This is a genomic window from Pseudomonas paraveronii, assembly GCF_963681955.1.
GTDB lineage: Bacteria > Pseudomonadota > Gammaproteobacteria > Pseudomonadales > Pseudomonadaceae > Aquipseudomonas > Aquipseudomonas paraveronii.
The window spans coordinates 4,161,632-4,217,535 of sequence record NZ_OY817130.1 but is presented as its reverse complement, the minus strand read 5'-3'; the positions used below and the strand labels follow the sequence as shown (position 1 = coordinate 4,217,535).

Here is a 55,904-nt window from a genome sequence, read left to right as displayed (position 1 = left end):
GCGCAAGGTGGCTGAGGTGGCTTGTGATAAAAACGACACGATTCACAACATGCCGTTTACGGTCACGCCCAATCTGGTCTATGACGCCATAGTGGCAACGGATGCAATGTTGCGCGCCTTTAAACAGAAGAAGTATGCGCACTAGTTTCCAGCGCGCCGGCGTCGTCAATCGGGTTGAGTGATTGACGACGCCTCAAGGCGTGTTGCGCTATTGAGGCGTTTCAGCGGCAGGCCGAGTGCCACCAGCGGCATCAGTCCAATAAGTCCGCAATCGATTCGGCGGCCAGTTGGTAGGAGCGGCAGCGCGCTTGGGGATCATAGATCCGCGCGTCGATCATCACCTCGTCAGCCTGGGTGGTGTCGATGAACCGGCGCAGCCAATCGCTCACATCCTGCTGGTCACCCACCGCGGTACAGGCCATTGCCTGGGCCAGGCTGTAGCGGTCGCGTTCGGCAAGTCTCTCCATATACCCTTCTTCGGGCCGTGGCAGGGGGCCCGGTTTGCCTGCATATAGGCGGCTGACCCACTGGCGATGAGAACTGGCCAGGTACTCGCCTTCAGCGCGAGTGGGCGCGGCGAAGACATTGGCGCCCACGATCACATAGGGTTGCTGCAACGTGGCGCTGGGACGGAAGTTGTGGCGGTAATACGCAATGGCATCCATCAGGTAATGCGGGGCGAAGTGCGAGGCGAACGCATAAGGCAGCCCTGATTTTGCCGCGAGTTCGGCACTGTTCAGGCTCGAGCCCAATAGCCAGAGAGGGACATTGTGTTTGCCGGGGATCGCCCTTACAGGCTGACGACCTTCATCGGCCAGGTAGTCGGTCAGTTGGCGGATGTCCTGGGTGAAGTCGCGCTCGGAGGCATCGCCGCGTAATGCCCGGATCGCCGGTCCGGCTGAGCCCGGTGCGCGACCGATTCCCAGGTCGATGCGCCCGGGGAACAGGGTGTCCAGGGTGCCGAAATGTTCGGCCACCATCAGCGGCGAATGATTGGGCAGCATGATGCCGCCAGCTCCCACGCGCAGGGTTGTGGTGTTCGCCGCCAGGTGTTGGATAAGCAGGCTGGTTGCCGACGAGGCGATGCCCGGCAAGTCATGGTGCTCGGCGATCCAGTAGCGTTTGTAGCCGTGGGTTTCCACATGTCGCGCCAGGGCGACCGCTTCATCCAGGGTTTGGGCGAAGGTTTTGTCCTCGCCGATCATCATCAGGTCAAGCACAGACAAGGCTGTCATTGCAGGCTCCGTTTCAAGGTGATTGGACAGGCCACTATTTGAGTGGGAAGTCCGCCCAGGAAGGGTGGTGTTCCAGGCGTTGGTCGATATCGCGCAGGGTGGCCAGGCAGCGCTGCAGCTTGAGATAAATGTCACCGCCGTAATCCCAGCCGAGCACGCCAAGGCTGCCGGTGTAACCGACGCGATTGAGGGCTGCGATCAGCGCGAAGTTGTCCATCTCGCCCCGATCAACGGGCTCCATGGTGGCCACGCCACCCCAACCCAGTTGCGACAGCGCGCTGCCGGAGGTGACCACTTGCATCAGATAGGGCTTCATTGCCGCCAGACGTTGCTCCAATTCGCCTTCCTGGCTGGCGTACCAGTGGTAGCCGTTAAACGAAGCGCCCAGGCGCGGGTGTGCGAAGTGCTGGCAGATCTCGACCACCTGCGCGGTGGTCTGGGTCACGTGGTGCAAGTGCGGATACAACGCGATGCGTAAGCCGCGACGTTCGGCAATCGGCAGCAGCGATTCGATGAAGCGCATGATCGCGGGGTGGCCGTTGACCGACGTCTGCACGGCCAGCTCTATCAGTTCGACGCCTTCGACCGTTTCGACCAGGCGTTGGATCAGCGCGTCGTTGCGTCCTTCATGCAGCACCAGGTACAGCCCTTCGATCCGCAGGCCATGTTGTTGTGGCACGTTCGGCAGCAGCGAGAGATCGGTCAGCGGTGTGCCGCCCCAGGCCGCGACGGTAATGCCGTCATAGCCGAGTTCGGCAAGCATTTCGCACTGGGTCTGGAAGGCATACACGCCCATGGACGAGTAAAAGAACGAGTCAAGTGCATGGATACGATGAGTCATGGCGGCTCTCCTGACTCAGTAAGGCGCGTCGGCGAGGACGGCCCATTCGGGGTGGGCGGTCAAGCGCTGTTCCATGGAGCGGAAGGCCGTGACGGAGCGGCGCAGATTGCCGTAGACGTCACCGCCCATGCTTTCCCAGCCAAGCACGCCGAAGCGTCCTGCAAAGCCCCGACGTTCGAGGGCGCCGAGCAGCACGAAGTTGTCCATTTCACCCTCATCCAACGGTTCGATGGTGGCCAGGCCGCCCCAGCCGAGTGGGGAGCGACGCGTGCCGGCGATGTTCACCTGTTTGAGCCAGGGCCACAGGGCGTCGAGGCGCTGCTCCAGGGCCTTTTCCTCCATTGCGTACCAGTGGTAACCGTTGAAGACGATGTTCAAGCGCGGATGGTTGAATTCCTTGCACAACGCCACCGCTTGAGTGGTGGTTTGCAGGCCATAACGTGCGTGTGGGTAAAGGTTGATCTCCAACCCACGGCGCTCGCAGATCGGCAATAGGCGCTCGAGCATCCGGCGATCAAAGTTCGTGACGTCGTCGCCGGAATGCAGGGCCAATTCGATGGTGCTGCAGCCTTCGAGGGTCTCGAACACATTGATCACAAAGGCTTCGAGACCCTTGCGATAGATCAGGTACACCGCGCCCACATCTAGGCCCCACGCAGGTTTTACTTGGGGGATCGACTTCAGGTCTTTGCTCCACGCGGACATGGTCATGCCCTGATAGCCGAGCTCGGCGAGCATTTCGCATTGCGCGGCCAAGGGATAGGTGCCCAGGGCGGTCTGGAAGATGAAATCCATATGATGCAACGTGCGATTCATGAGTGGGCCTGTGCTGGCGATGGCTCGACGGGTAAGACGGCGCTGGGAAAGTGCGGCAGCAGGTATTCACCGAGCTCGTCGATGACTTCCGCGGCCGGGCGGCGCTGGGGCTTGAAGTGCAGGGCAACGTGACCGACCCCCTGGTCCTGCTGGCGTTTCCAGTGTTCGATCAGGCTGTTTCGACCGGCACGCAGCACGCGCCCCGCCTGCAGCGGATGGTCGGGATCACGGTCCAGGTCGAACAGCGTGCCGTAGCCATACGCCTTGTAGACGTTGGGGCCGCAGGCGGCGCGCCAGCGCTCGATGATCTGCGGGATCAATGCCGGGTTGGAAATGTACGAAAGAATGCCGTCGGTGTGCTGCGCGATCCACTCCAGCGACTGCCCGGCCTGGCCCACGATAATCGTGGGCATGCGCGCGCCGAAGGCTTTGGGCACCAGGTCGATATCGCCGTTCAATTGCCCATAGAAACGCGACGTGTGGGTGGCCCAGTGGGTTTGCGTGGTGGCGCGAATGATCGCCAGTGCATCCCGAAATCGTTCGGCGCGGTTGTCGAAGTCGAGGCCGAAAGCGGGGTATTCCACCGGCCTGTCGCCGGTGGCAAGGCCCATGATGAAACGCCCGCCGAGCAATTGATCGACGCTTGCTGCCTGCTTGGCCACAATCAGCGGATCGCGTAGCGGCAAGACTATGCCAGCGGTACCAATCGCAATGTTCTGGGTCACGGCGGCGAGGAAGCCGGCGTAGACCAGAGGGTCGAGGATTTGGCCCACGTCACCGAAGTTCGGATCGTAGAAGGGCACGTCTCGCAGCCAGATGGCAGAAAACCCCGCCTCATCGACTTTTTGCGCCATATGCGCGTGGTCCTGCAGGGTCGGGCCAGGGCTGTTGGGGTAGCTTTCCAGCGGTGCGATAAAGCCGAAGGTCAAGTGGCCGGGCTGGAACACGCGAGCATAGCCGGGGTGTTGCTTGAGTTCGGGCGCAAGCACGAGGTTGGACAGCATCGAGGTCATTCGAGGAGTCTCGTAGAGTCGGACGGCGGTGGCTTCGCTGAGCATTGCAGCGTTTGAAGTCACGATTGCGCCGACTATAAGTTGTATGATGCGAAAGAAAAATAGGATGAAGTTCCGAACATTTGCGAATAAAGCGCTCAAATAGATAGGGGGGGTGCATGGATCATTTTGGAGCGCTCAGCGCGTTCGTGCATGCCGCGCAAACGCGCAGCTTTACCGAGGCAGGGCGCAGAACCGGCGTGTCTTCATCGGCCATTGGTAAGGCGGTTGCACGGCTTGAGGAGGAGCTTGGTGTACGGCTGTTTCACCGATCCACGCGCGCCATTACCCTGACGTCCGAGGGCAGCCTGTTTCTGGAACGCTGCCATCGAATTTTCGCGGAGTACGAGGTTGCCAAACGAGAGCTCACCCAGGCTGCTGGCAAGCCCCAGGGGAAGTTGCGTCTCGGTTTGCCACAACTGGGCATGAGGTTGATGCCTCACTTGATTGCGTTTCAGCAGGCGTATCCCGAAGTGGAGTTGGAACTGGAGTTCAGTGATCGGTTGGTTAACGTGATCGAGGAGGGTTTTGATGCCGTGATGCGTATCGGTGAGGTTGAAGACTCGCGGCTGATGATGCGCAAGCTCAACGGTTACAGTCATCGTCTGGTCGCGTCTCCGCACTATCTTTCAAACCGGGGTGTTCCATCACGGCCATCGGAACTGTCCAGCCATTCATGCCTGCGTTACCGATACCCCACCAGCGGTAAACTCGACCCTTGGCCTCTGGTGTCAAAAAAGGGACAGGACAGTGTTGAACTGGGACAGTCGGCTACCGCCAACGCGATTGAACCGTTGTTGGCAATGGCTGAGGCGGGACGAGGTATAGCGTGCCTCCCTGACTTTTTTGTCGAGGACGCCATTGCAGACGGACGATTGGTGCCTGTATTGGATCGCTACGTTCGCGACCACCGTACCTTCAGCATTCTCTGGCCATCGAGTCGTCATCCGTTACCCAAGATAAAGGCCTTTGTAAGCTTTATGACATCGTGTCTGACGTGAGGCGGTACGGTTGGCCCGAGCGCCAACTGCCGATGCTCCGGAGAGTTCCGCAGCGTCGGCAGGTTTTGAATCCTCAGTGACTTACGCTTTGTTGGAGGCCTTTGCCGCAAAGACGCCGTCGCCCAGCAAGGCTACGACCAGTGCGGTGACGCTCAGGTAAATCGGGTATTCCCAGCCGCCATTGGCGTTGGTGAAGCTCCAGCCATTGCCGAAGTGGACGGTCGCGGCCACGAACAGCTGAACCACTGCCAGAGCGGCTACCCAGCGCGAATAAACTCCCAGCACCAGCATCAAACCGCCGATCACTTCAAAGGCCATGACCGGGTAGGCCAGGAAGCCCGGGAAGCCGATGGACTCAAAGAAGCCCGCAGTGCCTGCCGGGGTGAAGACAAAGACTTTGGTCAGGCCGTGGGCCATGAACATAATGCCCAGTGCCAGGCGCATAACGAAGGCAGCGTATGGTGCGGTACGTGTGTCGATCATGGTGCGGTTCCTTTTTGTTTACTTGGAGAGTGACAGCGTGTTGGTCAGCCATTGCGAGAAGTCCGCCAGTTCTTCAGCGACGATCTCGTGGGCCATGTTGTAGAAATGTGTTTCGTGGGCGACGCCGATTTGACTCAGCCATTCGTCCGCTTCTTTCGCCCAAGCCACTGGTAGTACGTTGTCCTGGTGACCATGGGCGATGAAAGCGTTGATGGACTGGAGTCGATCGGCCGAAGCAATCCGAGGATCAAGTTCGCGCAGCATCCGGCCGCTCAATATTGCAAATCCGGCAACCAGCTCGGGCTCGGTGACCCCGAGGCTCGCGCTCATGATGCCGCCCTGGCTGAAGCCGGCGATCACGGTAGGTAGCGTGGGCAGCGCTTCGATGAAGTGGTGCAACAGTTGCCGGGCGGCCTCTGCCTGTTCTTGATTGAATGAAGGGCCGTTGCTGGTGAAGTTCACCTGGTACCAGGCGAAGCCTTGTGGGCCAACCTGCAGCGGGCCGCGGAGCAGAATGACTTCCAGTTCCTCGGGCAGGGACGCGGCCAATGACGCGAGATTCGCTTCATTTGAACCGACGCCATGCAGCAGAAGCAGCCGGCCCTTAGGCGCCGATGTACTGCAACCCTTGCGGAAAAACAGGCCCGTTTGCGGCTCGCGAGCGGCTTCGGAAAAAGAGGTGTCACGCATGATCTGTAACGCCTTGGCTAGGTTGAATTGAGTCGAATCCAATAGGGTTGTTTGAGGAAAATAGATAGCTGTCCATCGCCAGTACCCCGTAGCTCACGCCGCCCTCCAGAACTCGAGTCTCGTAGTGTTCACCGGCCGCGCCGAGGGCGATGAGCAGCGGTAAAAAATGCTCATCCGTCGGGTGGGCACGTTCGGCCGAAGGTGCGTGCTGCTTATAGTCCAGCAAGAAATCGGTATTGCCCGCTTGCAGGGTTTGGGCTGTCCAGGCTGCAAACGCTTTCACGTAGTCGGCACCGTGGGTGGCCGCCCCCCGAAACTCATACAAGTTGTGGGTCAGGCTTCCAGAAGCCACGATCAGCACATTCATATCCCGCAGTGGCTTGAGGGCTTGGCCCAGTTTCCAGGCGTGGAGGGTATCGAGGCCGGTAGGCATCGATACCTGAACGACGGGTATGTCTGCCTCAGGGGCCAGATACAGCAGTGGTACCCAGGCGCCGTGGTCCAGTCCTCGACGGTCGTCAAGCCGGGACTTCCATCCCGCATTCTGCAGCAAACCCACGATTTGGGCGGCCAACGCCGGAGCCCCAGGTGCCGGGTAGCTCAACTGGTACAGCGCGTCGGGAAACCCACCAAAATCGTGGATGGTGTCAGGTGCGGTGCTCGCCGTGACGTTGACTTCACCACGCGTCATCCAATGCGGAGAGAGGATGACGATGGCATCTGGTCGCGGCAGTTCGCGACTGAGCTCGGCCAGCCGCTGACCAGCCAGACCGGGCTCGATGGCAAACATTGGAGCACCATGAGACACAAACAACAGGGGGAACGAAGTGTTCATGGTGAAGTGCTCCGAAGTGATTACTTGTTAAGCCAGGTAGGGGCGATGGAGGTGCCTAGGCCGGCGCCATAGCCGAGATAGATGTTCAGGCCTGCCAGCGGCTCCAAGTAACGAGCGTTGATCAGCCCACCTGCGTTCACCGTCTTCCAACCCAGGCTTTGTGCCAGGGCCGTTGCGGTCTGCTTAGCACGCTCACTGTCACTGGCGACGAACACGCTGCCACGCTGGTTATCCGAGAATGTCGGGCCGTCGGCGAGCACTTGAGCGAACAGGGTATTGAATGCCTTGACGACGTGGGCTTGAGGCACCGCTTTGGCGATTTCCTCGCTGGCGCTGGTCACGTGACCGATGGTCAGCGACATGTAGTCGGCGCTCAGTGGGTTGGTGATATCGATGACCACTTTGCCGGTCAGATCACCCAGACTTTGCAGCGCTGTGGCGGCGTCTGCGTAGGCTGTGGCAAGGACAATGACATCGCTGTCACCCAGTGCTTCAGCTGCTGGAAAGGCGCTGGCATTTTCAAACTGGGCGGCCAACACTTTGGCCTTTTCAATTTCACGGCCAGTGATGCGAATGATGTGCCCGGCACTGGACAGCTGTTTTGCGAACGCCGAACCCATGTTACCGGTACCCACTACTGTAATTTTCATAACGACCTCATTTACGTTGATGTGCGTTTCGATGGGCTCAGTTTATAGGTTGAGATACTGAGATAAATAAGGCTAAATGCGACTAATCGTTCCACTTGCCGAGACAATTATGGACAGAGCGTTGGAGATGCAGGTCTTCTGCACCGTGGTCGATAAAGGCAGTTTTGTCGGTGCGGCCGAGCCCCTTGGAATGTCCAAGGCGGCCATCTCGCGCTACGTGAGCGGCCTTGAAGAACGACTCGGTGCGCGGCTTCTGCACCGCACGACCCGACGCCTTTCATTGACGGAGGAGGGGCGCCAGTTTTACCATCAGGCGCGTGAAGTCCTGGCGCTCATGGATCAGGCCGAGGAGGCCGTATCGTCCACTGCACCGGAACCCAGTGGTGTTTTAAGGGTGAATGCGCCGGTCAGTTTCGGTGTGCTGCACTTGGCGCCGCTATGGGGCGACTTCATGAAGGCCTACCCCAACGTCGAGTTGGACATCAGCTTGAACGACCGCCTGGTGGATCTTGTGGAGGAGGGTTTCGACGCCGCGGTTCGTATCGCCCGCATGGAAAGCTCTTCTCTGATAGGGCGCCGTCTGGCGGGCACGCGGATGTGCCTGTGTGCGTCCCCCGACTATCTGGCGAGCCACCCACAAGCGCGCACCTTGGCGGACCTGGCGGAGCACGGAGTGATTGCCTACACCAACTTCGCCAGCGGCAATGAGTGGCAATTTCAGGGCCCTGACGGCAGCGAAAGTGTGCGCACCCGCTCGATCGTTCGCTGCAACAATGGCGATACCTGTCGCAGTATTGCCTTGGCAGGGGGCGGCATTGCCTTGCAGCCCAGTTTCATGGTGGCCGAGGATTTGAGGGCGGGGGACCTGGTTGAGATCCTGCCTGAGTACCAGTCGGTCGAACTGGGCATCTACGTGGTCTATCCCACCCGCAAACACTTGGCGACCAAGGTCCGGGTGCTGATCAACTTTCTGGTTGAGCGATTTAGCCACCCTCAGTGGGAGCGGTAGAGGCGGTGTGGCGCAAAAAAATCCCGGCTGAGAAAGGGGAGCATTCAGTCGGGCAAATGGAGCGTCGCATTCTTGGCGTACAAGGCGTTGTCGCGGACTCTTCTGGCGACCGCGCTGCTTGTAGAGAGAGGGGCTCGGGCTTGACTCAGGGAGTGTCCAGAAAGGCCTGCAAATCGGCAGCGAATTTTTCCGGATTCTTGAATGCCAGAAAATGGTCGCCTTGTTCGGCTTTGCTGTACACATGCAGCACCGCGTCATTGATGACCGAGCTCATCCATCGCTGACTGCCCAGCCAGTCGCTGTATTCCCCTGTGAAAATCGCCGTTGGAACATCAATTTTGAATTGAATGACGTCTCGCCAATCGTTCGTGGCGTGATCGAAAAGCACGAGCCCTGTAAACGCCATGTCGTCGTTCACAACAGCCTGCGCCAGGCTTATGACGTTGTGAAAGTAGGGCGAGTCCAGGGCCATGGCCCGCTCAACCACCCGGCTTCCCGAAATCAATTGGTTGGTGGGCGTCATGTTGACGTAGGACGCGATCATGCGTTCAGGCGAGGTGGTGAAAGCACCTGCTTCCAGTCGCTGTTGTTCTGTCCAGTCGGCATGGCAATAGATCGAGGGGGCCTGGTCGATGATGCTCAGCGTCCGTATGTCTTGTGTGCCGAACAGGTCGATGTAGGCCCACATCACGGATGCGCCCATTGACCAGCCGCAGTAATCGGCTTCGGACAGGCCCAGGTGCTCTGCAAACTCTTTCACATCCATGGCATAGCGTGAAATCCGGTTGCCGAGCGCGGTCCTTTCGGAGAGGCCCTGGTTGCGAACGTCCAGCACGTACACGTGGTAATGCTTGCTCAGGATATGCATGACGTGGAAGTACATCGCGCCGTTTGCCGACCAGCCGGGGATGAAGATCAGGGGCCTACCCGCACCGGCTTCCCAGTACCCCAAGTTGACCTGGTCGCTGGTGACGAAGCTGCTAAGTGTCAGGCCTTCGAAGTCCGAGACGCGGAACGCCTGACCCATGATTTCATGGGGAAAGTAAAAGTCTTCGCCGAGCAGGGCGGAGAGCGATTGTTTTTTCAGCGGGTATCCCACAGTCCAATTCCATGCAGTTTAAAAAAGGCGCTAGGCAATCAAGTCAAGTATTGAGCCTCATTGAGGGCTGGCCTCAGCGCACCGAGACTCGAAATGCCTGGTCGTTAACCTGCGGTTGATGACTTCACTCATGTTCCCGCACTTGGCACAACGATTGTGCCGTGAGAGGACAATAGAGCTTGGACAGTCGTGAGATAAATACCCAGAATGCGTGAACATTCGAAACGGATTATTGGTAATGGATCGTCTGAGCAGCATGGCGGCGTTTGTCAAAGCCGTAGAGATGGGGTCTTTCAGTGCTGCTGGCGACGCACTGCAAATGTCTGCGCAATTGATCGGTAAGCACGTTCATCATTTGGAGCAGCACCTAGGCGTGCGTTTGTTAAACCGCACCACCCGGCGCCAGAGTCTCACGGACTTCGGGCGTGAATTTTATGAACGCTGCAAATTCATCCTGGCGGAAGTAGAAACTGCTGAAAATATGGCGGCCGAAATACAGGCTTCGCCCAGCGGCAAGCTAAGGATCAATGCGCCCGTGAGTTTCGGTATGCAGTCGCTTGCGCCAAGGCTGCCTGAGTTCATGCAGGCCAACCCCTTGGTCAGCGTCGAACTGACCCTGGCCAACCGTGCCGTCGACCTGATAGACGAAGGCTTCGATGTGGTGTTCAGGGTTGGGCAGCTCTCGGACAGCGGCCTGGTCGCAAGGCCGTTGGCGCCCTACAGGCTCATTCTGTGTGCCGCGCCGTCCTACTTGAAAGGCAAGCCTGCGATTGAAACACCGTGGGATCTTCAGGCCCATGAATGCCTGGGGTTTTCACACACTGAGCTGCGCACCCATTGGACGTTTAACGGGCCTGAAGGCAAGGTCATTGTTCCGGTGGGCAGCCGGTTGATGGCTGATCACGGCGAGCCGCTTCTGTGCGCCGCGCTGGCCGGATTGGGCATATTGCTTCAACCCGTGGAGCTTGTGCGCAAGTCGCTGCAGCAAGGTGAATTGATCGCGTTGCTGCCCGACTACCCGCCGCCGAGTCGGCCCTTGCATGTGCTCTTCGCACCTGACCGCAGGTTGACACCTAAAGTCCGTAGCTTTCTCGACTTCGCGACGCAGACCTTTGGCGTTGATGCGGTGGTGTCGGAAGCCTTTTGAAACAGGCTGTTGTAAATCACCATTCGCAATGGATATTTATCAGCGCGTGATCAGTCAATAGAGTGTCACCTTGGTTTTCTACGTCGCCGTAGGGGCTACTGAAGGGCAGAAATGCCCGCTCATTCTTGACGGAGTAATGATGAATATCCAACTGAATACGAAACGCGCCTTAGTAACCGCATCCACTGGCGGTATTGGTTTTGCGGTGGCCAAAGGGCTTGCGCAAGCCGGCGCAGCCGTCGTCATCAACGGTAGGAGTCAACATTCTGTAAACGATGCGGTTGCTCGTCTGGTGGCAGCGGTGCCTGAAGCCGTTGTCACGGGTGTCGCTGCAGACCTGAGCACCTCGGAAGGGGTCGAGGCGCTGTTGGCGGGCCTCAGTGGTATCGACATCCTGGTTAACAATGCGGGCATCTATGGGCCACAGGATTTCTTTGAGGCTGGCGATGAGGTTTGGAACAACTACTGGCAAACCAATGTGATGTCGGGTGTGCGTTTAAGCCGAGCGTTGCTACCAGCGATGGTTGAGAGTGGTTGGGGGCGAGTGGTGTTTGTCGCGTCTGAATCGGCACGCAACATTCCCGCGGACATGATTCATTACGGGGTGTCGAAAACAGCACAATTGGCCTTGGCGCGTGGCTTAGCGAAGCGAGTTGCGGGAAGTGGCGTAACCGTGAATAGCGTGCTCCCCGGACCGACGCTATCCGATGGCGTTGCTGAAATGCTGAGCGCAGAAGTTGAGCGAACCGGAGAATCACTCGAGTCGGTGGCGTCAGCATTCGTCATGCAGCATCGACCCAGCTCGATCATCCAGCGCGCTGCCACGGTCGAAGAAGTCGCGAACATGATCATTTACGTCTGCTCTACGCAGGCGTCAGCCACCACCGGGGCGGCGCTCCGGGTAGATGGCGGGGTAGTCGACGATATCGTCTGAGTGACACCTGCCCAGGTGGTGGCGCGGTGATTGATGTTCTAGCAGTTGTTATCGCGTAGTCAGCCATTAAACGTTCGCGAAGCACCCGATGAAAAGTCTCTTTTCATCGGGTCTCTTTTTGATGGCTGGAACTCAGTGATTTGCAGGGTTGATCTCATGATGTTGAATGCGTCAGTTGCCTTTCTCGCGGTATCTGTTGGAGTCGTAATGGCTGATGAAGTGGTAAATACCCAATACTCACGTTCCAGTGAATTTCGCCTTTCAGGTGTCTCGCTGGTTGAAAGCGTTTACCAAGGCCAGGCCGCTCTGGAAATCAAAATGCCAACGTCTTCCTACCAGGACGAGGCCAAAGAGCGGTTACTGGATAGGGACTTTATGGCGTGGCTACCCGTTGATTTCAAAGACGGGTCAATTGAAGTTGATGTTGCCAGTGACCTTGCTTCAGACGCGCCGGCCTATGCCAGGGGCTTTATTGGCGTTTCTTTTCGTATTGACAGTCAGGCCCGCTTCGAAAGCATCTACCTGCGCCCGACCAATAGTCAGGCCGACGATCAGATAAGGCGAAATCACTCCGTACAATACGCAGGTTTTCCAGATTTCAGGTTTGACCAGTTGCGTAAAGAGTCACCCGAAAAATATGAGACTTATGCAGATATCGAGCTTGGGCGATGGATACACATGAAATTAGTCGTCAAGGGATCCAAAGCCAGCTTGTATCTCGACCATAAAGAAAAGCCCGCATTTATTGTGAACGATCTCAAGTTTGGCGCTGAACAGCGCGGCGGTGTCGGTATTTGGATTGAGTCCGGGACCGTCGCGCATTTTAAGGATTTACGGATAACCCCAGGTGATGAGCTGTGATCGCCGGGGCTACCGTGGCGCCGGCGCCAGTTGGCTTTTACTGCGGCGCCGGCACTCGGGTTTGGCGCGAAACGTACAGATTCACGCCGATGCACATGAGCAAGGTCAACGCAGAGAGCAGCATGGCCTTCGACATTCCGTAGGAAAACGATGCCTCGTCAGAGTGGGCGATCAGTGTGCCGAAAACGGCAACGCCGATCACGCCGCCCAGTTGCCTGGCAGAGGCCATCAAGCCCGAGGCGATGCCTGCATCATGCTGGGGCACCGACGAGAGCATCGTGTTGGTAATGGACGGGACAGACATCGCGCTGCCAATACCCACGAGCATGAGCGCGCTGTTGAGCTGCCACAGCGAGATGTGTGGAGTGGTTTGCGACAGGGCTATGAACCCGATGATCTGAATTGTGAAACCCGTCGTGATAATACGTGTGGCGCTGAACCGCTTGGCGAACCTTGCCGAGAGCATGGTTGAGAGTGTCAGCACCGCGGTCAGCGGTATAAACGACAAGCCGGTCTTGAACGCGTCGTAATGCAGGAATGTTTGAAAGTAAATGCTGAAAACAAAGACCGTTCCATAGAAGGTCAGGTTGATCGCTGCGCCTGCGAGCGCCATGCTCCCCAGAACTTTGTTTGTGGCCAGGCTAGTGGGCAGCATCGGATGTTTTACCCGACGTTCTATCACAATAAAGGCCAGCGCACAGGTGACGGCGATCGCCATTGCTGTAAGTGTTTCGCTGACCCAACCCTTGGCGCTGGATTCGGTTAAGCCATAAGTTAGTGAGGCCAGGCAAATGACAATACTGATTTGGCCGGGAATATCGACCTGCTTATCAACCCGAGGGGACGCGGGGGCGTTACGAAGGATCAGCCCGATGGCCAATAGGCCGATCGGAATGTTAAGCAGGAATACGCTTCGCCAGCCGAAATACTCGATCATCAGGCCACCGATTACGGGGCCGGCAGCCAGTGCGATACCCCCACAGGCGCCCCAAAGCGCCACGGCTGAACGACGGGCGTTGAGGTCATGAAATGACACGCGAATCAGGGTCAGTGAGGTCGGTATGAGCAAGGCCGCTCCGACGCCCTGCACGACCCGCATCGTGATCAGTATGGTCATGCTGTCGGCGAGGCCGCAGCCGACGGAAGCGAGGGTAAAGATAGCGAAGCCCGTTGCGAAGACCGATTTTGCCCCCCACTTGTCGCCCCATGCGCCGCCAAGGATCAGCAAGGCAGAAAAGGGTAAGGCGTAGCTGTTGATGACCCACTGCAAGCCTGTGAGGTCGGTTCCGAACGCGCTCTTGAGGGCGCCAAGGCCGACGTTCACCACGCTGACATCCAGTTGAACGACAAGAAACCCCAGGCAGGCAGCGATCAGTATTGCGCGTAACGAAGAGGGCGATTTGGACATAACGGTCGTCTTTCAATGTCCCTGGCAGGTCTTAGTTGTGAAGCGAGCAGCCGCCTCTAGCGAGGCCAGGCTTTGCCTGGCCAGGCTAGCGTTCGCGTCATGGGCTTATACGAACAGCAGCACGTCGTTGACAGCTTTACGAGGCTTTTGCGGCCAGTTGGTTGCGCCAGGATAACCAACGGTAACCAACATGACGGGAATTTCCACGTCCGAGAGCGCAAACTCTTTGACCACAGCCGCCTGGTCGAAGCCGATCATGGGGGTAGAAACCAAGCCATGGCCCTTGGCTGCCAGCATCAAGGTCATCGCGGCCAGCGAGCCTGAGCGGATCGCTTCGTCACGTTGCAACTGCGGGTTTTCCTGATACATGCCTTGAGCCGCGCCCACCCACATGTCGTAGATCGCCTGGTCAATGATTCCGGCATCGAGTGTCGGTTTCAGGGCTGCCGGCAGTGTTTCATGGGGCTTGAGGGTGCCACAGACAATAAAGGTCACGGTTGCATCCATGATCTTCTGTTGACCGAAAGCCAACGGCAGCAATCGTGCCTTGGCTTCGGTGCTGCGCACGGCCAGGAACTTCCAGTTCTGAAGGTTGAAGGCAGAGGGGGCGTGTGTTGCCAGATCGATCAGCTCAGCGATCTGTTGATCGGTCAATTGACGTTCTGTGTCGTAGCTGTTGGCGGAAATTCGGGACTTAATAACTTCAGCAATACCGGACATTGTGATCTCCGTGCGGGACGTGGGAGGGGGCGCAGCCCGTTGTTGCCGTCAAGCCTGCGCCGTCATTGGACTCAGCGGCTGAAACCGTCGAAGGGGGTCATGTACACCGCCCCGAACGGGTCCAGGCGTTTGCGGATTTCTGCGTCCGGCATGCCGTAGACCACCAGGCTCGTAACGGTGCACAGTTCGAGGAAGCGCTTGCCGAACGGTGCGAAGGTGGTGTCTACGTGGCTGACAACGGCATCGGCGTTATAGCGTTCAAGGATGTGAACGGTGCTGTTGTCTTCGTTGACGCTGTATTCGTAAACCAGCGTGCCAGGCTCGGTGCTGGTTGCTGCAACGATGTTCGCGATCAACGCCTTGAACACTGGAAACTCTTCGGGTTTTACAGCGAGGGAGAACAGGCAGGAGATATGTGTGTGCATGGATAACTCGTCCGTCAGAGGCCTCATGGGAAGCCTGTTGAGGATGCATCGCTGGCCAAGCCGATGCATTCGATGCCACTGGGGTCAGGATTTCTCGGGCGCGTCGCCGAACAGCTTGCCGGCGCCAGCCCAGTCCGACGCGGCAACGTCTTCAAAGATGACGTAGATATAGCTGGCATCGGTACCGGTGTGTTTCACGATGCTTTCGGTGATGTCTGCGGCAACAGCGGCTTTTTGTGCGTGTTCTTTACCTTCGAACCAGCTCACACGTACGACGGGCATGATGGTGTCCTCTTGGGGCATTGATCTGGAGAGAGGTGCGTGATGTGCACCGTTGTCTTTCTAGAACTCATCCTACTGTTGAGTGTGCTGGCGATAAACGGCCTCAAGCTATAATCTGGGTAGACTAAAACTCTACAATCGGTAAGCAGGCATGGTTCCTATCGATTCGTTTCAAGGCGTCATCACGTTCGTCGTGGCCGCGCGCTCGACAAGCTTCACCCAGGCTGCCGAGCGTTTAGGCCTGTCAAAATCCGCTGTAGGAAAAGCCATTGCACGTCTGGAAGAGCGCTTGGGTACGCAGTTGTTTCATCGCACTACTCGCCGCATTTCCCTGACCGCGGATGGTGAGGCCTATTTCGTGGCGTGCTCTGCCGCCCTTGAGGAAATTGGTGCCGCAGAGAGTGGATTGGGGCCCGGCGCTGGCGAGCCTTCCGGACGTCTGCGGGTAGACATCCCTGTGGCATTCGGTCGTCGGGTCGTCGCCCCATTGCTGTTTGAGATCGCCAACAAGTACCCGGCTTTGCAACTGAACTTGACGTTTTCCGACCACCTGGTTGATCCCTTCGAGGAGGGGATCGATTTGTTGGTCCGCTTCGGGGAGCTACAGGACACCAGCGGTCTGGTGGCGCGGCGGCTGACCCGACAACGCTGGGCCATTTGTGCCTCGCCCGACTACCTGACACGCTTTGGTGTTCCGCAGACCCTGGAAGACCTGAGCCATCACCGTTGCATTGTCGGGCATCGACGCGGCCAGCCGCTGTCGTGGCGAGTCATGCAAGCGGGGCAGACCGTACGTTACGCGCCACCCTCGACTCATCAAATCGGCGACGGAGAAGCCATGATCCTCGCTGCCGTGGCCGGCGTCGGCCTGTGCCAGATGCCGCGCAGCCTGTTCCAGGATGACATTGATGCGGGCCGGCTGGTGGAAGCGCTGCAAGCGTATGAGCCCGAACCGGTCGATGTGCATGCCGTGTGGCCGAAGGTGTCCCATCTGCGGCCGAAGGTGCGGTATGTGGTCGATGAGCTGGTCAGGCTGTGTGCGCATTGGCAGTGAGTGGCGCTTAATCGCTGAACAGTTCGAACATCAGTTGGCGGAACCATTTGTTGGCCGGGTCGCGATTGTATTTACCGTGCCAGAACAGGTTGATGGCGATTTCGGGCAACGGCAGGGGCAGCGGCAGGCTCGTCAGGCCGAAGGGCTCCACACAGCTGGTGGCGAAGCGCTCGGGCACCGTGGCGATCAGGTCAGTGTTCTGCAGGATATGGCCGACCGCGACAAAGTGCGGCACTTCGAGCCGAATCTCGCGTTGCAAGCCCGCGCGTTGCATATGCGTGTCGATTTCGCCGTGCCCGGTGCTCGCGGCCAAGATCCTGACATGCCCGAATGCGCAAAAGCGTTCCCGGGTCATCGGCTGTTGAGTCAGCGGGTGGTCCTTGCGACACAGACACACGTAGCGATGGTGAAACAGGCGTCGTTGGTAGAAGCCTGCCTGCAGGTCCGGCAGTAAGCCGACGGCCAGGTCCACTTCACCATTGGCCAGGTTCTCGGATAGATCCGCGGTGCTTCGCAGGGTGGTCACCGAGATGCCGGGGGCCTGTTCAAGCAGCGCTTGGATCAAGCGCGACATAAAGTAAATTTCCCCGATATCGGTCATTGCCACCACGAAGCGCTTCTGGCTGGTCGCTGGGTCGAATTCGTCCTGCCGGTTGATCGCACCATGCAGCAGGCTGATCGCCTGGGAGATCGGCTCCGCCAGTTGCGCGGCATAGGGTGTGGGCTGCATGCCCTTTGGCGTGCGCACGAACAACTCGTCGTTGAAGGTGGTGCGCAAACGCTTGAGCGCATTGCTGGCTGCGGGTTGAGTCAGCCCCAGGCTCTCGGCCGCCACCGACACGCTTCGGTCCACCAGCAACTGGTTAAAAATCACCAGCAGATTCAGATCAAGCTCGCGCAGGTTCATCTCGGTTTATCGCTCCGTGGCCTTACCAATGGCTATGTGTATTCAGGCTGGTGATAGCTTGTATGGGTATGAGGGCATTTATCAATGGTTTGTGAATAGTCATGATCGATCTATTCCAAAAAAAACACTAAAAAGGTTTTCCCATGACTCGCCCTCATTCTGTCTTGCAAGTGGGCATCGTCGGCGGCGGTATCGCCGGCGTAGCTTTGGCTCTTGATCTCTGCCGTCACCCGCACCTGCAGGTGACATTGTTTGAAGCGGCCTGCGCCTTCGGTGAGGTCGGTGCCGGTGTGTCGTTCGGTGCGAACGCCGTGCGCGCCATTGAGGGACTGGGAATCGGCAAGCCCTACGAGCGGATTGCCGACCGCACTTTGCAACCCTGGCAAGACATCTGGTTTGAATGGCGCCGTGGCGTCGATGCCGGTTATCTCGGTGCCAGCCTCGCCCCGGGTGTCGGACAGTCCTCCGTACACCGCGCGGATTTCCTCGACGCCCTGGCCCAGCAATTACCCGAAGGTGTCGCCCGCTTCGACAAGCGCGCAGTCGGCGCCGAGGAGACGGGTGACCGCGTCAGCGTTCGGTTCACCGATGGCACGGACTACGAGTGCGACCTGCTGATCGCGGCAGACGGCATCAAGTCTTCGCTACGCGACTATGTTCTCCAGGGGCTGGGCCAGCCTGCGGTCGCCCCTCGTTTCAGCGGTACCTGCGCCTATCGCGGCATGATCGACAGTGATCAACTGCGCGCCGCCTATCGCTCGGCTGGCGTAGATGAGCACCTGATCAACGTGCCGCAAATGTACTTGGGCCTCGATGCCCACATCCTTACGTTTCCGGTCAAGCAGGGCCGCTTGATCAACGTGGTGGCGTTTCTTTCCGATCGCAGCGAGCCCAACCCGGTATGGCCGCCCGGCACGCCCTGGGTCAAAAGTACCAGCCAGGCGCAAATGCTGGATGCGTTCGCGCAGTGGGACGATGCGGTGCGCGTGCTGCTTGGGTGCATTCCCGAACCGACGTTGTGGGCCCTTCACGAACTGGACGAGTTGGCCGGCTATACCCATGGCCGTGTTGCGCTGATCGGTGACGCGGCCCACGCCATGCTTCCCCACCAGGGCGCCGGCGCCGGGCAAGGGCTCGAAGACGCTTGGCTGCTCGCGCGGCTGCTGGGTGATCCACGTGTGCTGGAAGGTCACGCCCAGCGCGTGCTGCAGGTGTACGACGCCATCCGCCGGCCGCGTGCCTGCCGTGTGCAGCGAACCTCCCGCGAGGCGGGCGAGCTCTATGAGTTTCGCGACGTTCAGGTCGAGGACTGCGAGCCCCTTTTGTCGAGCACCCTGGCCAGCCGTTTCGACTGGTTGTGGCACCACGACCTGCAATCGGACCTGACAGCGGCTCGCGCACAGCTGGGCTGGGCCGCGTGTGAATAACCCGATCAACGTACCCCGCGCCCCGTGCCGCTGGGATGACTTCGCCCCAAGAGGATAAACCGATGCCCCAAAGCACCCTCCAACCCATCGAAGTGACCGTCGCGGTGCTGCGCGAAAGCGGCAGCAAACTCCTGTTCGAACAGGCGCAACTGGCGGTTCCACGCCCGGACGAAGTGCGCGTGCGTGTGGTCGCCACCGGTGTCTGCCACACCGATATGGTCGTGCGTGACCAGCTGTTTCCCACACCGTTGCCCATCGTGTTGGGCCATGAAGGCGCGGGCGTTGTCGAGGCGGTGGGGGCGGCGGTGACCACCATCGCTCCTGGCGATCACGTGGTCATGACCTACATGTCCTGCGGGTTGTGCCTGCCCTGCGAGACCGGACATCCCGCGCACTGCTCGCACATGCACCCGCTGAATTTCGGCGGCGCCCGCCAGGACGGCAGCACATCGACCTGCAGTTGTGGCATCGGTGCACCGATACATGACCACTTTTTCGGCCAGTCGTCCTTTTCGACCTATGCCATCGCCAATGAGCGCAACGTGGTGAAAGTGTCCAAAGCGGCCCCGCTGGAATTGCTCGGCCCGCTGGGTTGCGGCATTCAGACCGGCGCAGGCTCGGTGCTCAAAGCGCTGAAGGTGGAGGCGGGCGCCAGTTTCGCCGCGTTCGGCGCCGGTGCCGTGGGCCTGGCGGCGGTGATGGCTGCCAAGGTTGCCGGAGCGACCACCATTATTGCGGTCGACGTGACTCCGAGCCGTCTGAGCCTGGCGCTGGAAGTGGGCGCCACTCATGTCATCAACAGCCGCGAAGAAGACCCGGTGACGCGCATTCGCGAGATCACCGGCGGCGGGGTCAACTACAGCCTCGAATGCTCGGGACGCGCCCCAGTGCTGCGCCAGGCCATCGACGCCCTCACCACGCTGGGCACCTGCGGGATCGTCGGGGCGACTCGGATGGGCACCGAAGTAGCGTTCAACGTCAACGACGTAATGATCCCCGGCAAGCGAATCATGGGCATCGTCCAGGGCGACGTGGTCGCCAACGCGTTCATTCCCACCCTGGTCGACCTGCACCTGCAAGGCCGTTTCCCGTTCGATAAGTTGTGCCGCTTCTACACGTTCGACCAAGTCAACGAAGCGATGGCCGACAGCGAAAGCGGCATCACCATCAAACCGATATTGCGCATGCCGGCTACGGCCGACGTGGCGTGATTTTTCAAGCCCATCAAAGGAACCCAAGATGAATGTTCAACTCGTCATCGACAACATCCCGCAAGCGGCTTCGGACGGTAAGACCTACCAGCGTATCGATCCGGTCAGCGGCAAGGTTGTCACCACTGGCGCAGCCTGTAGCGTAGAAGACGCACGCCGCGTTGCAGCTTCTTCGCAGCAAGCGTTCAAGACCTGGTCGAAGGTCGGCCCGACCGAGCGCCGCCGCCTGCTGCTGGCCGCCGCCGATGCACTGGAAAGCAAGATGGAGCAGTTTTGCGCGGTGATGGCCGAAGAGATCGGTGCGTCGCGCCTGTGGGCGCAGTTCAACGTGCAGGGTTCAGCCAACCTGCTGCGAGAGGCAGCATCACTCACCACGCAAATCAAAGGCGAGACCCTGGCCACCGACAAGCCCGGCACGCTCTCTGTCACCTTGCGTCAGCCCGTTGGCACGGTGCTGAGCATTGCGCCCTGGAACGGTCCCGTCCTGCTCGGCACGCGGTCTGTCGCTTACCCGTTGGCCTGCGGCAATACCGTGATTTTCAAGGGCTCGGAGAACAGCCCGCGCACCCACGAACTGCTGGCCCAGGCCTTCTATGACGCTGGCTTCCCGGCCGGTGTGGTGAACTTCATCATCTCTGCGCCCGAAGATGCCGGTGCGGTGACCGAAGTGCTGATTGCCCACGATACGGTGCGCCGGGTGAATTTCACCGGTTCGACCAACGTCGGCCGGATGATTGCCCAGACCTGTGCGAAATACCTCAAACGCTCGCTCTTGGAGCTCGGCGGCAAGGCGCCGTTTATCGTGCTGGCAGATGCCGACCTCGACGGCGCCGTCAACGCCGCGATCTTCGGTGCGTTTCTGTACCAGGGGCAAATCTGCATGTCCACCGAACGCTTCGTGGTCGATGAGGCGGTGGCTGATGAGTTCGTGGCCAAATTCGCGCAACGCATCCGCGGCCTTGAGCATGGTAATCCGGTGACCAACCCGGCCAGCGTAGTGGGCCCGATGATTTCCCAGGGCTCGGTGAAGCGCATCAACCAGATGCTCGATGATGCTGTCGCCAAAGGTGCCGAGATTATGGCGGGTGGGCGGGCGCAAGACGCGCAAATGGTGCCTACCCTGGTGGATCGCGTGTCGTCGGCGATGGAAATCTACGATGAAGAAACCTTCGGCCCGGTCACGACCGTGGTTCGTGTGAACGGCGCCGAGCACGCGCTGCAGGTGGCCAACGACACGGCATTCGGCCTGTCATCGGCGATTTTCAGTCGCAATGTCAGCCTGGCCCTGGACCTGGCCAGCCGCCTCGATGCCGGTTGCGTGCATATCAACGGTGCCACCGTGCAAAACGAGCCGCAGGCCCCCTATGGCGGCATGAAGAACAGCGGCTATGGCCGCTTCGACGGCAGCGCGGTGATTGAGGAGTTCACCGAAGTGAAATGGGTCACGGTCGAGCCTTCCGACCAGCCTTATCCGTTCTGATCCCAAGGCAGTGAGACCGGCTCTGCAGAGCCGGTTTTTATCGTGAACGTCCCGCCCAAGCCCCTGCGACAACCTTCACTTAAAAGTCTTCTGCACCATCGAAACCCCCAACGCCACCCCGGCCACCACGATAACCACCCAGAAATACTCCATGCTGGCCACCAGGGTTGCCTGTTGGTGCAGGTCCTGGGCCAGCGTCGCGACGGCGATCTGGTTGGCCGGGCCTGCGCCGACGGCGGGGGTGAGGGCCAGGGTCAGGCGTTGTGCGCTGTCTTGGTACAGCGGATCGCCTGGGTTGAAATGCCCGTTGAGGTTGTTGTACTGCAGCGTGCTGCGCCATTGCAGGAACAAGGTGGCGAGGGTCGTGCCGATGGCCATCGCGATTTGCCCGAGCATGCTTTTGATCTGGTAAGCATGGGCGAACAAGGTGTCGTGATGGGTCACGTCGCGAAAGGTCTGCATCGCGGCGGTGGCGAGGACCAGCATCACAAAGCAGCCGTTGAGCACCAGCGCGGGCAAGATATGGCTCCACATGTTGGCGTCGAGGGTCAGGGAGGACAGCAACAGGCCGAAGCTGATCAGCGCGGCAAAGCCGACCACGAAGAACTTCTTGGGCGCCGGGTACTTGGGGATGACCAGGGCCATCGCGAACCAGGTCAACAAGGCGCCGGCAAGGCCGAATGCCTGGAACGTGCCGATGGTGTCCCAAGAATAGCCAAGCCCGCTCTGCAGGAAGTACGGCAGGATGTAGTTGTTGCTGCCCAGCACGATATAGGTGAAGCAAAACAAACCCACGCCGAGGATATAGCGTGACTGCATCAAGTCTTTGACCTTGAGGAAGGGCTCGTCTTTCGCGTGTTCGGCATGGAAGAAAATGTACACGCCCAATGCCGCCAGCAGCGCGAAGGCCAGGAGGATGATCGACTCGTTGTAGAAGTCGTAGTAGGAGCGCTGCAGCACATACAACAGAAAGAAGGTGCTCACGGACAACAGCAGGATATTCGCCGGGCTGGACGGTGAGCGTTCGTCTTCGTGAATCGGCTCACTGGGCAAGAACCGCATGCACAGCACGCCTGCGGCCACCGCGCCGGCGATCAGCAGCCAGAAGATTGCGTGCCAGGTGTCTTCGACCACCGCCAACGAGGACAGAAACGGCGCTGCCGCCGTGCCGCTGGCCAGGCCGGTGGCAAACACTTTGACCCCCACGAATCGCCCGGGCCCCGGTGGCAGCAGGTTCACCATCAGGCGCGCGGAGGTCATAAAGGAGGCTCCCCCCAGCGCCATGACGACCCGGCCGACGGTGAAGCTGGTCAGGTCACCACTGATCCCGCACACAACGGCGCCCAGCACGTAAACGCTGATCGAACCGAGCATGAAGTTGCGCCAGCCGAGCCGTTCCACCAACCAACGCTGCTTGGAGATCACCACCACGGCGGTACACGCATACAGCGCCGCGACCAGGGTGAACTCCTCGGGGCTGGCGTCGATTTCGCCCCGGATCGGCGCCGACGCAAACGCGATCATACCGGCCTGCAGGTATTCCAGCGCGCAGAGCAGCCCTACGGTCATCAACAAGGCAGCGTTTTTCCGGTACATGCAGGGACCCCGTCAAGGCTTGAGCGACTGAGCGACCTGGCCGCGGTCTTCGTTGGCGCTGATGACCTGTTCGACCATCGCATTGGCGTCCTTGAGTTCGTTTTCGAACACATCGGTGCTGTAGGCGGGTTGGGCCGGCGAGGTGGTGTTGAGCACCTGGCCACGGGTGTCGGTGGTGTCCACGGACACGCGCATGGAGAGCCCCAGGCGCAGCGGGTGAGCGGCAATTTCATCGGCGCGCAGCGCAATGCGCACCGGCACGCGCTGGGTGACTTTGATCCAGTTGCCGGTGGCGTTTTGCGCGGGCATCAATGAAAACGCACTGCCGGTACCGGCATCCAGGCCGACGATCGTGCCGTGGAACACCACCTTGCGTCCGTAGGCGTCGGCGCGCAGCACGGCAGGTTGGCCGATGCGCAGATCTTCGATCTGCGACTCCTTGAAGTTGGCGTTCACCCACACTTGATCGATCGGTACCACCGACATCAAAGCCACGCCGGGGTTGATGCGCTGACCCACTTGCACGCTGCGCTTGGTGATCAGGCCGCTGACCGGCGAGTAGATCTGCGTGCGGTGCAGTGCAATGTACGCATCGCGCAAGTTAGCGGCTGCCACCAGCACATCGGGGTGGGTGCGCAGTGTGGTGTTGTCGACCATCGCCAGGCGCACGGCCAGCGCATGTTGTGTGCCGTCGAGGCCGGCGAGGGCGTTTTTGAGGAATTCCTCGGCATGGCTGATTTCTTCACGGGACACCGCGCCGCTGGCGGCCAGTTGGCTGCGGCGGCGCACATCGTCCTGGGCTTTGCGCACGTCGTTTTGCCGTTGGCTGACTTGCGCTTGCAGTTGCTGCACCTGGTAATACTGGGTGCGTGCCTGACGCACGGCACGGGCCAGGTTGGACTGGGCGCGCTGGTACTGGATCTCGGCATCGACGGGGTTGAGCGTGACCAGCGGCGCGTGGGCTTCGATGTGGTCGGTGTTATCGCCACCGATGACCGTCACGGTGCCGCTGACCTGGGCCGTGACCTGAACGATGTTGCCGTCCACGTAGGCATCGTCGGTGGACTCGTTGCCCAGCCCGAGGAAGTACCCGCCGCCGAGGACTGCCAGGAGCAGCACGATCCCCAGGATCAGCAGCCTCTGTGGGCGATAGGACGGTTTGACGGGAGTGGGGGCGGAGGTCGGGGTGGTCATGAGTGATCAACTACGGTCGAGAGGGCAGGGACGGTGGCGGGGAACTCGGGGCGGTAACCGCCGCCCAGTGCCCGGCTCAAGTTGGCTTGCAGCGACAGCGCGCGGGACTCCAGCGTGACCAGTTGGCGCTTCTGGACCAGGGTCGCGTTCTGGGTGGCCAGTACTTGCAAGTAAGTGGCCAGCCCCGCGCGGTAGCGCAGGTCGACCAGGTCGGAGGCCGCCTGCGCGGTGTCGACCGCTTCGCGCTGCTGGGCCAGGCGCTCTTTGAGCCAGCGCAGCGATGACAGTTGATCGGCGATATCGCGCAGCGCATCGACGACGGTCTGGTTGTAGTTTTCGACGGCGAGGTCATACGCGGCGTCCTGCGCATCCAGGTTGCCGCGCAAACGGCCTCCTTCGAAGATGGGCAGGCTGATCGCCGGCGAAAACCCGAGGATGCGACTGCTGTGATCGTTGAACGTATCGAACGCCAGGCTTTGCAAACCGACAAACGCCGTGAGGTTCACGTTCGGATAAAAGCGTGCTTTCGCTACGTCGATCTCATGCCCGCAGGCCTCGACCCGCCAGCGTTGGGCAACCACATCGGGACGATGGCCCACCAGTTCGGCGGCAATCTGGCTGGGCAGCACCACGCTGTTGCCGGCCCGCAGTTGAGGGCGGGTGATCGAACGTCCACGGTCCGGCCCCTGGCCCAGTAACGAGGCGAGCTTGTTCTGGTTCAGTTCGATCATTTCCTTGAGCGCCGCGATCGTGGCCCGGCTGGCGGGCAACGACGCCTGGGACTGCTTGATATCGATCTGGGTGTCCAACTCAGCGCCGAAGCGTTGCTGCGTCAGCTGTTCGATCTGGACTTGCTGGTCCAGCAGCGCTTGGGCGACATCCAGTTGCGCGTAGGTATCGTTCAAGTCGATATAGGTCTGCACCACCGCGGCCGAGACCATCAGCGCGGCGGCACGGCTGTCGACTTCCAGGGCATGACGACGTCCCACGGCGGCCTCGACGGCGGCGCGATTCTTGCCCCAGAAATCCAATTCGTAACCGACGTTCAGGGTCGCCTGGTCGACATTTTGCCAAGTGCCTTTGACCGGCGCAGGGGTCGTGCCGTTGGCACTGAATCGCTCGCGGGTGGTGCTGGCCGTAGCGTCCAGGCGAGGCAGCAACGCTGCGCCTTCGATGGCCTCCAACGCACCCGCCTGGCGTACACGGGCGGCGGCGGCACGCAGGGTCGGGGTCTGGGCGAGGGCTTCGTTGACCAGGCTGTCGAGCTGCTTGTCGTTGAAACGCGTCCACCAGGTCTGCGTCGGCCAGGCCGCAGGCGAGAGCGTGATACCACCGCGGGTCAGGGTTTCATCGACATCGCCAGGCGGTTGCAGGTGGGACTGGGGCTTCAAGTCTCTGTAGGCGCAGCCCGTCAGCAGGATCGTCAGTGCGACGGCGGATGTCCTCAGGGCGAACCAGCGTCTGGGCGCCGGATTGTTTCGACTGTTCATCAACGGTGTTCTCTGGCATGCAATCCATACGGGGAGTGGGGCAGCGATGGTTCAATAAAAACTGATAGTGTCGTTACGCGCAAAAAAAGTTCGGGCCCGCTGTTCAGCAGTCTCTCAGGCCCTTGACGATGACCGCGACGGAACGGTCGATGTCATCCAGGTTCTCCAGGTTCGCGGTAATCAGGTGCAGCCAAGACATGCCGGTCAGCATGGACACGGCCGCCTCTACCGCAGGGCCGTCGACAATGTCCCCGGAAGCGACGGCTCGGGCGAAGATCCTGCGCAGCGTGCGCTCGCGGCGCGGTAGAAACCCATCGCGAAACTCGGCAATGGCCTTGGAATCCAGCTGGATCTCAATGAAGAAACTGCGCAGGGTCTCCCCGGCACTCGACGTGCGCCACCAGTTCCACAACGAGCGTAAATGCACGACCAGATCCTGTTCGAGGTTGCCGGTGTCGGGGGAGGTCACGAACGTCAGCGCTGCGCGTTCGTAAACGTCGCGCAACAACGCGCCTTTGCTGCGCCACCACCGATAGATGGTCGGTTTGCTGGAGCCGGCGCGTTCGACCAGCGCGTCCATGGTGAACGCCCGATACCCTTGCTCTTCAAGGATGGCGGCCGCCGCTTCGAGGATCGCCTCGGTGCTTTGCGGGCTGCGCACGGCACCGATCGAAGATCGGCTCCGGGGTTTGGTAGGCGTAGCCTTGGTGGTCTTTTGCGTCATGGGCTTGGCAATACTCGAGATCGGCTGTTCAGTGCCTAGAGAACTCTATAGAAACTATAAGTGTTTATACAAGTATTTTTCAGAAAAGGTGCAGTAAACGGATGGTTTGGGAGGCGGGGGAGTTGCGGCGATGAGCTGAAAGCGTGCTTGCATTACAGTCGGCGGGAACCTTCTGAACGTCAGGTTGGTACGCCGCAACTAGCCGAAGGGGCGTTGCAGGCCGGGCAACTCGAATTGGTGTCAGTGGGCCGTGCGCATCTGGCCGACCCAAACTGAGCTTACTTTGCGGTAAAGGAGCTGGGTGTTGAAAGGTCCTCCTGGACACTACCTGCGCCCTATGCTCACTGGCTTGAGCGTTATCGTTGAGGTGTAGCCGCATGTTAGGGGGCTGTTTTTTTGAGCACACGAAGCTGGAATACCATGTCGGCTTATTTCGGCAACACATGGATGTCTAAGTTCGCTGCCAAGGCCAGGAATACAGAGGATGTAAGTAGAAAATTGAGCGTCCGCAAAGCTTTGTGGTCTAGACTTGCCCCTCGGCACGTAAGCCCCCGCGGGATTTTGCACGGTGTATAGCGTTATCCGAAGGTGCATTATTAATGATCCGCAAACGTTATAAATGCGCTCTCGCACACAGTTAAAAACTCCGTCGGCATCCTCTGCACCACGTTCTGACTCCTACACGACATGGCAGTATGAAAAAAACAAATCCGATAGTGCTCCAACTCCAGCCTGAACCAAAAAAGAAAAGGACGCGTCTGCTCCCTGAGGTTCGTCGCCAGCAGATTCTCGACGCGGCGCTGATTGAGTTCAACGCTTTGGGTTTTACCGGTGCCAGTATTGCCAAGATTGCCGAAAGAGCGGGAATCTCGAAGGCTAATGTCTATGCTCATTTCGCTAGCAAGGACGACATGTTTGAAACGCTCCTTGAGCAATTGATGAGCCGCTCGGAACGTAACTGGAGTCAGTTACAGAATCTCACCTCTGCCGATGACCTTATCGAGCGCCTTATCGACTTTGCCTACAGCGGGCTTACCGATGACACGGTTGCGATTGCCCGGCTGCTGATTACCGAGGGCCATCGTGTGCCGCACCTGCTGGCGAAGTGGGAAGCCAAGGACATGCATGGTCGTATGGATCGCCAGGCGCTGATCGATGGCTATGTGGCGAACGGCATCGTGAAGTCCAGTCCCTTGACCGACCATTTCAGCCTAGTGATGGCGCCTGTGGTCTATTCGGCAGTGGCGCAAATGGTCATGGGCAAGGATAAAGCGCAACCTGAAATACAGGCGGTCAAGCATTCACATCGCCAGTTGTTGGCCTTGCTGTTGCGACCCGACAGCAGTGATTAGCGGAGGCTCTGCGAGTGAGTGCCAATGAGATTGCACGCTGACAGTCTAAGACCCTGTTTTTTCTGGGGCTGGCAGCGATATCAGAAAAACTGTTGATCCCGTTACCCAAGGCAATGACAACGCAATGTTGTTCAGGATCAACGTCGTAACCGACATCCCCTCATCCGGCCATTCGCAACGGCGCAGGCTCTCCCGTGTTAACGGAACAGCAGTTGCGGCCGAATATCTCGTCCACGCGCGCTCGAACCTCCAATATTTTCCTCGTTAAATCAAATACCTAGCGTGAGTGTATGGTTTAGCGAGCGCTCGACCCGCAGGTCTGCTCTGCATCAGGCTGCGCATCCACAAGCTGTTCAACCGCTGAAGTCAGCAATGGGTCAAGGCGCCAGCCTGGGGTGCTGCCTGCAATGTTTAGTTTTAAATTGATGATTTACTGACCGATCGTTCGGTAGTATCTTGCTCGCTAATGACCGATCGGTCGTTAACGCGTTTTTGATGGATGTTTTATGGCGCCTGCCGAGTTCCGGCCAGGCCTTCCCAGCACTCTTCTCCGGACGATTAGATTATGTCATCACGTGCTTTCTCTGCCGTTTCACTGAAGCTGGTTCGCACCCTGCCGGCGACCCTGGCTCTCCTTGCCGCCGGTGGCCTGCCCATGACTTCTGTGTTTGCGCAAACCACAGACACCACGGCCAAGTCATCCGGCGAGAACTGGTCGGAAGCGGATACCCGCAATTCAAAGTGGGCCATCGGGTTCGCAGGCGGTATGAATTATCGGGTCTACCGTGATTTTGACAACAAAGTACGCGGCTTTCCGATGGTGACCTACGAGGGCGAATATGTTCACGTATTCGGTTCCGGTGTCGACATAAAGCTGCCACCGGTAGGGCCTGTGACCTTCCGTCTGCGCGGGAAATACATCAGTGAAGGTTACGAATCAGGCGACTCGCCTTTCCTTCGAGGTATGCGTGATCGCGATAGCAGTTTTTGGGTAGGTGGCGTTGCCACCTGGAGAACGGACTGGGCCAGGCTGTCGACCGAAGTTCTTACAGACGCCATGAATAACAGCAAAGGATCTCGGGCAAAACTGCAGATTGATCGTCGATTCGCTGCCGGAGCCTTCGGTGTTACGCCTCGATTGGCAGCCGAGTGGGTGGACAGCAACTATGTGGATTACTACTACGGTATCACGGAGGGTGAGGTGGTTGCCGGGCGCCCAAGCTACCAGGGTGCTTCAACAGTCAATACCGAGGCCGGCATACGGATGGATTGGCGCCCGGCGCAAAATCACTCGCTGTTCGTTGACTTGGGCGCCACCCGAATGGGAGGGGGTATCCAAGACAGCCCATTGGTTGAAAAGAGCACCCAGTATGGTGTTGGCTTCGGCTATTTCTATCGCTTCTGATCTAAGTGCATCAACGCAGGGTAGCGGGTCTGGTTCCTGGTCGAGAGAGGGGAACTAGGCCTAGGTGCTGTGCTGGAAAATGCTCACGCAACGTTTTTGTGGACCTAGGGCATCGTCCTGTTGCCAGGGCTCAAGATCCGTCAGTCTCTCTGCATACTGCCTGTCAACCTTGGCTGTGTGATTCATAGCTCACCCCGTGGGGAAAAATAAGAGCTTACGGTCGACGGACGACTATTGCCGTTCAGATGTTGATTCATTAGGGTTCAATTTTCCGGTGGTCGAGGCAGACGTCGTCATGGGCGCTTTGTGCCCATTTGAATTGCCTCTACCTAGTCCCTCCAGACCGTCCTGGCCGATCATGATGTCGGTGAGCTTCTCGCCCAGCAGGTTCCAAGCTTCTTTTTTCTCTTCGGCATAATCATGGTGTAAGTAGTGACGGCGGACCCGGGAACCTGCCAGCACGTGGTTCTGGCACCGGTCTATCACGTCAAGGCTTATGCCCGAGGCTTGCATCATGGTTGCACCCGTTCGTCTCAAGTCATGGGGTGTCCATTCCCCATTGGCACCACCGGACAGCACCAGGGTGTCATCATGTCGGCGACGTGAAAGCGGCTTGCGATTTTTGAAGCGTGATTGGCGGTCTCCCACCTGTTTGCTGACGACCTTGAGATCGACATGACCATCATGATGTTTTGCGGGAAAGCACCATTGAGAGTTTCCTGTGAGCAGCCGAAGCTTGCTGAAATAGTGGATCGCAAACGCAGATAGGAAAACGTGGTGGTCCTGCTTTTTTCCCCGGCTACCTTTGACGTTTGCCACGGGAATAAACCAGACACCATTTTCCAAATCAACGTTTTTCCATTCGGCCTGAAGCAGTTCACCAATCCGGCATAACGTTCCCAAACAGATCCAAAGCGCAAGTTGCGACTCTGGCTTAAGTGGGCGAATCCCATCGTACTTTTCGCCGGCAGGTAGTGCTGCATAGTCCGCAGTCATTTTTTGAAAGCGTTGGTATAATTCTTGAAGTTCGATAGAGGAGAGGATCCGAGTTCGCTCCTCCTGGTAGTCACTGGGTACAAGCTTGTTGATTTCGACCAAGTCTGCTGGGTTTCCGTCAATCAGCAGTGTTCGCCATGGCTGGCGTTTCTGAGCCCATCCAAGCATCTGAACGATATCCGAAAAAAGACTGATGGCCTGACGAGTAGCGCCGCGAGCCATTACGGATCGCACCAGGTTCCGCAGGTCATGCTCACTAATTGAGCTGATGACTTTTGAGCCAAGGGCGGGGTAAAGATCCTTCGCAAATTTTCTCCGTAGCTCGGCATTACCATCCTTGCGCGCCACACCATCGCGAAGCCATTCTCCCGCGAGGTCTAGTAGCGTTAGCTCCTTAGACTTTTGCCGATCGGCCTCTGCGAGTTGTGCAGCCAGTTCCGCTTTTTGTCTAACCTTCCCTGCGCGCTTGTTCTCGTTTGGATTGATCCCTTTGGCTACAAGGTCTCGTGCTTCGTTGCGCTCCTTGCGGATTTCGGTCAACGACTTATTTGGCCAGGTACCGCACGAGAAGCGGGTGTAAATCCCTTCCCAGCGAAACTGGAAATAAAAGGGGATGGCGATACCTTTTTTGCGGAGTGAGACTCTGCCCGCGAGGCTGCCTTCGTCGCGTATGATGATTCCGACATCCTGCTCGGTCAGTGCTTCCAATTCCTTGGCAGTGAGCTTGGCCATAATCAACCTCCTGATAAGTTTACTCCCACATTTACTCCCACTGATTCGTCAGCTAAAGGTAGATCAGGATAGAGGTCGTTGGAAGAATGAAGCGCTGAAAAGCCTTTTCTACTGGGCTTGAGGATTCTATAGGAGAGTGGCGCGAGCCAAGGATGTCTAATGCTTAACTGAATGGGGTGCTAGGGGTCGAGTGTTCGAATCACTCCGTCCCGACCATATTATTCAATGAGTTAGGCCAATGTTCACAGCATTGGCCTTTTTCGTGTGCGTGACTTTTGCGTGACTCCTCTATTTTTCACGCCTGCTTCCCGCTCCAAAAGGGGTCTGCCGGGAAAACCAAAGGTCATTCGCCTCTTGCCGGTGTGGCCGCATTTTGAGCAGTCGCTTGCTTCATACGAGCAACGGTATTCAGCGCCGCAATCACACGAACATCCACTGCACTCGAGCGTGCATGTCTGGATCTGCTTGTCTTGGCCATTCCGCTTGATCAGGTAATTGGTGCGTCGTTCCAGCCGAAAGCCGGTTAGTTTCTCGGCCACCGTGTAAGTAGCCGGATCCCATCGGAAGTTGTATTTGGCCTTTGGATCATCGGCGATTCAGTTTACTGGGCGCGTGGCGATTCCTCGCCCGTCGTTCACCAGTCGGCTGATAGGTGAGTTGTGGTCATCAGATGAGCGGGGCCAGGCAAGTCAAAAGTTATGAGGCGGAGGGGCCGACAATGAGGCGTCTCGATCAATTCCTCGTCCTCGAATCAAGCGGGGGCGCTCACCGAGCCTGGGTATCTCTTGCGCAAGACGCAACACGACATTGCGTCTTGGCCATATTCTCTCAAGGTGCGCTGCCGCCTATGTTGTTGGCCTGGAAAACATGAATGCGAGTGACCTTTTCTGAAGCGTCACCGCGGTCGAACCTCAGGAGTCTATGGCATGGGCGTTTCTACAAGAGATACAGCAGCGACGATACAAAAAGCGTCAATGACAAAGGGGCTCGTGCTTCTATTTGCTTTTTGTTGCGGTGCCATTGTGGCCAACATCTATTACGCACAACCGATTATTAGCTTGATCGCCCCGGATATCGGCATGTCGAGTGGAAGCGCGAGTTTCATCGTTTCGCTGACTCAGATTGGTTATGCGCTCGGATTGTTTTTCCTGGTGCCCTTGGCGGATCTGGTAGAAAACCGTCGGCTGATGATTGCGACAATTGTGATTACGATCTTCAGCCTGGTAGCCGCCGGTTTGTCCAAGCAGCCGAGTGTATTTCTAGTGGTGTCGGCACTCATCGGTTTCAGCTCAGTCTCCGTGCAGATGCTTATCCCGTTGGCGGCACATCTGGCACCGGAAGACTCTCGCGGTCGGGTGGTTGGCGGGATTATGGGGGGCTTGCTGCTAGGGATTCTGCTGGCGCGGCCGCTGTCGAGTCTGGTTGCCGATCATTTGGGCTGGCGGGCAGTGTTTATCGGGGCCGCCGCCTTGATGCTCGTTATCTCCATCGTGATTGGCATGACCATGCCTAAATGGCAACCGACCCATCGCGCGTCGTACGGTCAATTGCTCATGTCCCTGGGACAACTGTTTTGTCGCGAGCCCGTGCTGCGTCAGCGTGCGCTCTATCAAGGGCTGATGTTTGCGGCGTTCAGTTTGTTCTGGACCGCTGTGCCGTTGATATTGAGTCGTGAGTTCGGCCTCACGCAAAGTCAGATTGCGATTTTCTCTCTGGTCGGCGCCGTCGGTGCAATTGCCGCACCTATCAGTGGTCGACTCGCTGATGCAGGACATACTCGACGAGCGTCGCAGTTGGCCATGGTGCTCGGCGTATTGAGTTTCCTGCCGGCCTTCATCAATCCCCTTTACGGTGTGATTGGATTAGCGGTCACCGGTGTAGCGCTGGATTTTGCAGTGCAAATGAACATGGTGCTGGGTCAGCGAGCCGTCTACGCCTTGGGCACTGCTAACAGAGGCCGTCTGAATGCGTTGTACATGATCAGTATCTTTATTGGTGGTGCAATCGGTTCTTCGGTCGCCAGTTCGCTTTATGAACATGTCGGCTGGTTGGCGATTGCTGCGGTGGGAAGCGGATTGTCACTGGTGGCTTTGGTCGTCTTCTCGGTGGTTTCTCGTCGGACCCGAACTGGCGAAATGCTCAAGATGAACAACGGGTGAGACAAGGAGTGTCATGGACAAGCTGCTCGCATTGAAGATGTTCGTCCAGGCTGTGGATTCGAAGGGTTTTTCTTCTGCCGCTCGACAGTTAGGCCTGGCGACGTCTTCTGTGACTCGGATGATCGATGGGCTTGAGGCGGAACTAGGTGCTGTCCTGCTTAATCGATCCACGCGTCAAATCTCATTATCAGATGCCGGGGCTGCCTACTACTTGAAAGCGCGGGAGGTGCTGAATGCTGTCGCCGAGGCGGATGCCGCGGTCACTGACCGCGGGGAACTCCCTGCGGGTCATCTTCGTATTTCCGTGCCTGTAGCGCTGGGGCGTCGTCTGATTGCGCCGCATATTGCCTCGCTGTTGAAGCGATACCCTCAATTTGTGTTGGACATGACGCTCTCCGACGACATCGTTGAATTACTGGGAGCGCGCGTCGATCTGGCGATCCGATTGGGATCGGCAGCAGCCATGGATGGTGTCGTCAGTCGTCCCGTCGGTCATTTCAGACGCCGGGTGGTGGCCAGTGCCGATTACCTGAATGCACATGGTTTTCCTGAACATCCCATGGACCTCATGCAGCACGAGTGTCTGCGTTTTAGTTACGGCCCAAAGCAGCAGGTGTGGACTTTCTTAAAGGAAGGTGAGGAGACTCGGATACCGATTGAGGGGCGCTTCAAAAGCAACAATGCGGAAGTTTTACGTGAGGTTGCGCTGGCGGGTGGCGGGGTGGCTCTGTTACCTGACTGGCTCGTCAACGACGATATTGGCAGCGGTGATTTGACTTCATTATTCGAGCCGTTTGTTATCAATCCGAACGACGCCAGTTCGGCCATTTCTGCGTTGTATCTTCCCAATCATCGTGGCTCCAAACGCGTCAATGCGTTTATCGATTTCATCAGCGAATTGCTCGGGCCTGAAGGCTTGGCCGAGCGCTGATCGCCTCATTGCTGTTTTCGAACGTTTGATCCACGACGTAACGAAGCCTTTTCGCCGTGTGGCACGGCAGATCCCGGAGATTTGAATGAGCATTGCGACATTGCATTACGTCTACGACCCGTTCTGTGGCTGGTGCTATGGGGCGGCGCCGATGATCACGGCGGCTACCGCTATTCCTGGCCTGGAAATTCAGGCCCATGGCGTGGGCATGCTCTCGGGGGACAAAAGCAAGTTGATGTCGGGTGAGTGGCGCGATTTTGTTCGTCCTCACGAAGCCCGGATTACCGCATTCAGCAAACAAACCTTCGCAGACGCCTATGTTCAAGGCGTACTGGAACATGAAAATGTCCAGTTGGACTCTTCACCACCGATTGCAGCGATGTTGACCGCTCAACAGCTGTCCGGACGTGGCATCGAAATGCTCAAACGCCTGCAAATTGCCTACTACCAAGAAGGTCAGGCCATTGCTGACCGACGGGTAATCGCCGGCATTGCCAATGAGTTGGGGTTTGAACCCGAATCGTTTATGGCAACTTTTGATTTGATCACTGCAGACTCATTGCAGGACCACATCGACCGCAGCAACGAGATGCTTGAAACTCTGAATGCGCGCGGCTTTCCGGCATTTGCGCTGGAGATCGACGGCCAAATGGAAGTGTTGGCCATGGGGCATTATTTAAGCCGACCTGCGTTGTTCAAGAAGGATATTGAAAGTCGTCTGGCCAAATAGGTATGGTTCATAGTCAGTGCATTCTTTTGTTTTGTATGATGCCTTAATGAAGCTCCAGCGAGGCGTTATGCAAGACTCAAAAGATAGAGACGAGAACGAGTCGGGAAAGTCAGCGAAACCAGCAGACCCCGTCAAATCGACGACTCGACGCCTTTCGCCTGAGGTCAGGGAAAAGCAAATCGTGCAGAAAGCTATCGAGCATTTTGCGACGTGCGGATTCTCGGGCAGTACCCGTGAGCTGGCGCGACAACTGGATATTACCCAACCGTTACTCTATCGATATTTCCCCAGCAAAGAGGCACTGATAGACCGCGTGTACGACGAGGTCTATCAGTGGGATTCCTCGTGGGAGGCGATGATCAAGGATCGCTCCGAACCCCTTCAGTCTCGCCTGGTTCATTTCTACACCTCATACGCTCGTGTGATTCTGCGGCGAGAGTGGATTCGTATCTTCGTATTCGCCGGGCTGACACGTGAAGGTATCAATGATCGGTATCTGGCTAAATTGCGTGAGCGGGTCTTCATCCCTGTCATTGCAGAAATCCGCCAGACTCATGGATTGGCGCCATCCTCAGGTGACACGATCAATGAAAAAGAGCTCGAGCTGATCTGGAGTCTGCATGCCAGCATTTTCTATATCGGTGTTCGCAAATGGATTTACGATCTTCCAGTGACTGAGGACATAGATGCGCTGATCGAGCAAATGGTCGATGCGTTCCTTAACGGCAGTCCCCACGTATTGCAGCAAGTCGATAACGATTTGGGTAAGAAGCTCGCTTGAATTGATCGGTTTCGATTTCCTGTTTGTTTTTTTTCCTGCTTTTTTGTCGACCACTCATCACCTGTTTCAGCCTTCAACTGAGCGGGGCAAGTGATCCTTCACCGCCTTTTTTATTCCGGCACGCTGATAGTCCGTTGAATCGACGCAGCAATTGAATCAGTTGTTCCAGATACTCATCGTTCCAGTTGTCGATACGTTGCCGAAAAATGTCGCCCTTGTGAGCGGTGGTCTGGCGGATTCTGATCCGGCCTAGATGGCTCAAATTCAAAAGGGTGCCTCGACTATCCGAAGGATCCGGTTGCGCCTGCACCCGGATCAATCATGACCCCAGTACATCCTGCCAGCCTCGTCGTGCCAGGGGCAGATCGAGCAAGCGCTTGCCGGTGGCATCGTTGATGGCATTGCCCAGTGCTGCTGCCATGGGGCCTTGGACGATTTCCGCAGCTCCGAGAAATGGCTGATCCGGCTGATCAATCATGTGGACCTCGACCTGTTGCGGCAAATCCGGAAAACGCATGATCGGATAGCCGCTCCAGTCGAAGCTGTGTATGCCGCTGGTGTCGTAGAGGATTCGTTCATAGAGCGTCCAACTGGCGGACTGCACGATGCCGCCCTGGATCTGATTGAGCAGCCCGTCGGGGCTGACAATTTGTCCCACGTCGACGGCGGCGACAACGCGATCAATCGACACCTGCCCGGTCTGGCGCTGCACATGCAACTGCACGGCAATCGCGCAGTAACCCATGATGTTTTTATAGCGGGCGAAGGCGAAGCCGATTCCGCTGCCGGGTCCCGTTGCTTTTTGCGGCCAGCGGAACTCTGCGACCACGCGCTCCACCACCGCCCGTGCTCGCGGATCGCTCAAGTGATTCAGGCGAAATTGCACCGGGTCCACGGCGGCCCGAGCCGCCAGTTCATCGACGGTGCTCTCGATGGTGAAGATGTTGATGTGGGCACCCAGCGAACGCATGGCCGAGGTCCTGAATGGCATGGTCAGCACAAAGTTCATGTCGACCTTCAGGTTGGGTATCTCATACAACGGAACGGCATTACGGTCGCCGTCACCTTCGGGCTGAGCGATCGGCACTGAAGGTGCCGGGGTGAAGGGATTGGCCAATAGCCACGCCGGCAACAGGCGCCCGGCATTGACGATACGTTCGTTGTGCGGCGTACTCCAGAGTTCGTATTTCCAGTCGCGAATGCGCCCGCTGTCGTCCAGTCCTGCTTCCACTTCGGCAAGCATGGCCGAGCTGTAGGGCTCCCAGAGATTTTCCTGTTCGCGCATCCATTGCACCCGAATCGGCTTGCCGGGAATGGCCATGGCAATCAGCGCGGCGTCGGCGGCGGCGTCATCGGCGCCGTTGTGGCCATAGCAACCGGAACCTTCAGCGTGGATGCAACGCACCTGAGCCACCGGCAGGCCGACCATCTCGGCGATGCCCATGCGCAGAGGGTAGACACCTTGGGTATGGGTCCAGACGGTCAGTGTTCCATCCTTGAACCAGGCCACTGCGCAGGATGGCCCGATGGAGCCGTGCATCAGGTATTGCTTGGTCACCCGGGCCTTGTAAGCACGCGGCAGCGGTTGCGGGAGGTCACCCTTGGCACCCACCGGGTAGTGCCGCGCCGGCAATTCGGTGAGGAGTTGATGGATGTGTGTCGAGTCAGGTAGCGGGTTACCTTCTGTCCAGCGGGCCGTGGCGTAGCCTTCGCGCATCGCTTTGATCGCCAGCCATTCATCGGTGGCGACCACGGCGAGGTAGCTGCCGTTGCGGATCAGTTTCACCTCGCCGGGAAGTTGCCTGAGGGCGGCCTCGTCAATGTCCAGAAGCTGACTGCCGCGCCGGGGTGGGCGTATCACACGGGCATGCAGCATATCGGGCAGGCGCATGTCCTGCACATAGGCCGCACCGCCGCTGACTTTGGCCGGGATGTCCAGCCGAGGCAACGATTTACCGATCAGAGTGAAACTGCTGGCTGGCTTGAAGGGCGAGTTGGCCGATGCAAAGCGATGCAGTTGAACGCCTACCACGGCTTGTGCGTAGGTCATGCTGCGGTGTTGTGCATCGTAGATCACCGCATCCCGCGTGGTCAGGCTGTCGATGGGGCGTTGCCATTGCCGCGCGGCGGACTCGAGTAACAACTGACGCACCTGAGCCGCGGCGTTGAACAGCGCGGTGCCGCTGTCGACGATCGTATGGCTCCCGGCGGTATAACCTTCATTGGGTGTCAGTGCGGTGTCGGCAGTGAGAAAACGGATGAGCCCAGGTGGCACTTCCAGGCGTTCGGCGGCGATCTGCAGGAGCGCAGTTTTAACGCCAGTGCCCAGCTCCACTTTGCCGGTGTAGACGGTGATGCCATCTTTCGCATCAATGCGGATCCAGGCGTCAAGATAGGGCGTGGCCCGCAGGCTGCCGGGCAGATCAGGCGCCAGGATTGTCGTACCCAAGGTGTCCACCTCGGTGTCAGCGAAGGCGCGGGGGATACCTGGAAGCATCGCGAACCCCATCACCAATGCCCCGTTTATCACGAAGGCGCGGCGGCTCAGATTGACGTTTTGCGTGGCGCTTTTCATACCTTGCCTCCCTGTGCGACGACCGACTTGATCGCGGCGAAGATCCGCACATGCGTGCCGCAGCGGCACAAGTTGGGTGCCATGTGGCGGCGGATCGTTTCATCGTCTGGATGAGGGTTGGCCTCCAGCAGCGCCTGTGCCCGTACGATCATTCCCGCGATGCAATAACCACACTGGGCGGCCTGTTCATCGATAAAGGCTTTCTGCAACGCCCCCGGTTGGTCGGCACTGCCCAGGCTCTCCACGGTACGCACCGATTTGCCCGCCAGCGCGCCGCAGGGTGTCAGGCAGGAAAACACCGGTTTGTCGTTCACTAACACAGTGCAGGCGCCGCACTGACCCAGGCCGCAGCCGTATTTGGCGCCATTGAGCCCCACCTGGTTGCGCAAGGCATACAGCAGGGGCATGTCGTCCGCGATGTCCAGTTCGTGAGTCTTGCCGTTGATGTCGAGTGTGATCACGGTTGCTGCTCCTGAGCCCGAATGCTTTTGATTGTCTTGTCGAGATCCGTCCAGGGTCGGTTTGCACAGCTTTCATTGCGCAAGTACTCGGCAAGTGCAGCCACATGGGTGTCGTCCAGGCTATGGGCGAAGGCAGGCATGTAGTGGCTGGAAGCAGCGCCGGACATCGGGATGCCCTGTAGGAGGGTCTGGATCAAATTACGTGGCGAGTCCGCCATCACCGCCGAGGTGTTCGTCAGTGCCGGCCGCGATTCAATGACGCGCATCGGTGCTGCGCTGCCGTGGCAGCTCGCGCAGGCCCCGTCGAACAATGCGGCGCCTAGAAGTGCCCTGGCGCTGGGCTTGACCCCGGAGGTGCAGGGCGGCGATGGGGCGTCCGATGAGGTTTTCTTGAGGTCAAGAATGTACTGCGCGATGGCATGGGCGTCTTCCGTCGGCAATTGCGCGATACTCAGGCTGACCGGCAACATCGGGCCCGCCGCTGCGCCGTGTCCTTCGGCGACCTCGCCCGTCAGATAGGCGACCAACTGGGCTTCATTCCAGGGGTGTTGCGCCTCGGTCATTCCGCGCAGGGCAGGGGCTGTCCAGCCGTCGACGACGCCACCGTTGAACAGTTCGCTGCCTTTTTCCCCGCCAATCAGATTCAGGGGCGAATGGCAGGATGAACAGTGTCCCGCTCCCTCGACCAGATAGCGTCCGCGGTTCCATTGTGCTGACCGGTCGGGAAGTGGCTCCAGCGGATCCCCATGCAGGAACAGCAAGTTCCAGAAGGACACCAGCGGACGGAAGTTCATGGGGAAGACCATATGATTTTCCGGTGCGGTGTATTTGATCGGGTCCACGCTCATCAAGAAGGCATAGGCGTCGGCAATATCGGCATCGCTCATCTTCCGGTAATGCACGTAGGGGAACGCCGGATAGAGAAAATGGCCGTCACGCGCGATGCCTTCACGCATGGCTCGTTCAAAGGCGTCCAGCGACCACTTTCCGATACCGGATTCCGGGTCCGGGGTGATGTTGGTGGTGAAGAGGGTTCCGAAGGGCGTTACCAGCGGCAAACCGCCGGCCATGTAGGCGCCCCCTGGCCGCGTGTGGCAGACCGCACAGTCGCCCGCTTCGACGACGCGGCGGCCTCTGTCCAGCGTCTCGCGATCGGCATTCAGGGATTGGCTGACAGTGGCAATTTCCGGCCTCCACATCATCCAGAACGCAAACCCTAACCCCACGACGCTGATTGCCAGAACGGCACCGATGATCGTCTTGCGCTTCATCGCCTTACCTCTCAAGCTGAATTAACGACAGATTTTTCAATCCGCCGCGAGCGATTGGCGTACGGCGATTTTCCATGGAGTGAGCTTAGAGAGAGCGCTTGTGATGGAGTACCCCATCAATGCGCAACGCTACATTGCGCCAGGCGCAATGGCGGCAGAATTAACAACCGTTAACTCGCGCAGCGTGCGCCCATGCCCAAAGATAGGCCCTCAAGGATCGTATCGATGTCACCGAGGGGATTCATGGACAAGCTGCTCGCACTGAAAATGTTCATACAGTCGGTAGATTCCAAGGGCTTTTCGTCTGCCGCCAGGCACCTCAATCTGGCCACCTCTTCAGTGACCAGAATGATCGACAGGCTTGAGGATGACCTGGGTGTCGTGCTGCTGAATCGCTCTACCCGGCAAGTCACGTTGACCGATGCCGGTGGTGTGTACTACCTGAAAAGCCGGGATATTCTGAGCGCCATGGCTGACGCCGACGAGTCCGTCTCGGACCGCGGTGACGTGCCCGCGGGCCAGTTGCGTATCTCAGCGCCCGTGGCGTTGGGTCACCGTCTCATTGCCCCCCACATCGGTGCGCTTTTAGCGCGCTATCCATTGCTCGCACTGGATATGACGCTATCGGACGACATCGTCGATTTGCTCGGCGAACGCATCGATCTATCGATCCGGATGGGGTCGCCAGCGGCGATGGAAACGGTGGTCAGCCGCTGCATCGGCAGCTTTCGACGCCGAGTAGTCGCCAGCGCCGAGTACCTGAACGCTCGAGGATTTCCCGACCGGCCCATGGACCTCATGCAGCACGAGTGCATGTGTTTCAACTATGGCGCGCCGCAGCAGTTCTGGACATTTACAGAGCAGGGCCAAGAGATGCGCGTGCCCGTCGAAGGGCAATTCAAGAGCAACAATGCCGAGGTCCTGCGCGAAGTGGTACTGGCCGGGTGCGGGGTGGCGCTGTTACCCGATTGGTTGGTCAATGATGACATCGACGGTGGTCGACTCACGTCCTTGTTCGACGCTTTTGTCGTCAATCCGAACAGCGCCAGTTCGGCGATCTCAGCCCTGTACCTGCCCAATCACCGCGGCTCGAAACGTATCAACGCGCTCATTGAGTTCCTCACCGAATTACTCCAGTCGCAAAGCCAACCGAAGGCGTGATCGGCTCATCGTTGCGTTTTGCGAAAAGCAACGTTGTGCAGCAGATGGATTCTCTGACGGCGCTCCGGCACCTACCGTGGGGAGGTGAAACATTCAACCACGGAGACCGTCATGAGTTTGCACTCATCCAAAATTCAGGTGACTTACGATTTCATCTGCCCATGGTGCTGGATCGGTGAGGAAAATCTTGAACGCGCGCTGGCCGCTTCAGGTTTTTCAACGGACCGCCCCATCAGTTTTCTGCCTTATCAGTTGAACCCGGACATGCCTGTTCGAGGCATGGATCGCAAAGCCTATCGCTCTGGCAAGTTCGGCAGCTGGGCGCGTAGCCAGGCCATGGACGCACAGGTCACCCACGCCGGTAAGGCCGTCGGTCTTGAGTTCGATTATGAGCGAGTCGAAAAAACGCCCAACACCCTGGCCGCGCATCGGTTGGTATGGCGCGAGCAACAGGCGGGTCGAGACGCTTCTTTGCTGGTCAAGGCCATTTTCAAGGCGTACTTCGGCGAAGGGCGGGATATCGGCGACCTCATTGTGCTGGCCGACATTGCTGCCGAAACCGGGCTGGACCGAGAGGTCATTGTCGACTTTCTCAAGGCCGATGAGGGCACGGCTGAAGTCTTGAAGCTCGAAGCCCTAACCAAGGCGTCCGGTGTGCGCTCGGTGCCGAGTATTCAGATCGCAGATGACGTGATCAGTGGCGCCCAGCCCATCGAAATAATGATCCAGATACTGAAACGAAGCCAAGCCGCTTAAGGCGTTTGTTCAATCCCTATTCATTCAGGAATTCATCATGACTCATCACTTGTTCAGCCCGATCAAACTCGGCCAACTCACCCTCAAGCACCGCGTCGCTATGGCGCCTCTGACTCGCTCGCGAGCGGGGCAACCGGGCAACGTACCGACACCGATGAACGTTGAGTACTACCGTCAACGTGCCAGTGCCGCATTGATCATTACCGAGGCTACGCAGATTTCGCAGCAAGGCCAGGGTTACGCCTGGACGCCCGGCATCCATAGCGACGAGCAGATTCAGGGGTGGCGAGCTGTCAGCGAGGCCGTGCACGCTGAAGGCGGGCGCATTTTCCTGCAGCTCTGGCATGTGGGGCGAGTGTCGCACCCGGTATTCCAGCCCAACGGCGGCTTGCCGGTGGCGCCGACCGCGCAGCCTGTACCCGGCAAAACCTTCATCCTTAATGAACAAGGCGAGGGTGTCTGGGGTGATGTACCTGTTCCTCAGGCGCTGGACATTCCGGGGATCGAAGCGATCGTTGCCGACTTCCGCAAGGCCGCTCGCAACGCGATTCTGGCCGGTATGGACGGTGTGGAAATTCACGCGGGCAATGGCTACCTGCTCGACCAATTCATCAACAGCGCCAGCAATCAGCGAAGTGATCGCTACGGGGGAAGTATCGAAAACCGTGGGCGGTTGCTGCTTGAAGTCGTGGAAGCCGTGACCGCGGAAGTAGGTGCCGAACGCGTTGCTGTCCGCCTGACACCGATGGGACGTTTCATGGGAATGGGCGATGACACCCCGGAACATACCTTTGGCTACATCGCATCCCGGCTCAATCACTGGAATCTCGCTTACCTGCACCTGGTAGAACCGATGATGGTCGGCACAGTGCTCGATGAAAGTAACGATCCACGCTGGGACGCGATCATCAAGCAACTGCGTGCGGACTTCCACGGCGTTCTGATGTTGGCGGGTGGCTACTCCGGCGAAACGGCCGAACAGGCCATTGCGCAGGGCCGTGCGGACCTCATTGCGTTTGGTCGCCCGTTCATTGCCAACCCCGACTTACCGGCTCGCTTGCGCGATCGCAACGAACTCAACGTGGCTGACGGCAACAGCTTTTTTGGCGGCGACGCCAAGGGGTACATCGACTATCCGGTGTTGGCATAACGCAACGGTAAACCGGAGCTGGGGGAATCACCCTGCAATGAGGAGAAAGGTAATGAAGAGTTCAGGCGTTCCGAAGGCCTTGGTCATTGGAGGATCCCTGGGAGGGCTGTTCGCCGCCACGGCGTTACGCGCGATTGGTTGGCAGGTCGATATTTACGAGCGATCCCCTGCGGCGATGGATAGTCGTGGCGGGGGCATCGTTCTGCAAGCGGATGTCCTGCACCATTTTCGTTATGCGGACATTCATCCGGCAGGAGCGCTCGGCGTCCGGTCCCATGATCGTCTCTATCTGGATCGAGCTGGCAGCGTCGTGCATAAAGAGCCGATGCCGCAAACTCAGACGTCCTGGAACACACTGTACAGCTCACTATTTTCTGCATTTGCTGCTGAGCATTATCACCGTGGCAAGACGCTGGTGGATCTGACTCAGAATGAACACCGAGTGACTGCGATTTTTGCCGACGGCAGCACTGCCGAGGCAGACCTGCTGATTGGCGCTGATGGCGCGGGTTCAACCGTGCGAAGCGTGGTGTTGCCTGGAACAGTACCTAGCTATTCGGGGTATGTGGTGTGGCGCGGGCTGGTCGATGAAGAGCAACTTCCAGACTTCGCCAAAATGCAGCTTTACGAGGACTTTGTTTTTCAACAAGACCCTGAATCGCTGATGCTGGAATACATGGTGCCGAGCGTGAATGGCTCCGTTAATCCGGGCGAGCGACGGTTCAATTGGCTGTGGTATTTGAAAGCTGCACAAGGGTCGGAATTGGACGCTGTGCTCACTGACAGCAATGGCCATCGGCGTACTCACTCCATTCCACCCGGGGCTTTGGCCACCGGGCAGGATGCATATATACGGGAAATGGGTGAGCGGCAGGCGAATCCGGCTTTTCGGGAACTGATTCGCCAGACCAAGGATATTTTTGTGCAGGCGATCCTTGATCTCGACGTCCCGCAAATGGTGTTTGGCCGTGTGCTGTTGACTGGCGACGCTGCTTTTGTGCCGCGTCCTCATACCGCCGGAAGCACGGCCAAGGCAGCCCGCAATGCACTGTCTCTGGCTCAAGCAATCGACGACGTCGGCGACATTGATAAAGCCCTGCTAGCCTGGCAGCAACAACAACTTGCAGAAGGCAAGCGCATGGCCGATTGGGGGGTGAGTATGGGCAATCGGATTATGGGTATCGCCCAAGCCTGATGTAGCTGTTCACATCGGACTTATTGGCGAGCGCCTGGCCGTTGATGTTGGTGCCCATGTACACCCCACGAACGCCAGGCAATTCGGCAGCGCGTTCCAACTCGGCAATGGCGTCGTCAGCCTCTAGCATCGGCAACGTGGCCAGCACCACAAAACGTTGTGGGTGTTGGCGATGGACCGTCGACGCAGCATCGTTCCAGACACGTGCCCGTCGTGGCATGTACCTGCTCCGAGATGCCGCTCTATTAATTAATCAATCGATCATTTGGTGAATTTTGATTATCATTCGATCAATTGGAAGATCGCAAGCCTCTTTAATCAATCAGGCCATTGAGCACAGCCATGCAAGATTCCCATTGCCTGGTCATGCACAGTCGCTACCTTTACCTTTCGATCTCGGAATCCGTTCATGGACAAGTTGCTGGCGCTGAAAATGTTTGTCGAAACGGTGCGCTGTGGGGGTTACTCATCTGCGGCGCGTAAGCTCGGCATCTCCACGTCGTCTGTGACGCGGCAGGTCGCAGGGCTGGAAAGTGAGTTGGGCGCCAGCCTGCTCAACCGCACCACGCGCAATACGAGCGTCACGGTGGCGGGGCAGCACTATTTCGATAAAGCCGTGGCGATCCTTGAGGCCATCGATGAAGCGGATGCCGTCGTTGCCGACCGTGGCAGCGAAGCGCAGGGGCGTTTGCGGGTCAGTGTCCCGGTGGAATTCGGCCGGCGAATCATCGCCCCGCACTTGGGGCGGTTGCTTGAACGCCATCCCGGTCTGGAAATCAGTCTCTCGCTGAGTGACGAGGTCAGTGACCTGCTCAGCGAACAAATCGATGTGTCAGTACGTCTCGGTTCATCGGTTGTCAGTGATGACATCGTCAGCAAGCGGCTGGGCGATTTCCAGCGTTGGGTTGTGGCGAGTCCCGAATACCTGACACGAACCGGACTGCCCCTACACCCTCGCGACTTGCTGGAGCACCAGTGTTTGCGTTTCGATTACCACATGGGCCACCACAACTGGACATTCCAGGGCGATGAGGACGTCATCCGCTTGAATGTGCAGGGACGGCTGCAAAGCAACAATGCCGACATTCTGCGCGAGGCTGCCTTGGCCGGTGGCGGGGTGACGCTATTGGCCGATTGGCTGGTACGTGAGGATGTCAGCGCAGGTCGGCTGACGCGGGTGCTGGAGCAATATGAAGTCAACCCAGGCAGTGCAAGCACCTGCATCAATGCGCTGTATCTGCCCAACCACCGTGGTTCCAGCCGCATCAATGTATTCATAGAGTTTCTGCATGAAATACTCGCGCCCTAAACACGTCCTGTGCATCAGGTAAGACCGTGTTGTGCGTGCCGGCCACTACCAGCGCTGCCGAATGCGCTATGAAGCCTTGCACAGGGCAGCGATTCTCCCCGCGTGCTCGTGTTCGTACAGTGGCACCCATCAACTTACCCAGGTCGTCAAAGCAGCGTCCCGCGGCCACTGACAAAAAAATCGTTTAGAACTCGCCCCGATTCGGCCGGCTACGACTCGCTATCGCCTGGCGAAAGTATGAGGAATGCCCCATGAATACGCTGTAATTGAGTCCGGTATGACAGGCATATTCCTACGCAAATAAAAAAGCAGCTCTCGGGAGCTGCTTTTCGATTCTTTTTCCCCCCTTTTATGCTTATGGGGTTTCAGGCCTGGATGATCCTTCTGCTTTTCGGGCGTGACTCTCTGCCTCTTGTCCGGGCTGCCATCCTTGTTTGTTCTTTTAGGGCCAGGTTTGATACTCACTGTCGATTTCCTTTATCGCTTGGGTTGTTAAATCCTGCTTTGTAATCACGGTTGTGGAGAGCCAACTGCCGACAGGCTAACCTGCTGTTCCTATAAGAACATAAACTCCAGAGAGCCTGCCCCCATGGATCGTTTACTCAGTGTCGAAGCCTTTGTCCGCGTTGCCGAGACTGGAAACTTCGCCAAGGCGGCTCAGCAATTGGGCGTCACCCGCTCGGTAATCACTCACCGCATTCAACAACTGGAACAGTTCATCAACGCGCCGCTGTTCCACCGTAGCACTCGTCATGTGCGGCTATCCGAGGTGGGGGAGACGTACTACAAGGAGTGCGCAGACATGGTCGCGAGTTTCAACTCGCTGACTGAGCATATGCGCGAGCTGCGCGCCAAACCCACCGGTAAATTGCGCGTGCAGATGCTGCCGGGTTTTGCCATCGGCCACTTCGGCAGGATGCTGGCTGAATTCACACGGCTTTATCCGGACATTGAGGTCGACGTTATCGTCAATGATCGGGTGGTGGACCCTATCGAAGAAGGCTTTGATGTGGCGTTCCAGATGTTCCCGCCACTGGCCGAGACCCTGATCGAGCGCCGGTTGTTCAGTGTGCGTCGGTTGTTCTGCATGTCCCCCGATTATGCCGCCGAGTTCGGCATGCCCACGCACCCGCAGGAACTGTTGCAACACAAGATTGCGTTGTACGAAGGCTATCCCTCGCGTAACCGTTGGGTCTTCACTGGGGCAGACGAGCAGGTCGAGCTGAGCCTGCCAGGGCATGTACGATCAAACTCGGTGCATCTACTGCGCGACTACGCGTCGACCGGGGTCTGCATTGTCTGCCTGCCGACCCTGGTCGCCAGTGATGATCTGCTCAGCGGCCGGCTGATTCCTGTCCTGCCTGAGTATGCGCTGTCCTCCTTCAGCTTTTCTGCGGTGTACCCCGCAACCCAGCGGCGGGCCTTGAAAGTACGCACCCTGATTGATTTTCTTGTGGAAAGTTTTGGCGATGAGCCATGTTGGGATAAGCCCTTGCTGGAGCGCGGCTGGATCCGCTGATCAGGGCGTTGCCAGCGTATTGTTTGCGTTTTGCAAACACTGTTGTCGCCAGCACTCTCATTGTTCCTGAAGAAAGCACGACGTACTGTGGGGCCACTGTTACTACAACAACAAAACGGTGAAAAACCATGAGCAGCGCTGCAATCGAAACGGTCTTCGGCTCGCTGGACAACTACAGCAAAGGGTCGGTTGAAATCATCAGCGGCCAGGCCAGCCATTACGCCTTTTCAAATGTCTTCGAGGTCGCGGAAAAATCCCTTCCCTACGAAAAAGTCGTCGTCGGCCTCAACCTGGGCTACGTCATTGAAACCCTGCGCGCGGAAGGTCAGTCGCCTTGGTACACGGCGGCGCACGATGAGTTCGCTATCGTCATGGACGGCGAAGTACGCGTGGATTTCCTCAAGCTCGATACGCCTTTGAGCGACGGCGAGGGCACACGGTTGGCGGGCGAAATCCCCGCAGGCAAGCCGATGGGCTACGTGCTGCTCAAGCGCGGCCATCAATGCCTGTTGCCGCACGGCACCGCCTATCGCTTCGAATCCAGCCGTCCTGGCGTGTTATTGCAGCAGACCATTAAAGGCCCGCTGTCGGTCGAGAAGTGGGCAGACATCTGCTTCAAGTGATCACCGCCGTTTTCCACTCAGAATAATCAGAAAAACTTGAGGAATCCTGTCATGGCCATGCTTGAAAACGCTGTCGATAACGCCATTTTTGCCGAGGATGAAGTCCAGGTCAGCCTGCCCCATGCCGTCACCGGCTACTGTGCTTTCAAGCTCGGCGCTTTCGAGCTATCGCGCGACGAGTATTTTGCCCGTATCACCTGGCCCGCCAAAGGTCAGACGCGTTCGCACCTGATTCCGATCGATGCCTTTCTGCGTGCGATGATGCGCGACGTGGCCTGGGGCTTTTTCTACGGTTGGGTCAACTTCGACCACGTGATCGGCACGCGCAATTACTACGGCAAGGTCGACCTGTATGCCGGCACCTTCAACGGCACGTTGAAAGCCGCAGGCGTCAACTACACCGAAAACTTTGAAACACCGCTGATCATGGCCACGTTTAAAGCCATCTTGCGCGACTGGACCAACGCCACCTTCGACCCGTTCGCGGCGCCGGAAGAGACCGGCACGGCGTTCGGCCGCAAAAACGGCAGTAACATCGAAGCCATTGAGCGCTTCCGCATTGCCACCAAACGCATGCCTGGCCTGGCGGATGATTCGCCGTTGCGTGACGATCTGCCGGTCAATCGCCAGTTCACCGATGTTTCTCAAGGCGAACCGGAAGTACACGCCGCCGAAGGCTTTGAAGGTGAGCTGCATGCCTTCAGCCTGTTCAAATACTTGTCGCGCTCTGACGTGACGTGGAACCCGTCGGTCACCTCGGTGTGCAAGGCCAGCCTGTTCTGCCCGACCACCGAAGAATTCATTCTGCCGGTGTTCCACGGCAATGACCGGGTCGAGTGGTTCCTGCAACTGTCCGATGAAATCCTCTGGGATGTTGGCGACAAGGATGACGGCAGTCCACGCGCGCGCATCACCATGCGTGCTGGCGACATCTGCGCCATGCCGGCGGACATTCGCCACCAAGGCTATTCGACCAAGCGCTCGATGCTGCTGGTGTGGGAAAACGCCACGCCGAACCTGCCGCAACGTTATGAAAGCGGCGAACTCACGCCTTATCCGATCGCGTTCTAAGCCCCTTCTTCGGCCCGGCGCTCGCCGGGCGATGTATCCGGATCAAATCGTCAGACACTGCGCCATTGGCGCGGTGCGAGGAAAATATTATGCAAAATCAGCTGTATATAGATGGACGATTTGTTGATGCGGTCGCGGGCGGCACGATTGACGTCATTTCACCCCATGACGGTTCGTTGATCACTCGAGTTGCCGCCGCCGAAGCGGCTGACATCGACCTTGCTGTCGCCGCCGCCAAACGCGCTTTTCCTGCCTGGTCCGGCCTTGGCGCCGCCGAACGCGGGCGCTTGTTGCTGAAGTTGGCAGACAGAATCGAAGCCTGCAGCGAAGAACTGGCGCAGCTTGAATCCCTCAATACCGGCCACCCGATTCGTGACTCCCGCGGCCTCGACGTTCCACGCACGGCCGCTTGTTTCCGGTATTTCGGCGGCATGGCGGACAAGATCGAAGGGTCGGTGATTCCGGTCGAAGCCGGGTTTCTCAATTACGTGCAGCGCAAGCCGATCGGTGTGGTCGGGCAAATCGTGCCGTGGAATTTTCCGCTGATGTTCACCAGTTGGAAAATGGGCCCGGCGCTGGCCGCAGGTAACACCATCGTGATCAAACCGTCGGAAATCACGCCGCTGTCGACCTTGCGCATTGTCGAGTTGATGACCGAAGTTGGCATCCCCAAAGGCGTGGTCAACGTGGTGCCGGGTTATGGGCATACCGCGGGGCAGGCGCTGGCCGAGCATCCTGACGTCGGCAAGATCGCCTTCACCGGCTCGACGGCGACCGGTCGCCGGATTGTTGAAGCCTCGACCGGCAACCTCAAGCGCATTCAGTTGGAACTGGGCGGGAAGGGCGCGAACATCGTGTTTGAGGACGCCAATCTTGAAGCGGCCGTCAACGGCGCGGCGTGGGCGATCTTTCACAATCAGGGCCAGGCCTGCATCGCGGGGTCGCGTTTGATCCTGCATAAAGACATTGCTGAGCGCTTCCTCGAACGGTTTGTCGCGTTAGCCAAGTCTATACGCCTTGGCGACCCGATGGATCCCGAGACCGAAATGGGGCCGTTGACCTCGGCGCTGCACCGCGACCGTGTGCTGGCCTATATCGATATCGCCATCGAGCAGGGCGGCCGGGTTCTCGCTGGGGGCAAGGCGCCGGACGATCAGGCATTGGCAGGTGGCTTTTATGTTGAGCCGACGATTGTCGAAGCCTCGCCCGAGGATCGTGTGTGCCAGGAAGAAGTCTTTGGTCCATTCGTCACCGTGGTGCGATTCAGTACCGACGAAGAAGCCCTGGCCATCGCCAACAGCACGCAGTACGGGCTGGGCAGTGGCCTGTGGACGCAGAACCTGACCCGCGCGCACAAAATGGCCAACGCCATTCATGCGGGAATGTGCTGGGTCAACTGCTACAAACGCGTCAGCCCCGGCAGCCCGTTTGGTGGCGTTGGGCAGTCTGGTTATGGCCGTGAGATGGGGTTCGAGGCGATCCATGACTACACCGAAGCTCGCTCGGTATGGGTCAATGTCGACGCCAAAATTGCTCCGCACTTCAAACGTTGAGGCCTGCCATGAATCCTTTTGTGTACCAAAGTTTGCCTACCCGCGTGGTCTTTGGCTGGGGCAAGCTCTCGGCGCTGGCCGATGAGATCGAACGCCTCGGCGCCAGGCGCGCGCTGATTCTCACCACGCCTGAGCAACAGGCATTGGGTGAACAGGTCGCGGCCTTGCTCGGCGACCGTGCGGCGGGCGTCTATCCCCAAGCCGTGATGCATGTGCCGCTGGAGGTGGCGCAAGCGGCGCGTATCGAAGCGGCTCGGCTTGATGCCGATTGCTGTGTGGCCGTGGGCGGCGGTTCGACGATAGGCCTGGGCAAGGCGATTGCGATGGATTCGGGCCTGCCGATCGTGGCGGTTCCGACCACCTATGCCGGTTCGGAAATGACCCCGATCTACGGGCTCACGGAAAACCGCCTGAAGAAAACCGGGCGCGATCCGAGGGTTTTGCCCAAGACCGTGATCTACGACCCGCAACTGACGCTGACCTTGCCAGCGCAGATCTCCGCCTGCTCGGGGATGAATGCCATGGCGCACGCGATTGAAGCGCTGTATGCCGAGGACGCCAATCCGATCATCGGGTTGATGGCCGAGGAGTCGATTCGCGCGCTGGCGCTGGCGCTGCCGGGTGTGGTCAATGATCCAAACGATCCGCAAGCCCGCAGCCAGGCGCAGTATGGCGCGTGGCTGGCGGGGATTTGCCTCGGATCGGTGGGCATGGCCCTGCACCACAAGCTTTGCCACACCTTGGGCGGAACGTTCAACCTGCCGCACGCCCAGGCCCATGCGATCGTGCTGCCGCACGCCGCGCACTACAATCGCGAAGCGGCGGCCGGCCCTTTGCAACGCGCTGCCCGCGCGCTCGGTGGCAGCGAAGCGAACGAGGTGGGCGCCTTGTTGTATGCACTGAACCAGAAGCTGGGTATTCCGTTGGCGCTGGCCGACATCGGGCTGCCTGAAAATGGGGCGGCCGAGGCGGCGAAAATTGCCTGTGCCAGCCCGTATTACAACCCGCGGCCCTTTGAACAAGGCCCGATCGAAGCGCTGTTGACCCGCGCCATGCATGGCCTCGCGCCGGCCTGATCCTTCGGTGTGTCTATCCTCGTCGGAATAACAATAATGACCGATCAAGACAACGTTATAGAGTCACTGATCTCCGAACAGACGGTGAACAGCTTCAACGGCGCTCCCGATGCGCGTTACAAGCAGATCATGCAAAGCCTGGTGCGTCATCTGCACGCCTTTGTCAGCGACGTCGAGCTGACCGAGCAGGAGTGGTTTGAGGGCATTCGCTTTTTGACCGAAACCGGCCAGACCTGCGATGGCCTGGTGCGCCAGGAATTCATTCTGCTGTCGGACACCTTGGGTGTGTCGATGCTGGTCGATGCAATCAATCATCGACACAGTGCAAACGCCACCGAGACCACGGTGTTCGGTCCGTTCTATATCGAAGGGATGCCGGATCGCGAGTATGGCGAAAACATGGCGTTCACCGCAGGTGAGGCTGCCCTGGTGCGTGGACGTGTGGTCAATACCCACGGCGACGCACTGGCGGGCGCTGTGCTGGATGTCTGGCAGACCGCTGAAAACGGCATGTATTCGGGTCAGGACAGCACGCAGCCGTTCGGCAACTTGCGCGGTCGCTATCGCACCGATGCCGACGGCTATTTTGCGATTCGCACGATTGTCCCGGTGTGCTACCCCATCCCCACCGACGGTCCGGTGGGGCGCATGCTCAATACCGCCAATCGGCATCCCTGGCGGCCCGCACACCTGCATTTCATGATCCAAAGACCAGGCTATCGCAAACTGGTCACCCACCTGTTCAATCACGATGATCCTTACCTGGACTCCGATGCGGTATTTGGCGTCAAACAGTCGTTGCAAGTGATCTATGAACACCGCGTCACTCACGACGACTTATCCGAGAGCCTTGGCCTCGAATTGCCGTTCAAGCGGGCGTGTTACGAGTTCGTCATGGAGGCCGAGTGAATCATGGGGCATTTTTTTGCGGTATTCGCAACGGACCGTCCGGACTCACTGGCCTTGCGCCAGCGCTTGCGCCCCAGTCACCAGGCTCACTTGCGCGCTACCGAGATGCATCGGGTGATTGTCTGGCTTGGCGGTCCGACGCTCGATGATGCGGGGGAGGCGATGAATGGCACCTTGCTGGTGATCGAGGCGGGCAGTTTGCCGGAGGTCGAGGCGTTCATCCAGGAAGACCCCTATGTCCGGGCCGGGCTGTTTGCCACGATTCAGATCCGGCCGTGGCACTGGAGCCTTGGCAACCCACAATTGCGCGGCTGATCGTGAACGTCATTACGTTGTGCCGATTGGATGATATTGCCGATGGCGGTGCCCTGGGGCTGCCCGAACAGCAGCAACTGCACCCCGGCGGGCTGGTGGCGGTGCGCCAAGGCGAACAGGTGCGGGTGTACGTCAACCGATGCCCGCATTTTTCTGTGCCTCTGGATTATCGTCCGCAAGCGTTCTGCACCTATCGCGGCAAGATCCTGATGTGCGCTCACCACAGCGCGATGTTCCGTTTTGAAGACGGGCATTGCATCGATGGGCCGTGCAAGGGCGCGCGCTTGGAGCCTGTGCCGGTGCGTTGGGTCGAAGATCGATTGGTGCTGGATCTCGAACGCTAGCCGTAGCCCCCCTGTTTTGCCGCGCAATCCTGCGCCTCCTTCCTGCGACCCGATAGAGCCTTTGCTCACGCATCGGGTGGGCTTGCGAGGCACGATGGGTGAGCGTAGGTTGATCTGTGTAACCTGATTGGAGTGGCCGAATGATAACGCGACTGCGAACCCTTGATCGTGGCCTGGACGTTCTGGGGTATCTCAATAAAGTACGGTCCGCCTCGGCGCAAAATATCGCCAAGGCGCTGAAGTTACCCTTGCCAACTGTCTATCGAATCATTGAAACGCTTTCTCAAGGTGGTTTTGTCGAGCGAGTGAACCCCGATGAAAATACCTATCACCTGACCATCGCGGTTCGTCGTCTGAGCGGTGGGATGACCTGTGAATCGGTGTTCGTCTCGGTGGCCACGCCGGTGCTTTTTGGGCGTCGACAACAACTGAAGTGGCCCAGCGCAGTGTCGACGTTCGAGGACGATGGCATCGTCGTGCGTGAGAGCACCGATCGCTTCACCCCGCAGTCGATTGGATTGAGTGCGGTCGGCAGGCGGATTCCGCTGTTGTCCACCCCGCTGGGTTGGGCTTACCTGGCGTTCGCCCGTGACGAGCAGCGCCGTGAAATTCTCGCGCATCTGCGCAAATCCCAGGCGCCGGAAGACCAGGCAGCCCGTGACTCACACCGCATCGTTCATATGATCCGCTCGGTCCAGGTGAAGGGCTATTGTACGTCCGATGATGTTCCCTACAAGCGATGCAACAGCATTGCGCTGGCGGTGTTGTGCCAGGGCCGGGTGTTCGGCTGCATCAGCACTGTGTGGCCTTCTACGCTGATCAGTCCGGATGCTGCCATCGCGCGCTGCCTACCGGTATTGCGTGAGGCCAAGGCGGAGATAGAACATAACCTCGAAACCGCGGGTATCGAGTGGTAGGTCACGCACCGAGCGGTTTGAAAAAAAAGGCGGGGAGCTTGATGCTCCCCGCCTTTTTTTGGGTTTCAGGCGTTTGGCTTGGAGGAGTGTTCCATGCGCTCAGGGGAGGAGGGCAGGCCCCATCCTTGCACGCCACTGGCCTTCGGCGGGCCGATCACGCGGAGCAAGACCATCGCGACCACCGTCATGATCACAATCACGAGGATGACCGGCTGGTAGCGACCGGAGCTGTCGAAATACACGCCCGCCGCGATAGGGCTGACGGCGGCGCCGGCGGTCTGGATCAGCAGCCCGAGCGCGGTCAGCATCGGGAACACCTGGACACCCCAGTAACCGCTCAGCAGCACCATGGGACCGACCTGTGCGGCGCCGAAACCAAGCCCGTACAGGATCGCGTAGCCGTACAGACCGACTGAGCCGGTCGCGTAGATCAATGTGAAAAGGCCGACCCCAAACAACACCAGGGCACCGAAGTAGGCGCGGCGTGGGCCAAGACGTTGCGCCACCGAGCCGATACCAAAGTTGCCGACGACCATGGCTGCGGAAATGATCGAAATGGTCGCGGCAGCCAGCACCGGTGAGTGCCCGATATCGCGCAAATGTGCCTGCGCATGTGCAATGACGAACGCCGAGCCGCAGGTTGTCGCAAACATGCTGAAGTAGATCGCCCACAAGGCCGGTGAGCAAAGTACTTTGCGCAGCCCCTGATCAAGGTTGAGCGGCGCGGGGGGCGGAGCGAACGGTCGTGCGGCCAGTCGGTGGCTGTCAGCAAGCTCCCATGCGTTGAATTGATCGGCGTCGGGCTTGTTGCGGACCAACAGCAGGGTGACCACCAGGCCGATAACCGAAAAACCGAAGAACACCCAGCAGCCCATTCGGTAGCCGATTGTCGAGCCCTGGATTGCCCACGTCATCAACCACACGAAGATGAAACCGCCGATGCCCATGGCCGCATAGAGCAATGACAACGCAAACGGGCGCCGGTGGCCGAACCAGGCGGTGACGGCCGTTTGACAGGGGATGATACTGGCGAATGTTGCAGCCACGCCAATCGCCCCGAACGTCACCGCCGCTTGCCACGGCGCGGTGACCCAGGTTGCCAGCGCAATCGAGGCTGCCGCCATGAGGATACAGCCGATGATCAGGCACCCGCGCACGCCGATTTTCGTTGTCAGTGCGGCGACCAGTGGCGCACACAGGCCATTGGCGGCCATGTTGGCAGCGATCAGTAGTCCCAGGGTGCTGCGTTCCCAGTGGAGCTCTGCAGTCATATAGGTGCCGAGCACGCTGCCGCCGTAGATGGGCAGCGCCATGCTGACGCACATCATGAACGCGAGTGCGCCCAGTACAACCCAACGCGAGTGCAAATATGTGTTTGTTTTTATTGTTGTCATGAGGATCTGCCAATCAGAACTGAGGTCTGTCCAATCACTCGGCGTGGGCCGAGTGAGTTCTTGGGTGAGACGGCAACGCAAGAAATATCGCCGAACAAACGCAAGCCGTGCGCCCTTGCTGCATACCGCCGAGGTGAAGAGACACTGGCTGCCACCCGCCAGGTAGCGATGGCGCGGCGGAGACGGTGAGATTTTCGGCAGGCAAATCCGTGGCCAGTATCCGCTTTCGCGAACCGGTTCACTCATCTCGTTTGCGCACCGCGATCAGGCGGGCTTATCGCTGTTGAATCTAACGAAGCGTACTCAGCAGTGCCTTCGCTTCCTTGGGCGAAAGCAATTTCAACTTGAGCGACAACGGGCCGCCCATGCCGTGCAATTTTCCGCCTTCAACCAGCGAGCCCGCATCTATCGGCTCGCCCCCCAGATCGCGAATCAACTGAGCGACTGAGGCCTTGGCCTGGGAATCATCGCCGGAGAAGAAGATTGCACCGCTGTCGCCTTCTGCGGGCAAGCCTGCGGCAAACACCGGAATCGGCTCGTAGTTGAAGGTTTTCACCACATGAGCCCCCGGAATCATCTGTGCGACGACTTCACTGGAGCCTTTGCCGCCGATATCAATCAGGTCTTCAGGGCGTGGGCCGCGACGGT

55 protein-coding genes and 1 pseudogene (2 of these 56 running past the window's edge) are annotated in these 55,904 nt (G+C 58.6%); 31 read left to right on the top strand and 25 right to left on the bottom strand.

Annotated features, from left to right (window positions below; all coding sequences use genetic code 11):
* Window positions 1–145 carry the 3' portion of a glycerol dehydrogenase gene (locus tag U5A08_RS19320; RefSeq protein WP_321848084.1) on the top strand. Its footprint begins 980 nt before the window's first position, so the window shows 145 of its 1,125 coding nt (coding positions 981–1,125); its start codon lies off the left edge, out of view; the stop codon is at window positions 143–145.
* Window positions 146–251: 106 nt separating this feature from the next.
* Here the strand turns inward: U5A08_RS19320 and U5A08_RS19315 are convergent, their stop codons facing one another.
* Genes U5A08_RS19315 through U5A08_RS19300 form a run of 4 tightly spaced genes read right to left on the bottom strand, consistent with a single transcriptional unit; the run spans window position 252 to window position 3,905 of the window.
* Window positions 252–1,235: an LLM class flavin-dependent oxidoreductase gene (locus U5A08_RS19315; protein WP_253397287.1), complete on the bottom strand. Its 984-nt coding sequence runs from the start codon at window positions 1,233–1,235 to the stop codon at window positions 252–254.
* 34 nt (window positions 1,236–1,269) lie between these two features.
* Window positions 1,270–2,076: a TIM barrel protein gene (locus U5A08_RS19310; RefSeq protein ID WP_058822702.1), complete on the bottom strand. Its 807-nt coding sequence runs from the start codon at window positions 2,074–2,076 to the stop codon at window positions 1,270–1,272.
* 15 nt (window positions 2,077–2,091) lie between these two features.
* Complete coding sequence (locus U5A08_RS19305) at window positions 2,092–2,892, bottom strand: sugar phosphate isomerase/epimerase family protein (protein WP_321848083.1); 801 nt, start codon at window positions 2,890–2,892, stop codon at window positions 2,092–2,094.
* The gene (locus U5A08_RS19300; protein WP_321848081.1) at window positions 2,889–3,905 is read right to left on the bottom strand and encodes an LLM class oxidoreductase; all 1,017 of its coding nucleotides are present in this window, start codon (window positions 3,903–3,905) and stop codon (window positions 2,889–2,891) included. The genes U5A08_RS19305 and U5A08_RS19300 overlap by 4 nt, the downstream gene beginning before the upstream one ends.
* 158 nt (window positions 3,906–4,063) lie before the next feature.
* Here U5A08_RS19300 and U5A08_RS19295 point away from each other — a divergent pair, with 158 nt between their 5' ends.
* The gene (locus U5A08_RS19295; protein ID WP_321848079.1) at window positions 4,064–4,945 is read left to right on the top strand and encodes a LysR family transcriptional regulator; all 882 of its coding nucleotides are present in this window, start codon (window positions 4,064–4,066) and stop codon (window positions 4,943–4,945) included.
* Between the two features lie 81 nt (window positions 4,946–5,026).
* Here the strand turns inward: U5A08_RS19295 and U5A08_RS19290 are convergent, their stop codons facing one another.
* From U5A08_RS19290 to U5A08_RS19275, 4 genes are read right to left on the bottom strand one after another with little or no spacing between them, the layout of a single operon-like run.
* Window positions 5,027–5,428 (bottom strand): DoxX family protein, encoded by a 402-nt coding sequence (locus tag U5A08_RS19290; RefSeq protein WP_201062449.1) that lies wholly within the window; start codon window positions 5,426–5,428, stop codon window positions 5,027–5,029.
* Between the two features lie 18 nt (window positions 5,429–5,446).
* Complete coding sequence (locus U5A08_RS19285; RefSeq protein ID WP_275969290.1) at window positions 5,447–6,118, bottom strand: alpha/beta hydrolase; 672 nt, start codon at window positions 6,116–6,118, stop codon at window positions 5,447–5,449.
* Window positions 6,111–6,953, bottom strand: a complete 843-nt coding sequence (locus U5A08_RS19280) for a DODA-type extradiol aromatic ring-opening family dioxygenase (protein ID WP_321848077.1) — start codon at window positions 6,951–6,953, stop codon at window positions 6,111–6,113. The genes U5A08_RS19285 and U5A08_RS19280 overlap by 8 nt, the downstream gene beginning before the upstream one ends.
* Window positions 6,954–6,973: 20 nt before the next feature.
* Entirely contained in the window at window positions 6,974–7,603 is a 630-nt protein-coding gene (locus tag U5A08_RS19275) for an NADPH-dependent F420 reductase (RefSeq protein ID WP_275969288.1), read from the bottom strand.
* Between the two features lie 109 nt (window positions 7,604–7,712).
* Here U5A08_RS19275 and U5A08_RS19270 point away from each other — a divergent pair, with 109 nt between their 5' ends.
* The gene (locus U5A08_RS19270) at window positions 7,713–8,612 is read left to right on the top strand and encodes a LysR family transcriptional regulator (protein WP_275969287.1); all 900 of its coding nucleotides are present in this window, start codon (window positions 7,713–7,715) and stop codon (window positions 8,610–8,612) included.
* Window positions 8,613–8,757: 145 nt separating this feature from the next.
* On the opposite strand, the gene U5A08_RS19265 is transcribed toward U5A08_RS19270, so the two are convergent.
* Window positions 8,758–9,711 carry an alpha/beta fold hydrolase gene (locus U5A08_RS19265; RefSeq protein ID WP_321848075.1) on the bottom strand — a complete coding sequence of 318 codons (954 nt, stop codon included), beginning with the start codon at window positions 9,709–9,711 and terminating at the stop codon, window positions 8,758–8,760.
* A gap of 238 nt (window positions 9,712–9,949) precedes the next feature.
* Here U5A08_RS19265 and U5A08_RS19260 point away from each other — a divergent pair, with 238 nt between their 5' ends.
* The 3 genes from U5A08_RS19260 (at window position 9,950) to U5A08_RS19250 (ending at window position 12,653) form a co-directional block, all read left to right on the top strand.
* Window positions 9,950–10,858 (top strand): LysR substrate-binding domain-containing protein, encoded by a 909-nt coding sequence (locus tag U5A08_RS19260; protein ID WP_275969285.1) that lies wholly within the window; start codon window positions 9,950–9,952, stop codon window positions 10,856–10,858.
* Window positions 10,859–10,997: 139 nt separating this feature from the next.
* On the top strand, window positions 10,998–11,792 hold the full coding sequence (locus U5A08_RS19255) for an SDR family NAD(P)-dependent oxidoreductase (protein WP_321848072.1): 795 nt from the start codon (window positions 10,998–11,000) through the stop codon (window positions 11,790–11,792).
* A gap of 207 nt (window positions 11,793–11,999) precedes the next feature.
* Window positions 12,000–12,653 (top strand): hypothetical protein, encoded by a 654-nt coding sequence (locus tag U5A08_RS19250; RefSeq protein ID WP_321848071.1) that lies wholly within the window; start codon window positions 12,000–12,002, stop codon window positions 12,651–12,653.
* A 37-nt stretch (window positions 12,654–12,690) separates the two neighbouring features.
* Here the strand turns inward: U5A08_RS19250 and U5A08_RS19245 are convergent, their stop codons facing one another.
* From U5A08_RS19245 to U5A08_RS19230, 4 genes are all read right to left on the bottom strand, one after another.
* Window positions 12,691–14,061 carry an MFS transporter gene (locus U5A08_RS19245; RefSeq protein ID WP_321848070.1) on the bottom strand — a complete coding sequence of 457 codons (1,371 nt, stop codon included), beginning with the start codon at window positions 14,059–14,061 and terminating at the stop codon, window positions 12,691–12,693.
* Between the two features lie 105 nt (window positions 14,062–14,166).
* Complete coding sequence (locus U5A08_RS19240; RefSeq protein ID WP_321848068.1) at window positions 14,167–14,781, bottom strand: nitroreductase family protein; 615 nt, start codon at window positions 14,779–14,781, stop codon at window positions 14,167–14,169.
* 71 nt (window positions 14,782–14,852) lie between these two features.
* A complete protein-coding gene (locus U5A08_RS19235; protein ID WP_275969280.1) occupies window positions 14,853–15,206 on the bottom strand; it encodes a putative quinol monooxygenase in 354 nt (117 codons plus the stop codon).
* Window positions 15,207–15,290: 84 nt separating this feature from the next.
* Complete coding sequence (locus tag U5A08_RS19230; RefSeq protein ID WP_201021264.1) at window positions 15,291–15,488, bottom strand: tautomerase family protein; 198 nt, start codon at window positions 15,486–15,488, stop codon at window positions 15,291–15,293.
* 151 nt (window positions 15,489–15,639) lie between these two features.
* On the opposite strand from U5A08_RS19230, the gene U5A08_RS19225 reads away from it, so the two are divergent.
* Window positions 15,640–16,542, top strand: a complete 903-nt coding sequence (locus U5A08_RS19225; protein ID WP_275969279.1) for a LysR family transcriptional regulator — start codon at window positions 15,640–15,642, stop codon at window positions 16,540–16,542.
* A 7-nt stretch (window positions 16,543–16,549) separates the two neighbouring features.
* Here U5A08_RS19225 and U5A08_RS19220 read toward each other — a convergent pair whose 3' ends face one another.
* Window positions 16,550–17,449, bottom strand: a complete 900-nt coding sequence (locus U5A08_RS19220; RefSeq protein ID WP_247404094.1) for a LysR family transcriptional regulator — start codon at window positions 17,447–17,449, stop codon at window positions 16,550–16,552.
* Window positions 17,450–17,592: 143 nt separating this feature from the next.
* Between U5A08_RS19220 and salA the strand changes: the two genes are divergently transcribed.
* The 3 genes from salA (at window position 17,593) to U5A08_RS19205 (ending at window position 21,567) form a co-directional block, all read left to right on the top strand.
* Entirely contained in the window at window positions 17,593–18,876 is a 1,284-nt protein-coding gene (salA, locus tag U5A08_RS19215) for a salicylate 1-monooxygenase (RefSeq protein WP_321848063.1), read from the top strand.
* 62 nt (window positions 18,877–18,938) lie between these two features.
* Complete coding sequence (locus U5A08_RS19210) at window positions 18,939–20,087, top strand: NAD(P)-dependent alcohol dehydrogenase (protein ID WP_321848061.1); 1,149 nt, start codon at window positions 18,939–18,941, stop codon at window positions 20,085–20,087.
* A gap of 28 nt (window positions 20,088–20,115) precedes the next feature.
* Window positions 20,116–21,567: an aldehyde dehydrogenase gene (locus tag U5A08_RS19205; RefSeq protein ID WP_321848059.1), complete on the top strand. Its 1,452-nt coding sequence runs from the start codon at window positions 20,116–20,118 to the stop codon at window positions 21,565–21,567.
* Window positions 21,568–21,642: 75 nt separating this feature from the next.
* Here the strand turns inward: U5A08_RS19205 and U5A08_RS19200 are convergent, their stop codons facing one another.
* The 4 genes from U5A08_RS19200 to U5A08_RS19185 form a co-directional block, all read right to left on the bottom strand.
* Window positions 21,643–23,163 (bottom strand): MFS transporter, encoded by a 1,521-nt coding sequence (locus U5A08_RS19200; RefSeq protein WP_321848057.1) that lies wholly within the window; start codon window positions 23,161–23,163, stop codon window positions 21,643–21,645.
* Between the two features lie 12 nt (window positions 23,164–23,175).
* The gene (locus U5A08_RS19195; RefSeq protein ID WP_321848056.1) at window positions 23,176–24,357 is read right to left on the bottom strand and encodes an HlyD family secretion protein; all 1,182 of its coding nucleotides are present in this window, start codon (window positions 24,355–24,357) and stop codon (window positions 23,176–23,178) included.
* Window positions 24,354–25,847 carry an efflux transporter outer membrane subunit gene (locus tag U5A08_RS19190; RefSeq protein ID WP_321848055.1) on the bottom strand — a complete coding sequence of 498 codons (1,494 nt, stop codon included), beginning with the start codon at window positions 25,845–25,847 and terminating at the stop codon, window positions 24,354–24,356. Before U5A08_RS19190 ends, U5A08_RS19195 begins: the two co-directional genes overlap by 4 nt.
* A 103-nt stretch (window positions 25,848–25,950) precedes the next feature.
* Window positions 25,951–26,571: a TetR/AcrR family transcriptional regulator gene (locus U5A08_RS19185; protein ID WP_058822724.1), complete on the bottom strand. Its 621-nt coding sequence runs from the start codon at window positions 26,569–26,571 to the stop codon at window positions 25,951–25,953.
* A gap of 186 nt (window positions 26,572–26,757) precedes the next feature.
* On the opposite strand from U5A08_RS19185, the pseudogene U5A08_RS19180 reads away from it, so the two are divergent.
* The 3 genes and pseudogenes from U5A08_RS19180 to U5A08_RS19170 form a co-directional block, all read left to right on the top strand.
* Window positions 26,758–26,937, top strand: a pseudogene (locus tag U5A08_RS19180) (NADH:flavin oxidoreductase/NADH oxidase); the annotation flags it as partial.
* Window positions 26,938–27,266: 329 nt separating this feature from the next.
* On the top strand, window positions 27,267–27,923 hold the full coding sequence (locus tag U5A08_RS19175) for a TetR/AcrR family transcriptional regulator (RefSeq protein ID WP_058822725.1): 657 nt from the start codon (window positions 27,267–27,269) through the stop codon (window positions 27,921–27,923).
* 565 nt (window positions 27,924–28,488) lie between these two features.
* Window positions 28,489–29,328 carry a MipA/OmpV family protein gene (locus tag U5A08_RS19170; protein WP_321848051.1) on the top strand — a complete coding sequence of 280 codons (840 nt, stop codon included), beginning with the start codon at window positions 28,489–28,491 and terminating at the stop codon, window positions 29,326–29,328.
* A 231-nt stretch (window positions 29,329–29,559) separates the two neighbouring features.
* Here the strand turns inward: U5A08_RS19170 and U5A08_RS19165 are convergent, their stop codons facing one another.
* Entirely contained in the window at window positions 29,560–31,056 is a 1,497-nt protein-coding gene (locus U5A08_RS19165; RefSeq protein WP_253397270.1) for a tyrosine-type recombinase/integrase, read from the bottom strand.
* 926 nt (window positions 31,057–31,982) lie between these two features.
* Between U5A08_RS19165 and U5A08_RS19160 the strand changes: the two genes are divergently transcribed.
* The 4 genes from U5A08_RS19160 to U5A08_RS19145 all read left to right on the top strand — a co-directional run bounded on the left by U5A08_RS19160 (window position 31,983) and on the right by U5A08_RS19145 (window position 35,657).
* On the top strand, window positions 31,983–33,215 hold the full coding sequence (locus U5A08_RS19160) for an MFS transporter (RefSeq protein ID WP_321848048.1): 1,233 nt from the start codon (window positions 31,983–31,985) through the stop codon (window positions 33,213–33,215).
* Window positions 33,216–33,228: 13 nt separating this feature from the next.
* On the top strand, window positions 33,229–34,146 hold the full coding sequence (locus U5A08_RS19155; RefSeq protein ID WP_321848045.1) for a LysR family transcriptional regulator: 918 nt from the start codon (window positions 33,229–33,231) through the stop codon (window positions 34,144–34,146).
* Window positions 34,147–34,231: 85 nt separating this feature from the next.
* The gene (locus U5A08_RS19150; RefSeq protein ID WP_321848044.1) at window positions 34,232–34,876 is read left to right on the top strand and encodes a DsbA family protein; all 645 of its coding nucleotides are present in this window, start codon (window positions 34,232–34,234) and stop codon (window positions 34,874–34,876) included.
* 67 nt (window positions 34,877–34,943) lie between these two features.
* Window positions 34,944–35,657, top strand: coding sequence for a TetR/AcrR family transcriptional regulator (locus U5A08_RS19145; protein WP_321848042.1), 714 nt, complete (start codon window positions 34,944–34,946; stop codon window positions 35,655–35,657).
* 319 nt (window positions 35,658–35,976) lie between these two features.
* Here U5A08_RS19145 and U5A08_RS19140 read toward each other — a convergent pair whose 3' ends face one another.
* From U5A08_RS19140 to U5A08_RS19130, 3 genes are read right to left on the bottom strand one after another with little or no spacing between them, the layout of a single operon-like run.
* Complete coding sequence (locus U5A08_RS19140; protein ID WP_321848040.1) at window positions 35,977–38,232, bottom strand: xanthine dehydrogenase family protein molybdopterin-binding subunit; 2,256 nt, start codon at window positions 38,230–38,232, stop codon at window positions 35,977–35,979.
* Window positions 38,229–38,693, bottom strand: a complete 465-nt coding sequence (locus U5A08_RS19135; RefSeq protein ID WP_307513377.1) for a (2Fe-2S)-binding protein — start codon at window positions 38,691–38,693, stop codon at window positions 38,229–38,231. The genes U5A08_RS19140 and U5A08_RS19135 overlap by 4 nt, the downstream gene beginning before the upstream one ends.
* A complete protein-coding gene (locus U5A08_RS19130) occupies window positions 38,690–39,964 on the bottom strand; it encodes a c-type cytochrome (protein ID WP_321848035.1) in 1,275 nt (424 codons plus the stop codon). Before U5A08_RS19130 ends, U5A08_RS19135 begins: the two co-directional genes overlap by 4 nt.
* Window positions 39,965–40,207: 243 nt before the next feature.
* Here U5A08_RS19130 and U5A08_RS19125 point away from each other — a divergent pair, with 243 nt between their 5' ends.
* The 4 genes from U5A08_RS19125 to U5A08_RS19110 all read left to right on the top strand — a co-directional run bounded on the left by U5A08_RS19125 (window position 40,208) and on the right by U5A08_RS19110 (window position 44,226).
* Complete coding sequence (locus U5A08_RS19125) at window positions 40,208–41,125, top strand: LysR family transcriptional regulator (protein WP_253397255.1); 918 nt, start codon at window positions 40,208–40,210, stop codon at window positions 41,123–41,125.
* An 84-nt stretch (window positions 41,126–41,209) separates the two neighbouring features.
* Window positions 41,210–41,881, top strand: coding sequence for a DsbA family oxidoreductase (locus tag U5A08_RS19120; protein ID WP_321848033.1), 672 nt, complete (start codon window positions 41,210–41,212; stop codon window positions 41,879–41,881).
* A 37-nt stretch (window positions 41,882–41,918) separates the two neighbouring features.
* Complete coding sequence (locus U5A08_RS19115) at window positions 41,919–43,031, top strand: alkene reductase (RefSeq protein ID WP_321848031.1); 1,113 nt, start codon at window positions 41,919–41,921, stop codon at window positions 43,029–43,031.
* Window positions 43,032–43,083: 52 nt separating this feature from the next.
* Window positions 43,084–44,226 (top strand): FAD binding domain-containing protein, encoded by a 1,143-nt coding sequence (locus U5A08_RS19110; protein ID WP_321848029.1) that lies wholly within the window; start codon window positions 43,084–43,086, stop codon window positions 44,224–44,226.
* Here the strand turns inward: U5A08_RS19110 and U5A08_RS19105 are convergent.
* Window positions 44,204–44,446, bottom strand: a complete 243-nt coding sequence (locus U5A08_RS19105; protein ID WP_253397247.1) for an amidohydrolase family protein — start codon at window positions 44,444–44,446, stop codon at window positions 44,204–44,206. The genes U5A08_RS19110 and U5A08_RS19105 overlap by 23 nt on opposite strands.
* A 189-nt stretch (window positions 44,447–44,635) precedes the next feature.
* Between U5A08_RS19105 and U5A08_RS19100 the strand changes: the two genes are divergently transcribed.
* The 10 genes from U5A08_RS19100 (at window position 44,636) to U5A08_RS19055 (ending at window position 53,862) form a co-directional block, all read left to right on the top strand.
* Entirely contained in the window at window positions 44,636–45,535 is a 900-nt protein-coding gene (locus U5A08_RS19100; protein WP_321848027.1) for a LysR family transcriptional regulator, read from the top strand.
* A 589-nt stretch (window positions 45,536–46,124) separates the two neighbouring features.
* Window positions 46,125–47,054 carry a LysR family transcriptional regulator gene (locus U5A08_RS19095; protein ID WP_253397242.1) on the top strand — a complete coding sequence of 310 codons (930 nt, stop codon included), beginning with the start codon at window positions 46,125–46,127 and terminating at the stop codon, window positions 47,052–47,054.
* 128 nt (window positions 47,055–47,182) lie between these two features.
* Window positions 47,183–47,677 (top strand): cupin domain-containing protein, encoded by a 495-nt coding sequence (locus U5A08_RS19090; protein WP_253397240.1) that lies wholly within the window; start codon window positions 47,183–47,185, stop codon window positions 47,675–47,677.
* Between the two features lie 51 nt (window positions 47,678–47,728).
* Complete coding sequence (locus U5A08_RS19085; protein WP_253397238.1) at window positions 47,729–48,748, top strand: hydroxyquinol 1,2-dioxygenase; 1,020 nt, start codon at window positions 47,729–47,731, stop codon at window positions 48,746–48,748.
* Window positions 48,749–48,837: 89 nt separating this feature from the next.
* A complete protein-coding gene (locus tag U5A08_RS19080) occupies window positions 48,838–50,301 on the top strand; it encodes an aldehyde dehydrogenase family protein (protein ID WP_169881654.1) in 1,464 nt (487 codons plus the stop codon).
* 8 nt (window positions 50,302–50,309) lie between these two features.
* On the top strand, window positions 50,310–51,377 hold the full coding sequence (locus U5A08_RS19075) for a maleylacetate reductase (RefSeq protein ID WP_232565888.1): 1,068 nt from the start codon (window positions 50,310–50,312) through the stop codon (window positions 51,375–51,377).
* 36 nt (window positions 51,378–51,413) lie between these two features.
* The gene (locus U5A08_RS19070; RefSeq protein ID WP_253397233.1) at window positions 51,414–52,286 is read left to right on the top strand and encodes a dioxygenase family protein; all 873 of its coding nucleotides are present in this window, start codon (window positions 51,414–51,416) and stop codon (window positions 52,284–52,286) included.
* 3 nt (window positions 52,287–52,289) lie between these two features.
* Window positions 52,290–52,601 (top strand): YciI family protein, encoded by a 312-nt coding sequence (locus tag U5A08_RS19065; RefSeq protein ID WP_253397231.1) that lies wholly within the window; start codon window positions 52,290–52,292, stop codon window positions 52,599–52,601.
* A gap of 2 nt (window positions 52,602–52,603) precedes the next feature.
* The gene (locus tag U5A08_RS19060; RefSeq protein WP_253397229.1) at window positions 52,604–52,945 is read left to right on the top strand and encodes a Rieske (2Fe-2S) protein; all 342 of its coding nucleotides are present in this window, start codon (window positions 52,604–52,606) and stop codon (window positions 52,943–52,945) included.
* A gap of 140 nt (window positions 52,946–53,085) precedes the next feature.
* Window positions 53,086–53,862 carry a helix-turn-helix domain-containing protein gene (locus tag U5A08_RS19055; RefSeq protein WP_169881649.1) on the top strand — a complete coding sequence of 259 codons (777 nt, stop codon included), beginning with the start codon at window positions 53,086–53,088 and terminating at the stop codon, window positions 53,860–53,862.
* 65 nt (window positions 53,863–53,927) lie between these two features.
* On the opposite strand, the gene U5A08_RS19050 is transcribed toward U5A08_RS19055, so the two are convergent.
* Entirely contained in the window at window positions 53,928–55,190 is a 1,263-nt protein-coding gene (locus U5A08_RS19050) for an MFS transporter (protein ID WP_341850605.1), read from the bottom strand.
* 355 nt (window positions 55,191–55,545) lie between these two features.
* Window positions 55,546–55,904 carry the 3' portion of an NADPH-dependent F420 reductase gene (locus tag U5A08_RS19045; protein WP_253397226.1) on the bottom strand. 277 nt of this gene lie beyond the right edge of the window, so 359 of the gene's 636 nt are visible here — the last part of the coding sequence; its start codon lies beyond the right edge, outside the window; its stop codon occupies window positions 55,546–55,548.

Bases quoted from the DNA above. Each gene is read 5' to 3' on its own strand.
- U5A08_RS19305 (WP_321848083.1), bottom strand. From the start codon at position 2,892: ATGAATCGCACGTTGCATCATATGGATTTCATCTTCCAGACCGCCCTG.
- U5A08_RS19315 (WP_253397287.1), bottom strand. From the start codon at position 1,235: ATGACAGCCTTGTCTGTGCTTGACCTGATGATGATCGGCGAGGACAAA.
- U5A08_RS19110 (WP_321848029.1), top strand. From the start codon at position 43,084: ATGAAGAGTTCAGGCGTTCCGAAGGCCTTGGTCATTGGAGGATCCCTG.
- U5A08_RS19100 (WP_321848027.1), top strand. From the start codon at position 44,636: ATGGACAAGTTGCTGGCGCTGAAAATGTTTGTCGAAACGGTGCGCTGT.
- U5A08_RS19175 (WP_058822725.1), top strand. From the start codon at position 27,267: ATGAAAAAAACAAATCCGATAGTGCTCCAACTCCAGCCTGAACCAAAA.
- U5A08_RS19125 (WP_253397255.1), top strand. From the start codon at position 40,208: ATGGACAAGCTGCTCGCACTGAAAATGTTCATACAGTCGGTAGATTCC.
- U5A08_RS19310 (WP_058822702.1), bottom strand. From the start codon at position 2,076: ATGACTCATCGTATCCATGCACTTGACTCGTTCTTTTACTCGTCCATG.
- U5A08_RS19080 (WP_169881654.1), top strand. From the start codon at position 48,838: ATGCAAAATCAGCTGTATATAGATGGACGATTTGTTGATGCGGTCGCG.
- U5A08_RS19295 (WP_321848079.1), top strand. From the start codon at position 4,064: ATGGATCATTTTGGAGCGCTCAGCGCGTTCGTGCATGCCGCGCAAACG.
- U5A08_RS19105 (WP_253397247.1), bottom strand. From the start codon at position 44,446: ATGCCACGACGGGCACGTGTCTGGAACGATGCTGCGTCGACGGTCCAT.
- U5A08_RS19190 (WP_321848055.1), bottom strand. From the start codon at position 25,847: ATGAACAGTCGAAACAATCCGGCGCCCAGACGCTGGTTCGCCCTGAGG.
- U5A08_RS19165 (WP_253397270.1), bottom strand. From the start codon at position 31,056: ATGGCCAAGCTCACTGCCAAGGAATTGGAAGCACTGACCGAGCAGGAT.
- U5A08_RS19055 (WP_169881649.1), top strand. From the start codon at position 53,086: ATGATAACGCGACTGCGAACCCTTGATCGTGGCCTGGACGTTCTGGGG.
- U5A08_RS19240 (WP_321848068.1), bottom strand. From the start codon at position 14,781: ATGTCCGGTATTGCTGAAGTTATTAAGTCCCGAATTTCCGCCAACAGC.
- U5A08_RS19145 (WP_321848042.1), top strand. From the start codon at position 34,944: ATGCAAGACTCAAAAGATAGAGACGAGAACGAGTCGGGAAAGTCAGCG.
- U5A08_RS19050 (WP_341850605.1), bottom strand. From the start codon at position 55,190: ATGATGTGCGTCAGCATGGCGCTGCCCATCTACGGCGGCAGCGTGCTC.
- U5A08_RS19160 (WP_321848048.1), top strand. From the start codon at position 31,983: ATGGGCGTTTCTACAAGAGATACAGCAGCGACGATACAAAAAGCGTCA.
- U5A08_RS19225 (WP_275969279.1), top strand. From the start codon at position 15,640: ATGGTTCCTATCGATTCGTTTCAAGGCGTCATCACGTTCGTCGTGGCC.
- U5A08_RS19210 (WP_321848061.1), top strand. From the start codon at position 18,939: ATGCCCCAAAGCACCCTCCAACCCATCGAAGTGACCGTCGCGGTGCTG.
- U5A08_RS19075 (WP_232565888.1), top strand. From the start codon at position 50,310: ATGAATCCTTTTGTGTACCAAAGTTTGCCTACCCGCGTGGTCTTTGGC.
- U5A08_RS19200 (WP_321848057.1), bottom strand. From the start codon at position 23,163: ATGTACCGGAAAAACGCTGCCTTGTTGATGACCGTAGGGCTGCTCTGC.
- U5A08_RS19150 (WP_321848044.1), top strand. From the start codon at position 34,232: ATGAGCATTGCGACATTGCATTACGTCTACGACCCGTTCTGTGGCTGG.
- U5A08_RS19155 (WP_321848045.1), top strand. From the start codon at position 33,229: ATGGACAAGCTGCTCGCATTGAAGATGTTCGTCCAGGCTGTGGATTCG.
- U5A08_RS19230 (WP_201021264.1), bottom strand. From the start codon at position 15,488: ATGCCCGTCGTACGTGTGAGCTGGTTCGAAGGTAAAGAACACGCACAA.
- U5A08_RS19185 (WP_058822724.1), bottom strand. From the start codon at position 26,571: ATGACGCAAAAGACCACCAAGGCTACGCCTACCAAACCCCGGAGCCGA.
- U5A08_RS19245 (WP_321848070.1), bottom strand. From the start codon at position 14,061: ATGTCCAAATCGCCCTCTTCGTTACGCGCAATACTGATCGCTGCCTGC.
- U5A08_RS19260 (WP_275969285.1), top strand. From the start codon at position 9,950: ATGGATCGTCTGAGCAGCATGGCGGCGTTTGTCAAAGCCGTAGAGATG.
- salA (WP_321848063.1), top strand. From the start codon at position 17,593: ATGACTCGCCCTCATTCTGTCTTGCAAGTGGGCATCGTCGGCGGCGGT.
- U5A08_RS19235 (WP_275969280.1), bottom strand. From the start codon at position 15,206: ATGCACACACATATCTCCTGCCTGTTCTCCCTCGCTGTAAAACCCGAA.
- U5A08_RS19195 (WP_321848056.1), bottom strand. From the start codon at position 24,357: ATGACCACCCCGACCTCCGCCCCCACTCCCGTCAAACCGTCCTATCGC.
- U5A08_RS19085 (WP_253397238.1), top strand. From the start codon at position 47,729: ATGGCCATGCTTGAAAACGCTGTCGATAACGCCATTTTTGCCGAGGAT.
- U5A08_RS19205 (WP_321848059.1), top strand. From the start codon at position 20,116: ATGAATGTTCAACTCGTCATCGACAACATCCCGCAAGCGGCTTCGGAC.
- U5A08_RS19070 (WP_253397233.1), top strand. From the start codon at position 51,414: ATGACCGATCAAGACAACGTTATAGAGTCACTGATCTCCGAACAGACG.
- U5A08_RS19250 (WP_321848071.1), top strand. From the start codon at position 12,000: ATGGCTGATGAAGTGGTAAATACCCAATACTCACGTTCCAGTGAATTT.
- U5A08_RS19255 (WP_321848072.1), top strand. From the start codon at position 10,998: ATGAATATCCAACTGAATACGAAACGCGCCTTAGTAACCGCATCCACT.
- U5A08_RS19290 (WP_201062449.1), bottom strand. From the start codon at position 5,428: ATGATCGACACACGTACCGCACCATACGCTGCCTTCGTTATGCGCCTG.
- U5A08_RS19140 (WP_321848040.1), bottom strand. From the start codon at position 38,232: ATGAAAAGCGCCACGCAAAACGTCAATCTGAGCCGCCGCGCCTTCGTG.
- U5A08_RS19090 (WP_253397240.1), top strand. From the start codon at position 47,183: ATGAGCAGCGCTGCAATCGAAACGGTCTTCGGCTCGCTGGACAACTAC.
- U5A08_RS19095 (WP_253397242.1), top strand. From the start codon at position 46,125: ATGGATCGTTTACTCAGTGTCGAAGCCTTTGTCCGCGTTGCCGAGACT.
- U5A08_RS19220 (WP_247404094.1), bottom strand. From the start codon at position 17,449: ATGAACCTGCGCGAGCTTGATCTGAATCTGCTGGTGATTTTTAACCAG.
- U5A08_RS19115 (WP_321848031.1), top strand. From the start codon at position 41,919: ATGACTCATCACTTGTTCAGCCCGATCAAACTCGGCCAACTCACCCTC.
- U5A08_RS19170 (WP_321848051.1), top strand. From the start codon at position 28,489: ATGTCATCACGTGCTTTCTCTGCCGTTTCACTGAAGCTGGTTCGCACC.
- U5A08_RS19130 (WP_321848035.1), bottom strand. From the start codon at position 39,964: ATGAAGCGCAAGACGATCATCGGTGCCGTTCTGGCAATCAGCGTCGTG.
- U5A08_RS19270 (WP_275969287.1), top strand. From the start codon at position 7,713: ATGGACAGAGCGTTGGAGATGCAGGTCTTCTGCACCGTGGTCGATAAA.
- U5A08_RS19065 (WP_253397231.1), top strand. From the start codon at position 52,290: ATGGGGCATTTTTTTGCGGTATTCGCAACGGACCGTCCGGACTCACTG.
- U5A08_RS19285 (WP_275969290.1), bottom strand. From the start codon at position 6,118: ATGCGTGACACCTCTTTTTCCGAAGCCGCTCGCGAGCCGCAAACGGGC.
- U5A08_RS19280 (WP_321848077.1), bottom strand. From the start codon at position 6,953: ATGAACACTTCGTTCCCCCTGTTGTTTGTGTCTCATGGTGCTCCAATG.
- U5A08_RS19275 (WP_275969288.1), bottom strand. From the start codon at position 7,603: ATGAAAATTACAGTAGTGGGTACCGGTAACATGGGTTCGGCGTTCGCA.
- U5A08_RS19300 (WP_321848081.1), bottom strand. From the start codon at position 3,905: ATGACCTCGATGCTGTCCAACCTCGTGCTTGCGCCCGAACTCAAGCAA.